59 protein-coding genes, 1 tRNA gene and 1 pseudogene (2 of these 61 only partly in view) are annotated in these 54905 nt (G+C 74.4%); 39 read left to right on the forward strand and 22 right to left on the reverse strand.

Annotation, left to right across the window (positions count from 1 at the left end):
- A protein-coding gene (locus tag EDF20_RS12090) for a hypothetical protein (protein ID WP_133738835.1) crosses the window boundary here: on the forward strand, positions 1-133 show its 3' end. The gene continues 134 nt to the left of window position 1, outside the view; 133 of the gene's 267 nt are visible here — the last part of the coding sequence; the start codon falls outside the window, past its left edge; its stop codon occupies positions 131-133.
- Between the two features lie 51 nt (positions 134-184).
- On the opposite strand, the gene EDF20_RS12095 is transcribed toward EDF20_RS12090, so the two are convergent.
- Together EDF20_RS12095 and EDF20_RS12100 are read right to left on the reverse strand one after the other, a co-directional pair.
- Positions 185-1138, reverse strand: coding sequence for a hypothetical protein (locus EDF20_RS12095; protein WP_133738836.1), 954 nt, complete (start codon positions 1136-1138; stop codon positions 185-187).
- Between the two features lie 80 nt (positions 1139-1218).
- On the reverse strand, positions 1219-1749 hold the full coding sequence (locus tag EDF20_RS12100; RefSeq protein WP_133738837.1) for an Lrp/AsnC family transcriptional regulator: 531 nt from the start codon (positions 1747-1749) through the stop codon (positions 1219-1221).
- A gap of 122 nt (positions 1750-1871) precedes the next feature.
- Between EDF20_RS12100 and ald the strand changes: the two genes are divergently transcribed.
- Both ald and EDF20_RS12110 read left to right on the forward strand, forming a co-directional pair.
- Positions 1872-2984 (forward strand): alanine dehydrogenase, encoded by a 1113-nt coding sequence (gene ald, locus EDF20_RS12105; protein ID WP_133738838.1) that lies wholly within the window; start codon positions 1872-1874, stop codon positions 2982-2984.
- Between the two features lie 238 nt (positions 2985-3222).
- Positions 3223-3495, forward strand: coding sequence for a hypothetical protein (locus tag EDF20_RS12110; RefSeq protein ID WP_123548591.1), 273 nt, complete (start codon positions 3223-3225; stop codon positions 3493-3495).
- A gap of 47 nt (positions 3496-3542) precedes the next feature.
- Here the strand turns inward: EDF20_RS12110 and EDF20_RS12115 are convergent, their stop codons facing one another.
- Positions 3543-3974: a PLDc N-terminal domain-containing protein gene (locus EDF20_RS12115; protein WP_166644815.1), complete on the reverse strand. Its 432-nt coding sequence runs from the start codon at positions 3972-3974 to the stop codon at positions 3543-3545.
- 539 nt (positions 3975-4513) lie between these two features.
- Between EDF20_RS12115 and EDF20_RS12120 the strand changes: the two genes are divergently transcribed.
- On the forward strand, positions 4514-5146 hold the full coding sequence (locus EDF20_RS12120) for a TetR/AcrR family transcriptional regulator (RefSeq protein ID WP_133738840.1): 633 nt from the start codon (positions 4514-4516) through the stop codon (positions 5144-5146).
- Positions 5147-5264: 118 nt separating this feature from the next.
- Here the strand turns inward: EDF20_RS12120 and EDF20_RS12125 are convergent, their stop codons facing one another.
- A complete protein-coding gene (locus EDF20_RS12125) occupies positions 5265-6782 on the reverse strand; it encodes an SLC13 family permease (RefSeq protein ID WP_166644816.1) in 1518 nt (505 codons plus the stop codon).
- 107 nt (positions 6783-6889) lie between these two features.
- On the reverse strand, positions 6890-8266 hold the full coding sequence (locus EDF20_RS12130; RefSeq protein WP_243833476.1) for a homoserine dehydrogenase: 1377 nt from the start codon (positions 8264-8266) through the stop codon (positions 6890-6892).
- Between the two features lie 178 nt (positions 8267-8444).
- Between EDF20_RS12130 and otnK the strand changes: the two genes are divergently transcribed.
- The 6 genes from otnK (at position 8445) to EDF20_RS12155 (ending at position 14234) form a co-directional block, all read left to right on the forward strand.
- Positions 8445-9737 carry a 3-oxo-tetronate kinase gene (gene otnK, locus EDF20_RS12135; RefSeq protein WP_208292639.1) on the forward strand — a complete coding sequence of 431 codons (1293 nt, stop codon included), beginning with the start codon at positions 8445-8447 and terminating at the stop codon, positions 9735-9737.
- Positions 9734-10531, forward strand: a complete 798-nt coding sequence (locus EDF20_RS12140; protein WP_133738843.1) for a class II aldolase/adducin family protein — start codon at positions 9734-9736, stop codon at positions 10529-10531. The genes otnK and EDF20_RS12140 overlap by 4 nt, the downstream gene beginning before the upstream one ends.
- Positions 10532-10541: 10 nt before the next feature.
- Complete coding sequence (locus tag EDF20_RS12145; protein WP_233569178.1) at positions 10542-11321, forward strand: DeoR/GlpR family DNA-binding transcription regulator; 780 nt, start codon at positions 10542-10544, stop codon at positions 11319-11321.
- Between the two features lie 42 nt (positions 11322-11363).
- Entirely contained in the window at positions 11364-11534 is a 171-nt protein-coding gene (locus tag EDF20_RS15735) for a hypothetical protein (protein WP_158614691.1), read from the forward strand.
- A gap of 210 nt (positions 11535-11744) precedes the next feature.
- A complete protein-coding gene (gene nhaA / locus EDF20_RS12150) occupies positions 11745-12947 on the forward strand; it encodes a Na+/H+ antiporter NhaA (protein WP_243833481.1) in 1203 nt (400 codons plus the stop codon).
- An 81-nt stretch (positions 12948-13028) separates the two neighbouring features.
- Positions 13029-14234 carry a multidrug effflux MFS transporter gene (locus tag EDF20_RS12155; RefSeq protein ID WP_133738845.1) on the forward strand — a complete coding sequence of 402 codons (1206 nt, stop codon included), beginning with the start codon at positions 13029-13031 and terminating at the stop codon, positions 14232-14234.
- Between the two features lie 18 nt (positions 14235-14252).
- Here the strand turns inward: EDF20_RS12155 and EDF20_RS15740 are convergent, their stop codons facing one another.
- Entirely contained in the window at positions 14253-14423 is a 171-nt protein-coding gene (locus tag EDF20_RS15740) for a hypothetical protein (protein WP_166644817.1), read from the reverse strand.
- 220 nt (positions 14424-14643) lie between these two features.
- Between EDF20_RS15740 and EDF20_RS12160 the strand changes: the two genes are divergently transcribed.
- Positions 14644-15459, forward strand: coding sequence for a ZIP family zinc transporter (locus EDF20_RS12160; protein ID WP_133738846.1), 816 nt, complete (start codon positions 14644-14646; stop codon positions 15457-15459).
- On the opposite strand, the gene EDF20_RS12165 is transcribed toward EDF20_RS12160, so the two are convergent.
- The 4 genes from EDF20_RS12165 to EDF20_RS12180 all read right to left on the reverse strand — a co-directional run bounded on the left by EDF20_RS12165 (position 15456) and on the right by EDF20_RS12180 (position 18253).
- Positions 15456-15809, reverse strand: a complete 354-nt coding sequence (locus EDF20_RS12165) for an ATP-dependent DNA ligase (RefSeq protein ID WP_133738847.1) — start codon at positions 15807-15809, stop codon at positions 15456-15458. The two genes, EDF20_RS12160 and EDF20_RS12165, sit on opposite strands and share 4 nt — an antisense overlap.
- A 174-nt stretch (positions 15810-15983) precedes the next feature.
- Positions 15984-16232: a hypothetical protein gene (locus tag EDF20_RS12170; RefSeq protein ID WP_123548447.1), complete on the reverse strand. Its 249-nt coding sequence runs from the start codon at positions 16230-16232 to the stop codon at positions 15984-15986.
- Positions 16233-16393: 161 nt separating this feature from the next.
- The gene (locus tag EDF20_RS12175; protein ID WP_123548446.1) at positions 16394-17233 is read right to left on the reverse strand and encodes a GDSL-type esterase/lipase family protein; all 840 of its coding nucleotides are present in this window, start codon (positions 17231-17233) and stop codon (positions 16394-16396) included.
- Positions 17234-17497: 264 nt separating this feature from the next.
- Positions 17498-18253: a hypothetical protein gene (locus EDF20_RS12180; RefSeq protein WP_123548445.1), complete on the reverse strand. Its 756-nt coding sequence runs from the start codon at positions 18251-18253 to the stop codon at positions 17498-17500.
- A 163-nt stretch (positions 18254-18416) separates the two neighbouring features.
- Here EDF20_RS12180 and EDF20_RS12185 point away from each other — a divergent pair, with 163 nt between their 5' ends.
- Together EDF20_RS12185 and EDF20_RS12190 are read left to right on the forward strand one after the other, a co-directional pair.
- Positions 18417-19085: a response regulator transcription factor gene (locus tag EDF20_RS12185; protein WP_133738848.1), complete on the forward strand. Its 669-nt coding sequence runs from the start codon at positions 18417-18419 to the stop codon at positions 19083-19085.
- Positions 19086-19149: 64 nt separating this feature from the next.
- Positions 19150-20835 (forward strand): HAMP domain-containing sensor histidine kinase, encoded by a 1686-nt coding sequence (locus EDF20_RS12190; RefSeq protein WP_133738849.1) that lies wholly within the window; start codon positions 19150-19152, stop codon positions 20833-20835.
- A 132-nt stretch (positions 20836-20967) separates the two neighbouring features.
- Here the strand turns inward: EDF20_RS12190 and EDF20_RS12195 are convergent, their stop codons facing one another.
- Both EDF20_RS12195 and EDF20_RS12205 read right to left on the reverse strand, forming a co-directional pair.
- Positions 20968-21291 (reverse strand): DUF805 domain-containing protein, encoded by a 324-nt coding sequence (locus EDF20_RS12195; protein WP_233569191.1) that lies wholly within the window; start codon positions 21289-21291, stop codon positions 20968-20970.
- Positions 21292-21900: 609 nt separating this feature from the next.
- Entirely contained in the window at positions 21901-22371 is a 471-nt protein-coding gene (locus EDF20_RS12205; RefSeq protein ID WP_133738851.1) for a GNAT family N-acetyltransferase, read from the reverse strand.
- A gap of 77 nt (positions 22372-22448) precedes the next feature.
- Between EDF20_RS12205 and EDF20_RS12210 the strand changes: the two genes are divergently transcribed.
- Complete coding sequence (locus EDF20_RS12210) at positions 22449-23114, forward strand: TetR family transcriptional regulator C-terminal domain-containing protein (RefSeq protein WP_133738852.1); 666 nt, start codon at positions 22449-22451, stop codon at positions 23112-23114.
- Positions 23115-23126: 12 nt separating this feature from the next.
- Here EDF20_RS12210 and EDF20_RS12215 read toward each other — a convergent pair whose 3' ends face one another.
- The 3 genes from EDF20_RS12215 to EDF20_RS12225 all read right to left on the reverse strand — a co-directional run bounded on the left by EDF20_RS12215 (position 23127) and on the right by EDF20_RS12225 (position 24794).
- On the reverse strand, positions 23127-23822 hold the full coding sequence (locus tag EDF20_RS12215) for a hypothetical protein (protein WP_123548439.1): 696 nt from the start codon (positions 23820-23822) through the stop codon (positions 23127-23129).
- On the reverse strand, positions 23819-24568 hold the full coding sequence (locus EDF20_RS12220) for an alpha/beta hydrolase (RefSeq protein WP_133738853.1): 750 nt from the start codon (positions 24566-24568) through the stop codon (positions 23819-23821). Before EDF20_RS12220 ends, EDF20_RS12215 begins: the two co-directional genes overlap by 4 nt.
- A 152-nt stretch (positions 24569-24720) precedes the next feature.
- A tRNA-Gly gene (locus EDF20_RS12225) sits at positions 24721-24794 on the reverse strand.
- A 243-nt stretch (positions 24795-25037) separates the two neighbouring features.
- Between EDF20_RS12225 and EDF20_RS12230 the strand changes: the two genes are divergently transcribed.
- The 8 genes from EDF20_RS12230 (at position 25038) to EDF20_RS15745 (ending at position 32228) form a co-directional block, all read left to right on the forward strand.
- Positions 25038-25220 (forward strand): hypothetical protein, encoded by a 183-nt coding sequence (locus EDF20_RS12230; protein ID WP_123548437.1) that lies wholly within the window; start codon positions 25038-25040, stop codon positions 25218-25220.
- A 1-nt stretch (position 25221) separates the two neighbouring features.
- Entirely contained in the window at positions 25222-25485 is a 264-nt protein-coding gene (locus EDF20_RS12235) for a hypothetical protein (RefSeq protein WP_123548436.1), read from the forward strand.
- Positions 25486-25561: 76 nt separating this feature from the next.
- Positions 25562-26041 (forward strand): hypothetical protein, encoded by a 480-nt coding sequence (locus tag EDF20_RS12240; RefSeq protein WP_133738854.1) that lies wholly within the window; start codon positions 25562-25564, stop codon positions 26039-26041.
- Positions 26042-26312: 271 nt separating this feature from the next.
- Positions 26313-27686, forward strand: a complete 1374-nt coding sequence (locus EDF20_RS12245; RefSeq protein ID WP_133738855.1) for an APC family permease — start codon at positions 26313-26315, stop codon at positions 27684-27686.
- Between the two features lie 105 nt (positions 27687-27791).
- Positions 27792-28676, forward strand: a complete 885-nt coding sequence (locus EDF20_RS12250; RefSeq protein ID WP_133738856.1) for a Rieske 2Fe-2S domain-containing protein — start codon at positions 27792-27794, stop codon at positions 28674-28676.
- 124 nt (positions 28677-28800) lie between these two features.
- Positions 28801-29223, forward strand: a complete 423-nt coding sequence (locus EDF20_RS12255) for a hypothetical protein (protein WP_133738857.1) — start codon at positions 28801-28803, stop codon at positions 29221-29223.
- Positions 29224-29398: 175 nt separating this feature from the next.
- Positions 29399-31978: an ATP-dependent Clp protease ATP-binding subunit gene (locus EDF20_RS12260; protein ID WP_133738913.1), complete on the forward strand. Its 2580-nt coding sequence runs from the start codon at positions 29399-29401 to the stop codon at positions 31976-31978.
- A 97-nt stretch (positions 31979-32075) separates the two neighbouring features.
- Positions 32076-32228, forward strand: a complete 153-nt coding sequence (locus tag EDF20_RS15745; protein ID WP_158614689.1) for a hypothetical protein — start codon at positions 32076-32078, stop codon at positions 32226-32228.
- Between the two features lie 76 nt (positions 32229-32304).
- On the opposite strand, the gene EDF20_RS12265 is transcribed toward EDF20_RS15745, so the two are convergent.
- On the reverse strand, positions 32305-33144 hold the full coding sequence (locus EDF20_RS12265; protein ID WP_123548431.1) for a nitroreductase family protein: 840 nt from the start codon (positions 33142-33144) through the stop codon (positions 32305-32307).
- Positions 33144-33500, reverse strand: coding sequence for a hypothetical protein (locus EDF20_RS12270; protein WP_123548430.1), 357 nt, complete (start codon positions 33498-33500; stop codon positions 33144-33146). The genes EDF20_RS12265 and EDF20_RS12270 overlap by 1 nt, the downstream gene beginning before the upstream one ends.
- Before the next feature lie 139 nt (positions 33501-33639).
- Between EDF20_RS12270 and EDF20_RS12275 the strand changes: the two genes are divergently transcribed.
- The 5 genes and pseudogenes from EDF20_RS12275 to EDF20_RS12295 all read left to right on the forward strand — a co-directional run.
- Positions 33640-34050, forward strand: a complete 411-nt coding sequence (locus EDF20_RS12275; RefSeq protein ID WP_123548429.1) for a hypothetical protein — start codon at positions 33640-33642, stop codon at positions 34048-34050.
- 209 nt (positions 34051-34259) lie between these two features.
- Positions 34260-35192 (forward strand): sigma-70 family RNA polymerase sigma factor, encoded by a 933-nt coding sequence (locus tag EDF20_RS12280; protein WP_158614688.1) that lies wholly within the window; start codon positions 34260-34262, stop codon positions 35190-35192.
- 160 nt (positions 35193-35352) lie between these two features.
- Positions 35353-35694, forward strand: coding sequence for an ATP-dependent DNA ligase (locus tag EDF20_RS12285; RefSeq protein ID WP_123548427.1), 342 nt, complete (start codon positions 35353-35355; stop codon positions 35692-35694).
- Entirely contained in the window at positions 35687-36400 is a 714-nt protein-coding gene (locus EDF20_RS12290) for a GAF and ANTAR domain-containing protein (protein WP_123548426.1), read from the forward strand. Before EDF20_RS12285 ends, EDF20_RS12290 begins: the two co-directional genes overlap by 8 nt.
- 319 nt (positions 36401-36719) lie before the next feature.
- Positions 36720-37235, forward strand: a pseudogene (locus EDF20_RS12295) (SDR family oxidoreductase); the annotation flags it as partial.
- A 163-nt stretch (positions 37236-37398) separates the two neighbouring features.
- Here the strand turns inward: EDF20_RS12295 and EDF20_RS12300 are convergent.
- From EDF20_RS12300 to EDF20_RS12315, 4 genes are all read right to left on the reverse strand, one after another.
- Entirely contained in the window at positions 37399-39276 is a 1878-nt protein-coding gene (locus EDF20_RS12300) for a BCCT family transporter (protein WP_133738858.1), read from the reverse strand.
- 81 nt (positions 39277-39357) lie between these two features.
- Positions 39358-39717, reverse strand: a complete 360-nt coding sequence (locus EDF20_RS12305; RefSeq protein ID WP_123548424.1) for a hypothetical protein — start codon at positions 39715-39717, stop codon at positions 39358-39360.
- Positions 39718-39804: 87 nt separating this feature from the next.
- On the reverse strand, positions 39805-40503 hold the full coding sequence (locus tag EDF20_RS16080; RefSeq protein ID WP_166644818.1) for a GAF and ANTAR domain-containing protein: 699 nt from the start codon (positions 40501-40503) through the stop codon (positions 39805-39807).
- Positions 40500-41480, reverse strand: a complete 981-nt coding sequence (locus tag EDF20_RS12315; protein WP_133738860.1) for a glycosyltransferase family 9 protein — start codon at positions 41478-41480, stop codon at positions 40500-40502. Before EDF20_RS12315 ends, EDF20_RS16080 begins: the two co-directional genes overlap by 4 nt.
- A 107-nt stretch (positions 41481-41587) precedes the next feature.
- Between EDF20_RS12315 and EDF20_RS12320 the strand changes: the two genes are divergently transcribed.
- From EDF20_RS12320 to EDF20_RS12365, 10 genes are all read left to right on the forward strand, one after another.
- Complete coding sequence (locus EDF20_RS12320; protein ID WP_133738861.1) at positions 41588-42214, forward strand: HAD family hydrolase; 627 nt, start codon at positions 41588-41590, stop codon at positions 42212-42214.
- On the forward strand, positions 42211-43353 hold the full coding sequence (locus tag EDF20_RS12325; protein WP_133738862.1) for a glycosyltransferase family 9 protein: 1143 nt from the start codon (positions 42211-42213) through the stop codon (positions 43351-43353). Before EDF20_RS12320 ends, EDF20_RS12325 begins: the two co-directional genes overlap by 4 nt.
- The gene (locus EDF20_RS12330; protein ID WP_133738863.1) at positions 43350-44387 is read left to right on the forward strand and encodes a glycosyltransferase; all 1038 of its coding nucleotides are present in this window, start codon (positions 43350-43352) and stop codon (positions 44385-44387) included. The genes EDF20_RS12325 and EDF20_RS12330 overlap by 4 nt, the downstream gene beginning before the upstream one ends.
- Positions 44384-45694 (forward strand): glycosyltransferase, encoded by a 1311-nt coding sequence (locus EDF20_RS12335; RefSeq protein WP_133738864.1) that lies wholly within the window; start codon positions 44384-44386, stop codon positions 45692-45694. The genes EDF20_RS12330 and EDF20_RS12335 overlap by 4 nt, the downstream gene beginning before the upstream one ends.
- Positions 45691-46449 carry an SIS domain-containing protein gene (locus EDF20_RS12340; RefSeq protein ID WP_243833477.1) on the forward strand — a complete coding sequence of 253 codons (759 nt, stop codon included), beginning with the start codon at positions 45691-45693 and terminating at the stop codon, positions 46447-46449. The genes EDF20_RS12335 and EDF20_RS12340 overlap by 4 nt, the downstream gene beginning before the upstream one ends.
- A 26-nt stretch (positions 46450-46475) precedes the next feature.
- Positions 46476-47897 (forward strand): PfkB family carbohydrate kinase, encoded by a 1422-nt coding sequence (locus EDF20_RS12345; RefSeq protein ID WP_133738914.1) that lies wholly within the window; start codon positions 46476-46478, stop codon positions 47895-47897.
- Between the two features lie 80 nt (positions 47898-47977).
- Entirely contained in the window at positions 47978-48727 is a 750-nt protein-coding gene (locus EDF20_RS12350; protein WP_133738865.1) for an SDR family oxidoreductase, read from the forward strand.
- Positions 48728-48918: 191 nt separating this feature from the next.
- Positions 48919-49923: an aldo/keto reductase family protein gene (locus EDF20_RS12355; RefSeq protein ID WP_123548417.1), complete on the forward strand. Its 1005-nt coding sequence runs from the start codon at positions 48919-48921 to the stop codon at positions 49921-49923.
- A gap of 135 nt (positions 49924-50058) precedes the next feature.
- The gene (locus EDF20_RS12360) at positions 50059-50232 is read left to right on the forward strand and encodes a CsbD family protein (protein ID WP_123548416.1); all 174 of its coding nucleotides are present in this window, start codon (positions 50059-50061) and stop codon (positions 50230-50232) included.
- A 232-nt stretch (positions 50233-50464) separates the two neighbouring features.
- A complete protein-coding gene (locus EDF20_RS12365; protein ID WP_133738866.1) occupies positions 50465-51373 on the forward strand; it encodes an NAD(P)-dependent oxidoreductase in 909 nt (302 codons plus the stop codon).
- Positions 51374-51399: 26 nt separating this feature from the next.
- On the opposite strand, the gene EDF20_RS12370 is transcribed toward EDF20_RS12365, so the two are convergent.
- Entirely contained in the window at positions 51400-52659 is a 1260-nt protein-coding gene (locus EDF20_RS12370) for a glycosyltransferase family 9 protein (RefSeq protein ID WP_243833478.1), read from the reverse strand.
- Between the two features lie 176 nt (positions 52660-52835).
- Here EDF20_RS12370 and EDF20_RS12375 point away from each other — a divergent pair, with 176 nt between their 5' ends.
- Positions 52836-54572: an aldehyde dehydrogenase family protein gene (locus tag EDF20_RS12375; protein WP_208292640.1), complete on the forward strand. Its 1737-nt coding sequence runs from the start codon at positions 52836-52838 to the stop codon at positions 54570-54572.
- A gap of 1 nt (position 54573) precedes the next feature.
- On the forward strand, positions 54574-54905 hold the 5' end (the start) of the coding sequence (rfaE2, locus tag EDF20_RS12380) for a D-glycero-beta-D-manno-heptose 1-phosphate adenylyltransferase (RefSeq protein ID WP_243833479.1). It continues 1279 nt past the right edge of the window; 332 of the gene's 1611 nt are visible here — the first part of the coding sequence; the start codon lies at positions 54574-54576; the stop codon falls past the right edge of the window.

Raw genomic sequence — 54905 nt, forward strand, 5'->3', positions numbered from 1 at the left:
CCGGGGCGTCCTCGCGGTGCTCGTGCGCCCGGGCGACCACGTGGCCGTCGGGACCATCGACGACGTCGAGCTCGACCCCGACGCGTGGTCCGACCTCGTCATCGCGGTCGACCTGGAGGACTGGGCGCGCTAGCCGGCCTGGCGGGCCGGCTGCGAGCTGCCCGGGTGCACGACCGCCCGTCGCTCAGAGCAGGACGGTGCTGCTGCGGAAGGACCCCGGCGACGTCCCGACCTGCCACACGACCGTCAGGCCGCGGGGTGCCCCGTCGGTCGAGGCCGAGCCCACGGGGATCGTGAACTCGCGGCCCGAGCCGGCCGAGACGGGCTCGTCCACGGGGGTCTCCACCCCGTCGACGAACGCGAACAGGCCGTTCGGGTACCCGACCGTCGAGGGCCCGGTCGCGTCCGCCGAGGCCGGCGACGCGAACGAGAGGGAGGCGGGCGCCGAGTCGTCGAAGGGGGCGGCACCCGCGTCCGCGGTCGCGGCGACGTCCTCGGCGCCAACGGCCGGGTTCGTCCACTCGTAGACCGAGTCGCCGGTCGAGGGGACGCCGGCGTCGTCGATGCGGAGGCCCGCCGACGACTCGCGGACGATCCACGCGTCGGCCTCGGCCTCGGTCGTCGCGCTGACGACGGTGACGACGTCCTCGAAGGCCTTCGTCTCCTCGAAGGTCGCCGCGGCGAGCTGCCCGGCCGCCTCCGGAGTGACGGTCCCGTCCCGTCCGAACAGCGAGGCGAACTGCTGCTCGGACGGGTAGAAGGCCTGCGCCTCGGGCGTGAGCAGGGCCCAGGCGGCGGCCGCGTCGCCGGCCGCGGCCGCGTCGAGGTACTCGCGGACGAGCTCGACCGCGGGCGAGGCGGCCGAGGTCGCCGACGCGGAGGGGACGGGGTCGAGGGCGGAGGTGACGGTCACCGTCGGGGTCGTGCCCTCGGCCTCGGCGGAGGTGCAGCCGGCCGTGGCCCCGAGCACCGCGACGGCGAGTGCGGCGCCGGTCAGGGTCGCGCGGGCCGACGGCGTGCGGGACAGGCGCGTGCGGGGTGACGGCGTGCGGGGTGACGGGGCGCTGGGTGACGGGGTGCTGGCGAGGGTCGCGCGGGCTGGGGTCCGGTTCGTGAGAGCTGCTCGTGTCGATCGCATGAGGCGGACGGTAGGCGAGGCGGACGGAGACCGACCGCGACTCCCAGGGGACCGTGACCCGCCCCTCCTCGTGCCCGACCTCAGCGGAACGACGCCGCGACCCCGTTGCGGTGGTAGTCGAAGACGATGCTCGTGCGGGTCGAGGCGACCGACGGCTGGGCGGAGAGGTGGTCGACCACGAAGGTGCGGATCTCGCTCGAGTCTGCCACGGCGATGTGCACGATGAAGTCGTCGTGCCCGCCGAGGAAGAACACCTGCAGCACCTGCGGCAGGCTCCGCACGGCCTCCGAGAAGGCGGTGATGGCGGCCTGCCGCGACCCCGGCCGCAGGGTCACGCCGACGATCGCCTGCAGCGGCAGCCCGAGGCTCCGCTGGTCGATGCTCGTCAGGAACCCCGTCACCACCCCGCGGTCGATCAGCGAGCGCAGCCGCACGTGCGCGGTCGAGGGCGCGACGCCCACCGCCGCGGCGAGCGCGGCGTTCGAGATGCGCGCGTCCGTCCCGAGCACGTCGAGGAGGCGCAGGTCGAGCTCGTCGAGCGGGCCGGGGGCACGAAGATCGTTCGGCCCTGCACTCGCGGGGACGTCTTCTCTCGGGTCGGATGCAGCCATGGGGGCATCTTCGCAGAAGATGCTTCGGTCGAAACAGGTCCGAAACGAACGATCGCCACGATCGGGTCACACTGGATGAGCAGGGTCGCGACGAGGCGCTCCTGACGAAGATCGGAGCAATCGTGCGCGTCGGAGTCCCCACCGAGATCAAGAACAACGAGAACCGGGTGGCCCTCACGCCCGCCGGGGCCGACGCCCTGGTGCGCCGGGGCCACGAGGTGCTCGTGCAGGCAGGCGCGGGGCTCGGCTCGCGCATCCACGACGAGGACTTCGCCGCCGTCGGCGCGACGATCGTCGCGACCGCCGACGAGGTCTGGGCCGCCGCCGACCTGCTGCTCAAGGTCAAGGAGCCGATCGCGTCCGAGCACCGCCACCTGCGCGCCGACCAGGTCGTCTTCACCTACCTGCACCTCGCCGCCGACCGGCCCCTGACGGAGGCGCTGGTCGCCTCGGGCACGACCGCGATCGCCTACGAGACGGTGCAGCTGCCCGACCGCTCGCTGCCGCTGCTGCAGCCGATGAGCGAGGTGGCAGGGCGCCTGTCGATCACGGTCGGGGCGTACCACCTGATGCGCGCCTCCGGCGGTCGCGGCACCCTGCTCGGCGGCGTGCCCGGCACGCCGGCCGCGAAGGTCGTCGTGATCGGCGGCGGGGTCGCCGGCGAGCACGCGGCCGCGAACGCCCTCGGCCTGGGCGCGGACGTGACCGTGGTCGACCTGTCGCTGCCGCGCCTCCGTGCGCTCGAGTCGCGCTTCGACGGCCGGGTCGCCACGCGGCACTCGTCGCCGTTCGAGATCGCCGCACAGGTGCGCGAGGCCGACCTCGTGATCGGCTCCGTGCTGATCCCGGGGGCGGCGGCGCCGAAGCTCGTCACCGACGAGATGGTCGCGACGATGAAGCCGGGCGCCGTGCTCGTCGACATCGCGATCGACCAGGGCGGCTGCTTCGAGGGGTCGCGGCCGACCACCCACGACGACCCCACCTTCGCCGTGCACGACACGGTCTACTACTGCGTCGCGAACATGCCGGGCGCCGTGCCCGAGACGTCGACGCGCGCCCTGACCAACGCGACGCTGCCGTACGTGGTGGCGGTGGCCGACCAGGGCTGGGAGGCGGCCACGGCGACGGACCCGGCCCTCGCCGCCGGGCTCAACGTCGTCGCCGGCGCGGTCGTCGCGCCGGGCGTCGCCGCCGCGCTCGGGATGCCGCTCGGGGCGCTGCCCGCGCGGGCCTGACTCTGCCGCCCCGAGTGTGAGCCACGCCTCGAACCGCGTTCCGAACCATGAACCGCGAAATAACTCGGTTCATGGTTCGGAACGCGGTTCTTCAGGGGCTGAGGCCGGCGTCGAGGAGGGCAGGGGCGAGCGTCCAGGAGGCGGGACCGACGACACGCCGGAGCGGTTGCGCGAGCCGATCCGGCCTGCCTACACTCGCCTCCTGTTCGAACACGTGTTCGAGAGAGAGGCGACCCCGATGAACATCTCCACGACCCGATCGGCCGTCGCGCTCTGGTTCGTCGACGGCACGCCCGACCGGCTCGTGCACGACGGCACCCGGTGGCGCGTGACGGACACCCCGACCGAGATGTGGCACGAGCCGGCCTTCGTGCCCGCGCTCATCACGCACCCGCCACAGCAGTTCGTGGGGTGGCGGTTCCAGGCCACCGACGGCGTCGGCACGACGCACATGTTCGAGGTGCTCCGCGACGGCGCGGGGCAGTGGGTGCTCGGCCGCGTCTACGACTAAGGACCGATCACCGTCGAGCGCGTCGCCCGGTCAGGCCGAGCCCAGCGTCACTCGAGGCGCTTGCGCTTCTCCACCTCGACCTCGAGGGCGCGCAGGCGGGCCTGCTGCTCGTGGAACTCGATCTCGCGGTCGAGGTCGGCGAGCTGCTCCTCGGTCGTCTTCCGGCGCGGGGCGGTCGGCTGCGACGACCACGAGGAGGCGCGACGTGAGCCCCCGAAGCCGGCGCGCTCCGATCGTCGCGGGTCCCCGAACGAGACGTTCTCGGACGAGCGCCCCCCGAACGACCCCGCCGCACGGGTGGCGCTCCAGTCGTGGCCGACGATGAACCACAGGGCGCTGCCGAGCAGCGGCACGAACACGACGAGCAGGACCCAGACGAGCTTGGGCAGCCCGCGCACCTGCGAGTCATCGCGCGACACGATGTCGACGAGGGCGATCAGGCTGACGGCGAACATCGCCACGGTGAAGAGGACGTACACGGTCGGGAGCCTAGCGATCGCCCTGGCCTCGACGCGAGGGGCCGACGCACCCAGCCCGGGGGTGACCGCAAGGTGCGCGAGCCTCCCCCACAGCGTGTGGAGAAGCATGTGGAAAACGTGTGTCGAGAGCGACTCTTTCGGGGGATAACCGAGGGAAGCTGTGGACTACTGTGTGGAAATTACACGGCTGTAACTTACATACGCGTCTCTGACCAGGGCTTTTGTGACGCTGTCACTTGTGGATAAGTCCACAGGTGCAGCGCCTCCTTCATCCACAGCTGGGCCGTCCGCGCACGGCGGGACGGCGAGACGGCCTCGCGCTGGGCCGTTCAGCGGGCAGCCCGGGAGGAGGGACGGGACCGAGCGCGCGGGGCGGCGGCTCGTTCGGGCGGCCTCGCTCGACGCGCGCTCGGTCGTTCCTGGTGTCTCGGGTCCACCAGGCAGGATGATCCTAGCGGGTGGATACCCGCCAGTATGCAACGGATCCCGGCCCTGCGCGCCGCAGACGACAGCCGTCGCCCGGACGTTAGGGTGACGACATGTCCACGACCGGGAGCGCCCCCACCAAGCGCCCTCCGCGCGCCGAGGTGCGCGAGCGCCTGATCGAGGCGGCGAGCCGGCTCTTCGCGCGCCACGGCGTCCACGCGACGACCCTCGACGATGTGGCCAAGGCGGCCGGGTTCAGCAAGGGCGCGGTCTACTCGAACTTCGACTCCAAGGCCGACCTCGTCGTGACCCTGCTGCGTCGGGAGACGGACGGCGCGCTCCGGGCCCTGCACGAGATGCGCGTGCCCGGCACCGACCTGCCCGATCTTCCCGCGGCGATCCGCGCGGCCTTCGCCCCCTACGGCCCGGGCACGGCCGACGACTTCAGCCTGATGTCCGAGCTCCGCTCGCAGGCGCTCGCCGAGCCGCGCGTCATGGAGGTCTTCGTCGAGCAGCGCCGGGCCGTGCTCGACACGCTGCGCGGCCTCGTCGACCAGGTGTTCCAGGGACGCACGCCCGACGCGACCGGGCTCTCCTCCGACCAGCTGGCGCGCCTCCTCATCACCATCTCGGTCGGCTCCGCCTTCGACGCGCCCGCCACCGGTGACGTCGCGCCCGGCGACCTGATGGGCGACGTCGTCGCGGCGCTGCTGCGCCCCGTGACGGGCGGCTCCCCCGCGGCCTGACCCGTGCCTCCTCGCAGAGGAACGTGCCGACGTGAAGACGACGAACCTCCGCGGAACATCACGGAGGTTCGTCGTCTTCGGGTCGGGTCGTGCCCGACAGGCGCGCGCCCGCGCCGGGCTAGGCCCAGAGGAAGGGCACCACGAACAGCAGCAGCGTCACGACCGGCCCGATGACCACCATCGACAGTCCCCAGAACATGAGGTGGCGGTAGAGGCGCGGCCGCTCCTCCTCGACGCCCGAGGCGACGATGGTCGCGCCCGTCGTGCCGAACGGCGCACAGTCGACCAGCGACGCAGAGATGGCCAGCGCGTAGATGAAGCCGGTCATCTCGAGGCCTCCGCCGGGGATCAGCAGGGGCACGGCGAGCGGGATGAGCGCGCCGAGGATGCCGATCGTCGACGCGAAGGCCGACACGAGCCCGGCGATCACGCAGATCACGAGGGCGGCGAGCAGCGGGGAGTCGACCGAGCGGGCGGCCTCGCCGAGCTGGTCGATGGCGCCGAGGCGGGTCAGGACGCCGACGTAGGTGATGATGCCGCCGAGCAGCAGGATGGTGCCCCAGTCGATGCGGCCGAGCGCCTGGCGGCCCACGTCGGGGTTCACGAAGGCGAGCAGCACGGCGATCGTCAGCGCCACGGCGCCGAGGTTCAGGTCGACGTCGAGCAGCGTGATCGTGAAGAAGCCGACGATCAGCACCGGGATCGAGACGAGCACGAGCAGCTGGTAGCCGCTGAGCTTCTCGGCGGGGGCGTCGTCGAGCGAGACGGCGCCGGTCGAGGAGGCGGCGGTCGCGGTGGCCGTCGAGGTCGCGGAGGCGGTCGTGGCCGAGGAGGCGGCGCCCGCCTGGGCGCGGTCCGCACCGGTGGCGGCGGTGCCGACGGCGCCCTCGCTCGTGGCGACGGTCGTCGCGAGGCCGGAGCCGCCGATCCCGGGGCCGCCGGCGCGGCGACGCGACGAGCCAGGACCCGAGCCCGAGCCGGAGCCGGAGCCGGAACGACCCGAGCCCGCGGCGGCGGCCCCCGCGGCGCGCGTCCGGGCGATCAGCTCGCGCCCGCCGAACAGGAAGAAGGCGACGAGCACGACGAGCGTGTTGATGCCGATCGACAGCCCGAACATCAGCGCGGGGTTGTAGGGGATCCCCGCGGTGCGGGCCACGGTCATCACGGTGATGCCGTTGATGCTCGTCGGGGCGAGCGCGCCGCCGACGATGGCCGAGCTCATGACGATGCCCATCATCGTCGAGTGGATCTTGTGCTTGTGCGCGAGGCTCATCGCGATGGGGACGATCGTGAACGCGGCGTGCGAGGTGCCGAGGCAGGCGACGAGCGTGCCGATGACGAACATCGCCCACGGGATGAGCGCGACGCGATCGCCGATCAGGCGCACCGAGCGGTCGACCAGCCAGTCGATGGTGCCGGTGACCCGCGCGATGCCGAACAGGTACGTGATGCCGAGCAGGATGAGCAGGGCGTCGACGGGGAACCCGCCGAGCACGTCGTCGAGGCTCTCGCCGACGACGAGCACGCCGACCACGAGGGCGGCGACGAGCGCGAGCGCGCCCATGTGGACGTTGCGCACGGCCGAGATCGTGAAGACGGCGACCAGGACGATCAGCGCGATGATCTCGACGCTCACGAGGTCACCTCGATCGGGGCGGGGGCGGGCGGTGTCGGGCTGAGGGGCATCGTCGTCGATCTCCTGTGCGAGGGGTGGGGGTGATGAGGAAGGGAAGGAGGAGCGGGTCAGGCCCCGAGGGCCAGGCCCGTCCGGTACGCGGCCAGCGCGGCGGCGGGCACGTCGGCGAGGTCGTCGAGGCGCACGAGCTCGCCCGGGGCGACGTCGGCCACGAGCCGCGCGCCGCTGAGCAGGTAGTACGGCGCGACGCCGTGGTCGTCGGGATCGACGATGACGGGTGCGGCGCCGGCGATCTCGTGGTGGTGCCCCTCGACGCGGAACGTCGTGCCCGCGGCGAGCGCCGAGCTCGACCGTGCGGCCAGCACCGTGTGCTGCCGGGGCTGGGCGACGGACGACCCGCCGTCGACGGCTGCCGCGATGGTCAGCGGGGTCTCGACGCCCATGAAGTGGTACGGCCAGTAGATGCAGGCGTACCGGCCGTCGCGGCTGACGACGTGGCCCTTGCCTCGCAGGGTCTCCCACGTGACGGGGTCGCCCGTCCGGACGACGACGAAGACGCCGCCGGCGAAGCTGGCCTCGCCGGGCAGGCGGAGCATCGAGAACACGTCGACGCTGCCGGTGCGGCCGATCAGGCCGCCGTCCTCGCGGGTGGCGTAGAGGTCGGCGAGCTCGTGCGGCCGGGCGACGGGGTAGTGCATGCCCTCGACGTCGGCGCGCGCGCCGGTGTAGAGCGACACCACGGTCATCTCGCAGTGGTCGGCCGCGGCGCTGCGCTTGAGCGAGGCGACCTGGGCGGCCCGCGCCTCCACCGTCTCGAGGGGGCTGTCGCCGAGCTCGAGCAGGTCGGCGAGCCCGGGGGCGTGGATGGTCGTGCCGGCCTGGTCGACGACGCCGGTGGCCGGGTCGAAGGCGAGGTCGTACTCGCTCGACTTGCCGAGGGCGACGATGTCGAAGCCGCAGTCGAGCACCCACGCGACGAGGCGCAGCAGGTTCGCGGGCTGGTCGCCGTCGCCGGGCAGGTAGCGGAGGCCGGCGGCGCGGGCCTTGGCGCTGAGGGCGACGCCGGCGACGGACTCGATCTCCTTGCTGACCATGACGACGTGCACGCCGTGGTCGAGGGCCGTGTCGGCGTAGCCGTGGCCGGCCTCGATGCGCCCGGTGGCCTCGACCAGCACGTCGGCGGCGCTCCAGTCGACGGCGGCGCCGTCGGCGATCACGGCGACCTGGCCGGCGGCGAGCGCCGCGGTCGTCTCGGCGACGGTGGAGGGGGTCGCGACGCGGTCGGCGGGGACGCCGAGCTCGTCGAGCATCCGCGTGGTGCCGGCGACGTCGGGATCGACGAGCTGGGTCGCGACCATGTCGTCGAGCCGGCGCAGCTGGTCGAGCAGGGTGCGGCCGTACCCGCCGTTCGCTCCGGTGAGGAGGACGCGGACCGGGGTCTCGCGGGCCTGGGTCGCGCGGCGCGACGTCGAGTGGAGGATCACCGTTGTTCCCGTTCGTTCGAGGTGGCCTGTCGTCCGAGAGGGATCGGTCGGCCGGGGCTTCGTGGGCAACCGTAGCCTGACTTCACAGATTGTCAAAGATCGCACCAAATAGTCACATATGCTGAGATGGCTCCGTCGCGTCCGACGACGGACGACATGTCTCCACCGGAAGGTCCCCATGCTCACAGGTGCCGTCGCCGACGACTTCACAGGAGCCACCGATCTCGCCGCCGCCCTGCACTCGCGCGGGCTGCGGGCCGCCGTCGTGATCGGCGACCGGCCCGTCCCCGACGAGCAGGTGGCCGGGCTCGACGCCGTCGTCGTCGCCCTCAAGTCGCGCACCGCCCCCGTCGAGGAGGCGGTGCGCGCGTCCCTGGGGGCCGCCGACCGCCTCCTCGGCTGGGGTGCCGACCGTTTCTGGCTCAAGTACTGCTCGACCTTCGACTCGACCGACGAGGGCAACATCGGGCCGGTGCTCGACGCGCTCCGCGAGCGCCTCGGCACCGACCGCAGCGTCGTCGTGCCCGCGTTCCCGGGCACCGGCCGCACCGTGCGCGACGGCTCGCTGTGGGTCGGCGACGACCTGCTCGAGGACTCGTCCATGCGGCACCACCCGCTCACGCCCATGACGCGGTCGCGGCTGCGCGACCTGCTCTCGCCGCAGACGCCCGCCACGGTCACCGAGATCGGGCTCGACGTGGTGCGCCGCGGGGCCGACGCGCTGCGGGAGGCGCTCGACGCCGCCCCCGCGGGCTACCTCGTCGTCGACGCCGTCGAGGACAGCGACCTGAGGGCCATCGCGCAGGCGACGGCCGGGCACCGGCTCGTGAGCGGCGGGGCCGGCCTCGCGCTCGGGCTCGACCCGATCACGCCGGGCGCAGCGGGCGCAGCGGACGCAGCCGACACCGCCGGCGCCCCGTTCCCCTCCTTCTCGCGTCGCCGCCTCGTCGTGTGCGGCTCGGCCTCGACCACCACGCAGGCGCAGGTCGCGGCCGCGGCCGCCGCCGGGCACCCGACCCGCAAGGTCGACATCGCGCAGGCGCTCGCCGATCCCGAGGCCGAGACCGCCTCGCTGGCCGAGTGGGTGCGCGGACTCGACGACGCCTCCGTGCCGGTCGTGTACTCGGTCGGCCAGCCGTCGGACGTCGTGCCCGCGGGGGCACTGCCCGCAGGAGGCGCGGGCGCCGTCGTCAGCGCCTCGGAGGTCGTCGAGACGGTCCTGTCGGGCCTCGTGCTCGACCTCGTCGCCGACGGCACGGTCGACCAGGTCGTCGTCGCGGGCGGCGAGACGAGCGGCGCCGTGGTCGGCTCCCTCGGCGTCGGCCTGCTCACGATCGGGCCCCTGCTCGCCCCCGGCGTCTGCTGGAGCGCGGCCACCACCGACGACGGCCGGGAGGTGGCGCTCGTCCTCAAGAGCGGCAACTTCGGCGCGGTCGACCTCTTCTCGAGCGCCTGGGAGGCGCTGGCATGAGCGGCGCCGACGCACGGACGGCGACGCGGACTGCGGAGCCCGGGCGCCTCGAGAGCGCGGCGGAGCACGCGTCGGCAGGCCGCCTCCTCGTGGCCGCCGGTCGCGCCCTCGTCGCAGCCGGGCTGAGCCCCGGCAGCTCGGGCAACGTCAGCGTCCGCGACGGCGACCGCCTGCTGATGACCGGCACCGGCACCCAGCTCGGCGACCTCGCGCCGGACGACCTGTCGGTGCTCGACCTGGCGGGCGCGCACCTCGGCGGCCCCGCGCCGTCGAAGGAGGTGGCGCTGCACCTGGCCATGTACGCCAAGGACCCTGCCCACACCGCCGTCGTCCACGTGCACTCCCCGTCGGCGGTCGCCGTGTCGTGCCTCGAGCCGTGGTCGGCCCACAGCGCCGTCCCGCCCTTGACGCCGTACGCGCTGATGCGGGTCGGCCAGGTGCCGCTGCTGCCGTTCGTCGCCCCCGGCGACCCGGCCATGGGCGCGCTCGTCGGCGACAGCCCGCTGCCGTTCCGGGCCGCGCTGCTGTCGAACCACGGCGCCGTCGTCAGCGGCGAGGACCTCGACCGGGCCGTGCAGAGCACGATCGAGCTCGAGGAGGCGTGCCGCATCGCCCTGCTCACCCAGGGCGCCGCCCGCCGCCTGATCGCGCCGGACCAGGTCCGCGCCATCACGGCCGCGTGGGGGATGCCCTGGACCGGTCCCGCGGACGAGGGCGGCGCCTCCTCGGCTGCGGTCTCGCCCGCCTCCTCGGCCCCTGTCCCGCCCGCCGCCGGCGAGGGCCGCGACAACTAGGCTGGCGCGCGTGTCGACCCCCCTCATCCCCGAGCAGCGCCGCGAGTCGATCGTCGAGCACCTGCAGCGCGAGCGGGTGCTGAGCTACCGGCAGCTGACCGAGCTGCTCGGCGTCAGCCAGATGACGGTGCGCCGCGACGTCGCCGCCCTCGAGGACGCCGGCCGCGTCAGCGCGACCGCCGGCGGCGCGAAGCTCGCCTCGCGCCTGGTCGAGGAGCCGAGCCGAGCCGTCAAGCAGGAGGCGGACGTCGCCGAGAAGGAGGCGATCGCCCGCGAGGCGGCCGCCCTCGTGCACGACCACATGACCGTCTACCTCGACGCGGGCACCACGGTGCAGGCGATGCGCCGGCACCTCGACGACGTCTCCGACCTGACCGTCGTGACGAACGACCTCGCGACCGTGCAGGCGTTCCTCGACCACCCCACGGCCGACCTGATCTGCGTCGGCGGACGCGTCGACCGGGCCAACCAGTCGACGATGGGACGCCTCACCGGCGTCGCCCTCGCCGAGCTGTCGCTCGACCTCGCGTTCGTCTCGTCGAGCTCGTGGGACCTCAGCCACGGCGTCACCACCCCCGTCGAGGCGAAGATCGAGGCCAAGCGGGCGGCCCTCGCGGTCGCGGAGCGGACCGTGCTCGTCGCCGCCAGCTCGAAGTACGGGCGCTTCGGCCGGTACCGCGCGCTGCGGCTCGACGAGCTCGACGGCGTGATCACGGACGACGCCCTCGGCGACGAGGCCGCCGCGGCGCTGCGCGACGCCGGCGTCGACCTGCGCCTCGCCGCCCGCTGACCCTCCCCGGTCGGCATCTGCAGGCACGGGTACCATCGGGACGTGACCAGCCACCCGACCGCCCGCAGCACGCGCCGCCAGCGCGCGGCACGGCAGGCGTTCCCGAAGCGGCTCGTCCTGACGAAGCGCACGTGCGGCACCAACGGCTGGATGAGCCTCTGGGGCAGCAACGCCCACGGCGAGATCGCGGGATGTCCGCCGCCCACGGCGTGACCACGCCCGGGTCGTCGACGACCCGGGCGCACTCCCGTGCCCGCCGTTCCGCGACCCCCTCTGAGAGCAACCGTGTCCCCTGACGTCCCCGACGCCTCCTCGTCCGCCCCCGTCCCGTCGGGCCAGGCGCCGTCCACGCCGGCATCCACGCCAGCGCCGCCCGCGCACGCCCCCGGCCCGCTCGGCCGCGGCGCCCGCCTCGCCCGCTTCGTGAGCCGCGACACGACGGGCGGCCTGCTGCTGCTCGGCGCGACCGTGCTCGCGCTGGTGCTCGCGAACACCCCCGCCGCCGACTGGTACGGCGCCGTCCGCGACACGACGATCGGCCCGGCCGCGCTGCACCTCGACCTCAGCATCGGAGCCTGGGCCGCCGACGGGCTGCTCGCGATCTTCTTCTTCGTCGTCGGCCTCGAGCTGAAGCAGGAGTTCGTGGCGGGCTCGCTCCGCGACCCACGCGCGGCGGCCCTGCCCATCGCCGCGGCGTTCGGCGGCGTCGCCCTGCCCGCCGTGATCTACACGCTCGTCAACCTCGACGCGGGCGGCGACGCCCTGCAGGGGTGGGCCATCCCCGCCGCGACGGACATCGCGTTCGCCGTCGCGGTCATCGCGGTCGTCGGCAAGCGCCTCCCGCCGGCGCTCCGCACGTTCCTGCTCACCCTCGCCGTCGTCGACGACCTGCTCGCGATCTCGATCATCGCCGTCTTCTACACGTCGGGCATCCTGTTCCTCCCGCTGCTGGCGGCGCTCGTCCCGCTCGCCCTCTTCGCGCTGCTCGTCCGCCGCGGCGTCCGCTCGTGGTGGCTGCTCATCCCGCTCGGCGTCGTCGCGTGGGCGCTGGTCCACGCGTCGGGCATCCACGCCACCATCGCGGGCGTCGTCCTCGGGCTGCTCGTCCCGGCGATCGCGACCCGCCGCGCGGGCGTCGACCACACGGGCCCGGACGGCCACGTCGAACGGCACCCGCTGACCCACCACTTCGCCGAGCGCTGGAGCCCGATCTCGTCGGGGGTCGCCGTGCCGATCTTCGCCTTCTTCTCGGCCGGGGTGACAGTCGGCGGCTTCGCCGGTCTCCGTGAGGCGCTGACCGACAGCGTCGCCCTGGGCATCATCCTCGCCCTGGTGCTCGGCAAGTCGATCGGCATCACCCTGTCGTCGCTGCTCGTGACGCGCCTCCCCGGCATCCGGCTCGACCCGAGCCTGCGCTGGCCCGACATCGTCGGCCTCTCGTTCGTCGCCGGCATCGGGTTCACGGTGTCGCTGCTCGTCGGAGAGCTCGCGTTCGGCACCGGCAGCGAGCAGGACGACGTCGTCAAGGTCGGCGTGCTCGTCGGGTCGCTGGTCTCGGCCCTGATCGGCGCCGCCGTCCTCACGGTGCGCGTCCGCCAGCGCGCCCGCGCCGACGCCGAGCGCTAGCGGCCCCGCTCGCCCGTGCCCCGGCGACGAGCACCCCGCAGGAGGCGCGGGCCGGGACGATGAACGACTAGCGTCGGGCAGGTGGACGACGACGACACGACCCCCGCCTCTTCGTGGACCCGTCGACGGTCGTCGATCACCCTGCTCGCCCTCGTGGTCGGCATCTCGCCGTTCGCGACCGACATGTACGTCCCGGCGCTGCCGGCCATCGCCCGCGACCTCGGGACCACGACAGCCGTCGCGCAGCTCAGCCTGACCGCGTTCCTCGTCAGCTTCGCGCTGGGCCAGTTCGTGATCGGCCCGCTCAGCGACGGCATCGGCCGACGCCGGGTGCTGCTGATCGGCACCGCGGTCTTCACCGTCGCCTCCCTCGGCTGTGCCCTGGCGCCCGACGCGACGACTCTGATCGTCGCGCGCGTGCTGCAGGGACTCGGCGGCGCGGCGGGCAGCATCGCGGGGCGGGCGATGGTCGGTGACTCCACGACGGGCACGCGCCGCAGCCGGCTCTTCGCCTCCCTGGCGGTCGTGAACTCGCTCGGACCGGTCGTCGCGCCCCTGGTCGGCGGCGTCGTGCTGACGGTCGCCGCCTGGCGCTCGCTCTTCGTGGTGCTCGCCGTCTTCGGCCTGGCGCTCACGCTGCTGTCGGCCGTGCGGTTCCCCGAGACGCTGCCCGCCGCCTCCCGATCGGGCGCCTCCCTCGGCGCCGCGGGTCGCCGGATGGGCGAGCTGCTGCGGATCCCGCGGTTCCGCTGGTACCTCGTCACGGGCTGTGCCGCGACCATCGGCTTCTTCTCGTACATCTCGACGTCGTCGTTCGTGTTCCAGGAGCAGTACGGCTTCAGCGAGCTCGGCTACACCCTCGTCTTCGCCTCGAACGCGTCGTGCATGATCCTGTCGACGCTGCTCTTCCGGCGGCTGGTGGGGCGCTTCGCCGAGGACTCCCTCTACACGGCAGGCCTCGTCACCTGCACCGCCGGGTCGGCGCTCGTGCTGGTGGGCGCGGCGACCGGCGTCGGTCCCCTGCTGGTCTGGGCGGCGCTCGCGCTCGTCACGGCGGGTTGGGGCTTCGTCATCCCCGGGTCGATCACGCTGACGCAGGCGCTCGGGCACCGCTGGCCCGGATCGGCAGCCGCGCTGCAGGGCGGGCTGCAGTTCGGGCTCGGCGGGCTCGCGACGCCGCTCGCCGGCGCCCTCGGCGGGACCGCACTCGTGATGGGCGGGCTCATGACGGCCTTCGTCGGCGTCGGGCTCGCGGTGCAGCTCGCAGTGCGGACGCCCCGGGGCTGACCACCCCGGGCCGAGCGCTCAGACGGCGGCGGCCCTCGCGATCCGACCGGCGTCGAAGAAGTCCGCGTAGGTGGGCTCCGGCGGCCGGGCCGACCGCATGGGCGGCAGCACCGTGACCGGGCGACGGCGCTTGGGGTACGCGCCGATCGAGGCAGGGTGCACGCGGGGATCCGAGATGTAGAGGCTCATCGTGTCGTCCTTCCTGTGAGGCGGAGGGGGACGGGCGGCCGAGGCCGTGTCGAGCACGAGGACCGCCCTGTCTTGTCCTCCTGAATCTAGGGAGGGCGACGCGTGACCGTCAGGGGCTTGCGCCCCGAACGAGGGGTGCGCTACGGCCGCGACAGGAAGCGCGAACGGGGTACAGGCGGCTGGCGACCCACCATGCCCGAGGCGGAGTACACCGGATCCCGTGACCTCACCGCTCCTCCTCGCCGGCCTCGCCGGCCTGCTGTCCGGCCTCTCGCTCGTCGTGGGCTCGCTCGTCGCCTGGTTCGTGAAGGTGCCCCGCGAGCTGGTCGCCCTCGTGATGGCGTTCGGCGCCGGCGTCCTGATCTCGGCCCTCGCCTTCGACCTCGTCGACGAGGCGACCAGCAGCGGCGGCTTCGTGCCGACGATCTCCGGCTTCGTCGTCGGGGCGGTCGTCTACGTCGTGCTCGACCAGCTGCTCGAGCACGGCGGTTTCCGTCTGAAGCGGCACCGTCGTCGCCACGACCGGAGCGAGCCCGCGGACGACGCCGCGAGCGACAGCCGCGGAGGTCGTGGCCACGGCGGGAGGGCCGCAGCAGCGAGCGGCGGCACGGGTCTCGGCATCGCTCTCGGCGCCCTGCTCGACGGCGTGCCCGAGACTGCCGTGCAGGGCGTCAGCCTCACGGGCGGCGGATCGCTGAGCGTCGCGGTGCTCGTCGCCGTCGTCATCTCGAACTTCCCGGAGGGGATGTCGAGCACCGCCGACCTCAAGGAGTCAGGACGCGGCGCAGGGTACGTGTTCGGGCTCTGGTCGGGCATCGCTGTGGTCTGCGCGCTGTCGGCGGTCGGTGGGTACGCGCTCCTGGGCGGCGTGCCGGAGGGGGCTCAGTCGTTCGTCATGGCGTTCGCGGCAGGGGCGATCCTCGCGATGATCTGCGACACCATGATCCCGGAGGCGTTCCGGAAGGCGCAGACGCTGACCGGGCTGGTGACCGTGCTCGGCTTCGTCGCCAGCTACGCGGTGCACCAGGTCGGCTAGGCGCCCCTGGCCGTCCGCTCGTGCTGCCCGCCGGCGTGCACGGCACCACGGTCGATCGGCTCGGGCAGCATCTGCAGGCCGGTGCCGCTGTTCGCGGCGTTCGAGAGGACCGTCAGCCAGGCCTGGTTGACGACGGGAGGGCGGCTCCCCTCGAACTTGAAGCGGAGGCTGACCGTGGGGTAGATCCAGATCGTGCTGCGACCGTCTCCCGCCGAGGCGGGCTCCTTCCACGAGAAGGCGAAGCTCTCCTGGCGCCGGAGCTTGTTGATGACCACGATCTGCAGGTGCGCGAGGGTGCGGTCGTCCATGTGGATCTCTGCGGTGTTGCCGTCGTAGATCAGGTAGCCCACGGGGTGTCCTCTCGGTGGCGGTGGTTCCCTGCCGAGGCGACGTCCCAGAAGCGTCGACCATGGAGCACCAGTCGGTTCGGCCACGCAGGGATCATGACCCCCACGGCAGTCGGCTGGGGGCCATGATCCCACGACGGGACCGGTGTCGTACAGCCTCGGCCAGGGCTGGCCGGATCAGCCCTGGGCTGCTAGGCGGGGCGCCGACTCGCTCGCCGCGGGTGCGGCACGCTCGAGGATCCGCACGGCCTCGGCCGAGCTGACCACCCAGCTGAGCGTGGCCGTGACGGTCGCCGTCGACTGCTCGCTGATCTCGTTGTCCAGGAAGTTGACGGACACCTTGCTGATCGTCTCGCTCTGCACGGGCACGGTCTTGAGCGCGTCGACGATCGCGCGGTCGTCGTAGGGGAGGTTGGAGATCGCCATGATGTCGGGTCCGATCGGTCTGGTCGCTCGTGGTCGTGGTCGTGGTCGCGTCGCTGCTCGCCCTCGTCGGCGTCGTCGTGGACTTCCGCGCGACCCTGCCGAGACTACGTCGCGACGTCGCTCGGCGACCGGTGCGGTCCCGCTCGGGCCGGGGCGCGGCGCTACGCGGCCAGCGTCACAGACGTGTCGGTCACGCCGGTCGCGGCCGCCGCCTCCTGCGCGACCTGCTCGGCCTCGACGACGACGGAGGACCCGGGATCGGGCGCGGGACCGGGGTCGGACAGCTCGAGCCCCGCCGCGACGGCGCTCGCCCAGCCGCGGTGCATCGCGCTGAACGAGAAGGCCCGGCGCAGGGTCGTGCCGCCGAGGTCCCAGGAGGGGAAGCCCACGAACTCGACGCCGGCGAACTGGGCGGCGACCTGGCGCAGGGCGTCGTCGACGCGCCTCAGCTGCGAGCCGATCAGGCGGGCGGCGGCGGGGGAGAGCCCCTGGAACTGCGTCATGGGCGGCAGCCCCGCCAGCAGCACGGGCACCTCCCGGCCCGCGGCCGAGCGGACGCGTGCGACGAGACGACCGGCGGAGGCGACGATGTCCTCGCTCGCGGTGAGCTGGAGCACGTCGGGCACTCCGAGGGCGACGACCACGGCGTCCGCGTCGGCCGCAGCTGCGCCGAGCCGGGGGTGGTGCGCGGCTCGGCGGACGGTCATCAGGGGGTCGGCGATCGTCTTCCAGGAGCAGCCCCGACCGGTCCGGCCGGACCAGGCGCCCCCGAGCTGAGCCGGGAACGCCATGCCGTGCAGGAGGACTCCGTACCCCGACGCGGCCAGGTCGCCGACGACGAGGAGGCGGGCTGCGTCCGGGCCCGGCACGGATGCGACGGCCTCGTCCCGGGGGAACGGCGCCCGGCGGATCTTGACGCCGAGCACGCCGAGGTGCAGGGCGAGGTAGGGGCGGGCGAACGCGAGCAGGGTCGCTGCTGTGCGGTCTCGGAGGGTGGTCATGGGCCGTCCTGGCGGTGGTGCCGGGATCCGTCCCGGTCGGGTGGCGCGGTGGCGCTCGCCGACGGTACATGCAGCCGCATCTAGGGCGCCAGCGCCGACCGCTGCCGTTGCGCCTTGCGGACAGACCGAGCGGTCTGCCTCGGCGCGACTGCTCAGCACGGCTCCGACCCGGCCGGCCCGGCCGACCGGGCACCCCGGAGTGGACGACGGACCCCGACATGACGGGGTGCGTCGTCCACTTCGAGGTGCACGAGGAGGAGCGGGTCAGCTGCCGGTGGCGGACTCGCCGGCGGGGGCAGACGGAGCGTCCGTCGGCGGGGCGGGCGCGTCGGTCGGCGGCGTGGGGCGGTCGCCGCTGCCCGAGCCCTCCTCGCCGGGGGTCGGAGCGTCGGCCGGCGGGGAGGGCGGCGTCGGGCGCTCGGCCCCGTCGGCACCCTTCGCGCCCGGCCCGGGTGCGTCACCCGGCGCGGGTGCGGCCGGGCCGCCCTCGACAGCGGCGCCCGGCGCGCAGCCGGGGCCGCCCGCGAGCGGGTCGGCCGGTGCGTCGCCGTCGGCCTCGTCGCCCTTCGCACCCGGCGCGGCGGGCGTCGGCGACCCCGAGGCGTCCGAGCCGGGGGCCGCGGGGCCGGTCTCGTCCGCGGAGTCCGTGCCGCCTCCTGCGTCCGAGCTCGCGCTGGGGCTCGGCGACGCGCTCGACGTCGCCGCCGTCAGCGTGCTCGCGCCGCCGCCCGACGACGCCACCGCCGCCGTGCCGCCGACGAGCGCGAGCCCGACCGCGGCGACGCCGAGGCCGATCCCGAGCCGCTTCGTCACCCGTCGGCGCGGAGCGGCGGGCACGCCCTGCTCCGACGCGACGCGGGGCGAGAGGGGCAGCTCGCGGGTCGTGTCGTCGGCGGTCGAGTCCTGCCGCGGGGCGCCGAAGGCGTCGCGCTGGTCGCGGTGACGATCGCCGTCGCCGGCGCCGCTGCCGTCGCGGCCCAGGTCGCCGTCGCGGTCGAAGGGGTTCTGCTGGTCGTTCATGTCGTCTCCTGACGAAGGGGGTGATGGTGACGCGGACCGGTCGTCCGCCGCTGTGACCAACCTCGGGAGCGCACCTGAAGCCGCGCTTAAGCCGCCGGGGCGTCCAGCGCTTCCATAGGCGACGGGCGGCGGCGGCGCATCTCGGCCCCGTACCGTCCAGCCGGTGATCTCCACCGCCCGCGTCCTCGTGATCGACGACGACCCTGCCCTGCTCTCGTCCGTCGTCGCCGCCCTCGGCGCGGAGGGCTTCGCCGTGAAGGGGCTGCCCGACGGCTCCGAGCTGGCGGAGGCGCTGCGCGCGTTCGTGCCCGACCTCGTCGTCCTCGACTGGATGCTGCCGGGGGCGAGCGGCATCCGCCTCGCGGCGACGGTCCGCAAGAGCAGCGACGCGGCCGTCGTCATGCTGACCGCGCGCGACGAGCTGGACGACCGCCTCCGCGGCTTCGCCGAGGGCGTCGACGACTACGTGGTCAAGCCGTTCTCGGTCGCCGAGCTGCTCGCCCGGATCGGCGCCGTGCTGCGCCGCCGCGGCCGCATCCCCGCGGTCATCGAGGTGGCCGACCTGGTCGTCGATCCGGAGGCGGCGGTCACCACCCGCTCCGGGGTCGCGCTCGACCTCACCGCGACCGAGCAGCGCCTGCTGACGTTCCTCGCCGAGAGCCGGGGCCGCACCGTCTCGAAGACACAGATCCTCACGCAGGTGTGGGGCTACGACGACTACGACCCGAACCTCGTCGAGGTGCACCTCAGCTCGCTGCGCAAGAAGATGGAGCGGCAGGGGCCGCGGCTCATCCACACCGTACGCGGCCTCGGCTACCGGATGAGCGCGTGATGCGGGTGCCCGCCGGGGCCGCCGCAGCTGCTGTCCCGTCGTGTTCCGAGCATCGCGTCGCGCCGTGACAGGACGGGACGCTCGTAACAGGACGGGACACGACTCCGCGCGACGAGGCTCAGCGCGTCACGAGACCGCGCAGCCCGACGGGCCGCGGCTCCGCACCGGGTCGCTGCGCGCGCGCACCGTCGTCGCCGTGCTCGTGCTGCTCGCCCTGCTGCTCGCCGGGCTGGCCGTCGCGGTCGAGGCGACGCTGGGCCAGCGGCTCCGCGCCCAGGTCGAGGACCGCCTCCGCGACCGCGCCTCGGCCGCCGCCGCGCTCGTCGGCACCGTCGACGGCGACGACCTCGCCGACCGGCTGTCGGCGCAGGGCCTGTCCGTCGTGATCCGGGACGCCGACGGCGGCGCGATCGTCGCCGGGCCCTCCCCCGACGAGCTGCGCGAGGGCCCGCCCGCGCTCGGGGACGGGGACGGCCTGCCGGCCGGACCGGGCAGGGACGCAGGAGGCGCGGGCACCGGCACGCCGACCGGCGACGCCACCGCAGGCCCCGCGGCCCCGGGAGAGGAGGCGACGGGCGCCTCCTCGGATGCGGGTGCAGCCGACGACACCGCGGCCGACGCCGTCACGGTGACCGCCTCGGACGTCACGGCCGACGACGAGGTGACGACGCTGGTCAGCGAGCTGAGCGACGGGTCGACGATCACTCTGACGGCCGACTCGAGCTCGGTCGGCCAGACGCTGACGCAGCTGCGCTGGGTGATGCTCGGGGCGTCGGGCGTGTTCCTCATCGTGGCCGCCGCAGGGCTCGTGCTCGTGGTGCGCGCGACCCTGCGTCCGCTCGACCGGATGACCGCCGTGGCGCGCTCCATCGCCCACGGCGACCGGGGTCGGCGGCTGCGTCCCGCGAAGGAGTCCACCGAGATCGGCCGCGTCGCCACGGCGTTCGACGAGATGCTCGACGGGGTCGAGGGCGCCGAGCGGACCGCGCTCGAGGCCGAGCGGACGGCACTGGCCGCGGAGCGCACCGCGCTGGAGGCCGAGCAGAGGGTGCGCGCGTTCGTGTCCGACGCGGCGCACGAGCTGCGCACGCCCGTCGCCGGGATGCGCGCCGCCGCCGACACGCTGGTCCGCTCGTCGGCCGACGTCGGGCCCGACGAGCGCGAGCGGCTGGCCGTCCACGTCGTCCGGGAGGCCGCCCGCGCGTCGCGCCTGATCGACGACATGCTGCTGATGGCCCGCGTCGACCGCGGACTCGAGCTCGACGTCGCGCCCGTCGACGTGGAGGCGCTGGTCGCCTCGGTCGTGGAGGGGCAGCGGCTGCGTCGGCCCGGGCTGGAGCTGCGGGTCGAGGTGCGGGGGGCTGGCGCCGGTGCCGGTCCTGGCGCTCTGGTCGTCCTGGGCGATGCCGGTCGGCTGGCGCAGGTGCTCGGCAACCTCGTCGACAACGCTGCGCGGGCGACGCACGGGACGGGCACGGTCGTGCTGACGGTCGAGTGCTCGTCGTCGGAGGCGGCCGCCGTGCTCATCGCCGACGACGGCCCCGGCGTGCCGGAGGCCGACCGCGAGCGCGTCTTCGACCGGCTGGTCCGGCTCGACGCGGCCCGGCGGACGGGCGACGGAGGCGCCGGCCTCGGCCTGCCCATCGCCCGCGGCATCGCACGGGCGCACGGCGGCGACCTCGTCTGCGAGCCCGGAGGCGCGGCCGCGAGCGGCGCCGTCTTCCGGCTGACGCTCCCCCTGCCTCGCTGACGCCCGCCCGCCCGCCCGCCCGCGCACACGTCACACCCCCGAACGAGCAGCACACCCCCGAATTCAGGGGTGTGCTGCTCGTCCGGGGGCGCGAGACGGCAGACGCGTCGGGCCGGGCCGGGCCGGCGAGCGCTAGGGCCGGGGGCGGTCGAAGCGCGCGCCGCCCGGCTTCGGGCCGAGGATCGCGAGGACGGTGAGCGCGATGCCGCCGAGGTACGGGAACAGGTTGATCAGCAGCAGCCACCCGCTCAGGTCGACGTCGTGCAGCCGTCGGACCCCGATCGAGAGGTACGGGACGATCGTCCCGAAGAACAGGACCGTGAAGACCAAGGCGAAGGGGTAGAAGCCCGGCCCCGGGTCGGACGAGCCGTCGGCGTGGACCTCCATGCCGGGCAGCGCCGCCAGCAGCGAGAGCAGGCCGAGGCCGAACCAGACGACGACCGTGGCGAGCGCCACCCACCAGTACTCGCTCCGGCTCGCGCGGCCGCTGAAGTCGGCGTACTTGCGGAAGAACCGCTTGACCGAGTCGATGGGCCCGGCGCCGTACAGCGGCGCCAGAGCGGCACGGAGCCGTCGGCGAGGCGCGGGGACACCCCAGGAGGCGCGCCGAACGGCTGCTGCTGGCCGTACGACTGTTGGGCGTGCGGCTGCTGGCCGTACGACTGTTGGGCGAACGGCTGCTGGGCGTAGGGCTGCGCGCCGTAGGGCTCTTGCGGCTGCCCGTAGGGCGGCTGACCCGACTGCGCCTGCCCGTAGGGCGGCTGACCAGACGGCTGCTGCCCGTAGGGCTGCTGACCAGATGGCTGCTGGCCGTACGGAGGCTGCGCCTGCCCGTAGGGCTGCGGCTGCTGCCCCTCGGCCCGGCCCTGCTCGTCGTCTCGTGCGTCGCTCATGTCGTCCCCCTCGATCCGTCGCCCCTCGCGACCTGCCCAGGCTAGCGGCAGCCGACCACCGCGAGAGCGACCCCGAGCCCTGGCGAGGGCGGGTGTCCCGGGCCGAGGGCGGGTCGTGCGCGACCCGCCCTCGAGCCAGGAGACCCGCCCTCGGCGACGCGCGCCGCGCCTCCTACAGCTCGCGGGCGTAGCAGACCGACTCGGCGCTGCCGACGTAGGCCCCGAACAGCGCGACCTCGTCGTACCCCTCGCGGGCGTAGAAGCGGATCGCGTCGGGCTGTCTGGTGCCCGTCTCGAGGACGACGCGGCGAGCGCCGAGGCCGCGCGCCTCCTCCTCGAGGGCCCGGAGCACCGCGACGGCCACCCCCGAGCCGCGGGCGGTCGGATCGACGAACATCCGCTTCACCTCGACCGAGCCGGGCCCGGCGACGTCGTCGGGCAGCGGGCGGAGCCCTCCGCACGCGACCGCGGCACCGGAGGCGGTGCGTGCGACGACGAAGACGGGCACGTCCGAGGCGCTGGGCGGCGTGCCCGGCTCGTGGTCGTCGCTCCCGTAGCGCTCGTCGAGCTCGCGGCGCTGGGCCCGGCGCAGCTCGTCGGCCTCGGGGTGGTCGTAGGGGACGACCTCGATCTGCCAGGTCATGTGCGGCTCCTCTCGCGGACGCCTTCTCGTCCGGCATCCGTAGCAAGCGTTACGGTAACAGATGCTACGGTCTGGGGGTGCCCCGCCTCCGCGACGACGACGCCCGACGCCTCCAGCTCTCCGAGGCGGTCTTCGCGACGCTCGCCGAGCTCGGACCGGGCGGCCTCACCCTGCGCGCTGTCGCCGAGCGGGCCGGCTGCACGACCGGGCTGGTGCTGCACACCTTCCGCGACAAGCAGGCGCTGCTGCTGCACGCGCGCGACGTGCTCCACGAGCGGTCGCGGCTCCGTGCCGAGCGCCTCGAGGCCGAGGCCGACGCCGACGCCGACGCCGACACCGTGGCCGACCCCGACCCCGCCGCCGCCGTGCGCGCCGTGGCGAGTGCCTCCCTGCCGACCGACGCCGAGGGGCTCGCCGAGGCCCGCGTGTGGGTGGGCTTCGTCGCCGCGGCGCTGAGCGACCCCGTGCTCGCGGAACGCCACTCCGCCGCGAACCGGTCATTCGTCGCCCGGCTATCGCGCCTCCTCGAGGCCGCCCGGGGCCCGGACGGCACCGATGTCGACGGCGACGCCGGCACCCGCGACCCCGACGGAGCCGCGGACGCAGCCACGCGGGCGTCGGCGCTGGTCGCCGCGATCGAGGGCATCGCCACCCTCACGGCCGGGGACCCGGCCGCCTGGCCGGCGGAGCGACAGCACGCGGCCCTCGCCGTCACACTGACGGCCGTGCTCACCCCCGCCTGAGCCCGGCCGCGCTCACCGGCGCACGACGTCCGTGCTCGACCGCCACGCCTCGAGGCCGCGCCCCACCCGCGAGCGCACCCGTCCGCCTCGCCCGTGCAGCACCAGGGCCACGCCGAGTAGCAGCGACAGCACCGGGGGCAGCAGGTACAGGCGGGTGACGATCACGAGCAGGCCCAGCGTCGACGACGGGACGAACGGGAGCAGCGTGAAGAACACCGCGGCGGCCACCACGGCGACGAGGGCGCGTCGCGGCCACGGCTCGAGGAGGCGCCGGCGGACCACGACGACGACGGCCGCGACCGCGAGCCCGACCGCCACGAGCCGCACCACGCTGAGCGCCGTGCCGAGCGTCAGGGCCCCTACGGACGCCGACGTCGCCAGGTCGCGCAGGAGGGACGACAGCGCCTGGTCGACCACGTCGGGCACGAACAGCAGGACTACGCCCGTCGACGCGAGGGCCGAGACCCGCCCGAGCCCGGTCTCGCCGCGGACCCCGACGACCAGCAGCACCGCGCCCGCGAGCGCGAGCAGCGGCCCCGCGGTGCTCAGCAGCGAGGGGACGGCGACCAGGTCGACGAAGGCGAGCACCGCCGCCAGCCCCACGAGCACGCCTGCCACCAGGGTCGTGCGGGTCGAGCCCGTCATGGCGCTGGACGCGCTCGGCACGCCAGGCACGTCCGGCACGCCCGAGGTGCGCTGGGCGCTCACGCGAACGCCCGCAGCTGCTCGACGACGAGGTCCGGCCGAGTCACGAAGGGGTGGTGCCCGGTGGGCAGCTCGACCGACCGGGTCGCCCGGGCGGCGTGCTCGCGCTGGAGCCCGACCGAGGTGCTGCGGTCGTCCGCGCAGACGAGGTAGGTGGAGTCGACGCCCTGCCAGCCGGCCCGGGTGGTGGGCGTCATGAAGGAGGCGGCGTCCTGCGGCACGACCCGGCTGAAGGCCTCGCGCTGCTGCTCGGGCGTGCCGTCCTGCAGGAACCGGGCGCCGAACCACGGGGCGTCGAGTTCGCCGACCAGCCCGAGCCGCCCCGCGCCGGCGTCGCCGAGGGGCACCGGGTCCGTCTCGCCGCCCATCACGGCGCCCTGCGACAGCCCGACGTCGGGCAGGTACGACGAGACCAGCAGGAGGTGCGCCACGGCCGGGTGAGCACCGGCCTCGGCCACGACGGTGCCGCCGTACGAGTGCGCGACGACGATCACCTCGCCAGGCCCGCTCGCCTCGTCGAGGGCGCGGCGCAGGGCGGCGGCGTCGGCGACGAGGCCGGTGGTCGTGCCGTCGGCAGCGTCGGAGCCGGCCCGCACGTCGTCGCGGCCGTCGGCCGGACGCTCGCCGCACGAGGGCAAGGCGACGGAGCGGCTCCGGATGCCGGTCTCCGCCTCCGTCAGCTCGGCGGTCGGCCGCCACCACCACCGGCCGTCGCGCACCAGGGCGCCGTGCACGAAGAGGATGTCCATGGTGGTCCTTCCGGGGAGGCGGAGCAGCTGCGGCCGCGTCGTCCGGGGACGACGACGGCCTGGCTCGAACCTACGGGAGACCGGCGAGGCCGCGGTAGTGCCCCGGCACACCGGACACGGTGCGGCCGAGCAGCGAAGCGACGAGGCGGAAGTGGAGCGAGTGACGGGAATCGAACCCGCGCTACCAGCTTGGGAAGCTGGAGTTCTACCATTGAACTACACTCGCGCAGCCGTCAGGAGGCGGCGGGCCCGCTCAGGAGCGGGGTGTCCCCACTATAGCGAACAGCGCCTCCTCGTCTCGTGCAGCGCCTCCGCCGCGGGGCTCGTGCAGGATCGGGCCGTGTCCCCCGATGAGCAGACGGGGTACGCGGTTGTCAAGGGCCTGACGCCGGGCGTGCCCCCTGCCTAACGTGGACCGTCCCACTGCTGGCGATCAGGGCGCCGGCAGGCGACACCCCGAGGACGCACCATGGACAACTCCGCCGGCACGACGAGCTCCGACCTGTCCGACCGCACCCGTCTCCGACCCGTCGGCCGCCGCTCGCGGCCCCGGTCGTGGCGCCTCCCCTCCGCGCACGAGCAGGTCGCGGCCCGCCGGAGCCCGTGCCTCGACGACCTCGTCGGCGGCAGCCGGGTCCCGGAGGGGTCCTGACGTGGACGCACACCCCGCCTCCACGACGCAGCAGCTCGATCGCGTCCCCCTCACCGACGTCAGCGAGGTTCACCTGCACATGATCGACGACGGCCAGTGGCGCGTGCTCGACCGTCGCCTGCCCGACGACGACATCGCGGCGCTGCTCGGCTTCGTCGAGCGCGTGGGCCCCGGCTACCAGGCGACCCTGATCGGGCACCCGCTCGAGAAGCACGCGTGCGACGACCTGCTCGCCGTCTGCGCGTGCTTCGTCGCGGGCCCGTGACCAGCCCTGCGCCCGACCAGGGCACGACCTCCTGTGAATGCGGACGCCGCGCCGCCCGCCGCCGTACGGTCGCCCCATGATCACGAAGAAGACGCTGTTCCCCCTCGCCGCCCTCCTGCTGCTGCCGCTGACGGGCTGCACCGGCGGCGCCCAGGTCGTCGACCCGGCCGGCGACGTGCCCGGCAGCGAGAAGACGGCGACCAGCCCGGCCCAGTCGAACCAGGTCGACTGCACCCGCGTGCTCGACAGCGCGCTGAACGCCCTCGGCGACGAGGTCGACGACGACGTGCTGCTCGCCTACGCCCGCGAAGACGACGGCACCTGGTACGTCGCCGCCCCCGTCGGCGAGAACAACGTGCTGAGCGACACGGTCGGCCTGTGGACCACGACCGGGGACGTCGAGTCCGACGAGTTCGACGGCACCTTCGAGTCGGTGAACGAGGACGCGCAGTCGTCGTCGACCTGGCCCGTCTCGTCCGACGCGTCGGCCGAGCAGTCCGACGCCGGCCAGCAGGCGCTCAGCTGCATCGCCGACGCGGGCGAGACCGCGCGCTAGCAGGCGGAAACCCGATCTGCCGCACCCCCTACCGTGCACTGCACCCCGATCTCAGGGGTGCGCTGCACCGTAGGGGGTGTGGTGTGCGAGGGGCGAGCGCAGGAGGCGCGGGCCGGCCCTCGCAGGCCGGCCCGCGCCTCCTGGGTTGCACGTCGCGCACCCGCGGCGCAAGCCCCTCGCGCAGAACGGCCCTCGCGCTCCGAGCAGGACGACGATCGACGGCGCACCGCCGTGACCGAGCGGGTGCACCGCTGACAGCCGGAGGACATCGATGTCGAGACCTGCCCCCACCGATGCCGCACCCGCCGCTCCCGACGGAGAACCGGGGACGGGCACCGCGCTGAAGCGTGCCATCACCGGCCCGCTGCTCTACCTCTTCATCCTCGGCGACGTGCTCGGGGCGGGCATCTACGCGCTGATGGGCACGCTGTCCGCGGAGGTGGGGGGTGCGCTCTGGGCTCCCCTGCTGCTGGCGCTGCTGCTCGCGCTGCTGACCGCCGGCTCGTACGCCGAGTTGGTGACGAAGTACCCCAAGGCCGGCGGAGCCGCCATCTTCGCCGAGCGGGCGTACAAGGCGCCGCTCGTGTCGTTCCTCGTCGGCTTCAGCATGCTGGCCGCGGGCGTCACCAGCGCGGCCGGCCTCTCGCTCGCCTTCGCGGGCGACTACCTCGGCACCTTCGTCGACCTGCCGGCGGTGCCCACGGCGATCGCGTTCCTCGCGCTCGTCGCCTGCCTCAACGCCCGGGGCATCAGCGAGTCACTCAAGGGCAACGTCGTCATGACCGTGATCGAGGTGAGCGGCCTCGTCGTCGTGATCGCCGTGGTGGCGATCATGCTCGGCGGCGGCCGCGGCGACGTCGGCCGCGTCGGCGAGTTCCCCGTCGACGCGAACCCGGCGATCGCGACCCTCGGCGCCGCGATCATCGCCTACTACTCGTTCGTCGGGTTCGAGACGAGCGCCAACGTCGCCGAGGAGGTGCGCGACCCCAGCCGCGTCTACCCCCGCGCCCTGTTCGCCTCGCTCGCCACCGCGGGCGTGGTCTACGTGCTCGTCGGGCTCGCCAGCTCGATCGCCCTGCCCGCCGAGGAGCTCAGCGACTCGACCGGCCCCCTGCTCGCCGTCGTCTCGGCGTCCGGCGTCGGCGTGCCCGAGTGGATCTTCAGCCTGCTCGCGCTCGTGGCCGTCGCCAACGGCGCGCTGCTCACGATGATCATGGCGAGCCGCGTCACCTACGGCATGGCCGACCAGGGGCTGCTGCCCCGCCCGCTCGCGGCCGTCCTGCCGCGTCGCCGCACCCCGTGGGCCGCCATCCTCGTCACGACCGCCGTGGCGATGGTCCTGACCACGGTGGGCGACATCAGCGTGCTGGCCGAGACGGTCGTGCTGCTGCTGCTCTTCGTCTTCATCAGCACGAACATCGCCGTGCTCGTGCTGCGCCGCGACCGGGTGGAGCACTCGCACTTCAGGGTCTGGACCGCCGTGCCCGTGCTGGGCACCGCCTCCTGCGTGCTGCTGCTCACCCAGCAGAGCGCCCAGGTGTGGCTCTTCGGGGCGGTCCTGCTCGCCGTCGGCACGGTGCTGTTCTTCGTCGCCCGTGCCGGGTCGCGTCGCGGCTCGCGCGCCGACGCCGACGCTGCGGAGTAGACGGAGACCACCGCCGGCCGGCCGGCCGCCTCGACCACCCACCGCCACCGCCGCCACCACCACCCAGGGCCCCGGAGCCCCGGAGCCCCGACCAGAGGAGCAGCCATGCGAGAACTGAAGATCGTCGAGGCGCTGAGCGCCGTCGAGAACGCCGCACAGCTCGACCCCGTCATCGACGCGGTGGCCGGTGTCGTGGACGCCGTCGTCCAGCCCCGCGCCCTCAAGGACCTGCTGCACGGCGTCCCTGCAGGGCACCCCCTGCACCCGGTGCTGGTGCTCGTGCCGACCGGCGCGTGGATCAGCTCGGCGGTGCTCGACTTCATGCCCGGCCAGGAGAAGGCGTCGCGAGCGCTGGTCGGCGTCGGTGTGATGGCCGTCGCCCCCGCCGCCCTCGCGGGCTTCGTCGACTGGGCCGCGTCGCACGAGCAGCAGAAGCGCACCGGCCTCGTGCACTCGGTCGCGAACCTCGTGGCGACGGGCCTCTACGGCGCCTCGTACCTCCAGCGGGTGCGGGGGAAGCAGGCGAGCGCCAGGCTCCTCGGCCTCGCGGGCCTCGGCGCCGTCGGCCTCGGCGGCTTCATCGGCGGACACCTCGCCTACCGCCAGGCCGTCGGCGCGAACCACGCGGAGGACGTGCCGCACCTCGTCAGCCCCGGCTGGCACGCCGTCACCCGGCTCGACGCCCTGCCCGAGGGCGAGCTCACCGGGCTCGAGCTCGACGGCCAGCCGCTCGTCGCCCTGCGGCGCGGCGACGAGGTCGAGGTGCTCTCGAGCGTCTGCAGCCACCTCTCGGGACCGCTCTCGCAGGGCGAGGTCGTGCTCGACGCGGGCCGCCCCGGCGAGGCCTGCGTGTCGTGCCCGTGGCACGACAGCGTCTTCTCGATGCGCACCGGCCAGGTCGTGCACGGTCCGGCCACGTCCCCGCAGCCCGTCTTCGAGACGCGCGTCGTCGACGGCGCCGTCGAGGTGCGACTGCCGAACGCCGGCTGACCCGAGGAGGCGCCGCACCCGCTCCTGGAGCACCCGCAGGAGGCGTCGGCTCGGCCCACTAGGGCACCCGCAGGAGGCGCGTCAAGGGTCGGACGCGACCCCCGGCCGCTGATTCGGTGGAGCCATGAGACGACTGCACTACGCGGGCGGCTACATGCTGCTCGGCGACACCACCTGCAAGGCCGTGCTGCGGTACGCACGAGCGCTCGCCCGGTCCGGCACCTCCGACGTCGTGTCCGTCCCGGTCGTGACCGAGGGCGGCAGCCGCGCCTACGCCCACCTGCTGATCGGCCCGGCCAGCCAGGTCTTCTCGACCCCCGTCGAGAACGGCACGGAGGAGCGAGAGGACGACGAGGTCATCCGCGAGCTCGAGGAGGCGACCCTGCGGCTCCAGCCCGGCCGCCCCTCCTGGCCGGAGGAGATGGCCGACATCCCCGACCTGGACTTCGACGGCTACGACTTCGACGCCGCCCACGACTCGGGCGCGGACGACGAGGACGAGCCGCAGCTGAGCGCCCACACGCACGGGTCGGAGGGGGCCTCGTAGGCTGCCCGTGCGCAGGTTGAGTCGCTTCCGCTCAACTTCGTACCGAGACGGGAATGCGACGGGGCCTCCTGCGTTGACTTGAGTCGTACGCACTCAAGTTCACCCAGGAGGTCCCGTGCCTGCACAGTTCGGCTCCGGCAGCAGCGACTCGTTCGACGAGTTCCTCGCCCGCCTCATGAACGGCGCCCGGTCGTCACAGCCCGGCCGTCCGGTCGACATCTCGCGGCTGCTCAGCAGCAGCGCCCACGGCGTCGTCACCCGCGCCGGCGAGTTCGCCACCAGCCACGGGCACGCCGAGGTCGACTCGCTGCACGTGCTCAGGGTGCTGCTCGACGAGTCGCCCGCCGCGGACGTGGTCCGCCACTCCGGCGCCGACCGCGACGCGCTGCTGCGCGCCGTCGACAGCCGCCTCCCCGGCCCCTCGTCGGACACCCCCAGCACCGCGTCGCTGACGCCGGCGGCCCAGCGCGTGCTGCTGCAGGCCGCGCAGGCCGCCCGCGCGTTCGGCTCGACCTACGTCGATCCCGAGCACCTCTTCTTCTCGCTCGTCGTCGACCAGCAGTCGGCCGCCGGCCAGCTGCTCGCCGCCGCGGGCGTCACCCCGCAGGCGCTCCAGGCGTTCGTGCGCGACGGGTCGCCGACCGGCGACGCCGCGGGCACGAGCGGCGCGAGCCACGCGGGCGGCACCCAGGCGAGCACGCAGGCGACAGGCGAGGCAGGCGCGACCGGCACCTCCTCGACGCCGACCCTCGACCAGTACGGCAGCGACCTCACGGCCCGTGCCCGCCGGGGCGAGATCGACCCCGTCATCGGCCGCGCCGACGAGATCGAGCAGGCCGTCGAGATCCTGCTGCGCCGCACGAAGAACAACCCCGTGCTGATCGGCGAGCCCGGCGTCGGCAAGACCGCGATCGTCGAGGGCCTCGCGCAGCGCATCGTCGACGGCGACGTCCCCGAGCTGCTGCAGGGCAAGCGCGTCGTCGCCCTCGACCTGCCCGGCATGCTCAGCGGCACCCGCTACCGCGGCGACTTCGAGGAGCGCCTGACCACGGTCGTCGACGAGATCGCCGCGCACCGCGACGAGCTGATCGTGTTCCTCGACGAGATCCACACGGTCGTCGGGGCAGGAGGCGGCGGCGACGGCGCGATGGACGCCGGCGACATCCTCAAGCCCCGCCTCGCCCGGGGCGACCTGCACCTCGTGGGGGCGACCACGCTCAAGGAGTACCGCACCATCGAGAAGGACGCCGCCCTCGAGCGCCGCTTCCAGCCCGTGCAGGTGCCCGAGCCGGGCGTCGACGACGCGGTCGCGATCCTCGCCGGGCTGGCCCCGCGCTACGAAGCTCACCACGGCGTCACCTACAGCCCGGAGTCGCTGCGCGCGGCCGTCGAGCTGTCGGCACGCTACGTCGGCGACCGGTTCCTGCCCGACAAGGCGATCGACCTGATCGACCAGGCCGGCGCCCGTCGCCGGCTCCGTCTCGGCGGTGTCGCTCGCGTCGACGTCGCGGCGCTCCGGGCCCAGCTCGCCGAGCTCGAGTCGTCCAAGCACGCCGCGGTCGCCGCGGAGCGCTACGAGGAGGCCTCGCAGGTCCGCGACGAGCTCGAGGTCGTGCAGGCGCGCCTCGACGCCGCAGCCGGCCACCCCGACGTCGAGACCTCCCCGGAGGCGCCGGGCACCGAGATCACCGAGGCGGACGTCGCCGAGATGGTCTCCCGCGCCACCGGCATCCCCGCGTCGCGGCTCAGCGAGGGCGACCGGGCGCGGCTCGCCCTGCTCGAGCAGGAGCTGCACGCGCGGGTCGTGGGCCAGGACGACGCGGTGACCTCGGTCGCCCGGGCAGTCCGCCGAAGCCGCACCGGCCTCGGCGACCCGCACCGCCCGACCGGGTCGTTCCTGTTCCTCGGGCCGACCGGCGTGGGCAAGACGGAGCTCGCCAAGGCGCTGGCGGAGTCCGTGTTCGGCGACGAGCAGGCCATGATCCGCTTCGACATGAGCGAGTTCGGCGAGCGGCACACCGTGAGCCGCCTGGTCGGGAGCCCTCCCGGGTACGTCGGCTACGACGAGGCCGGCCAGCTGACCGAGCGCGTCCGTCGGCACCCGTGGTCGGTGATCCTCTTCGACGAGATCGAGAAGGCGCACCCCGACGTCTTCACCCTGCTGCTGCAGGTGCTCGACGACGGGCGGCTCACCGACGGCCAGGGCCGGACCGTCGACTTCCGCAACACGGTCGTCGTGATGACGTCGAACCTCGGGTCGGAGTTCCTGGCGTCGCGCGGCGGCGCGCTCGGCTTCACGCCGGCCGGGCCGGTCGGGTCGGACGCCGCGGCCGGGAACGGCTTCGGGTCGGAGAAGGCGCTGCGCGACCGCGTCATGGGCAAGCTCCGCGAGGCGATGCGACCGGAGTTCCTCAACCGGATCGACGAGATCGTGCTGTTCCGCAAGCTCGACAGGGAGCAGCTGCGCGAGATCGTCGGGCTGCTGCTCGGCGCGACCGCCGGCCGGCTGGCTGCGCAGGGCGTCGTGCTCGACGTCGACGCGGCGGCGACGGACTGGATCGTCGACCGCGGCCACGAGCCCGAGTTCGGCGCGAGGCCGTTGCGGCGCACGATCCAGCGGGAGGTCGACGACCGCATCGCCGACCTGATGGTGACGGGCGCGGTCGCCGCGGGCGGGCGGGTCGTGGTCCGCGTCGGCGACGACGGCGAGCTCGTCGCCCGGGCGGACGAGCCGGCGGCGGCCGCAGCGCTCTAGGCGCTCGCGACTCGAGGAGGCGCGGTGTCGGCACGGCCGGCACCGCGCCTCCTGCGGAACAGGTCACGGATCGCGGGGCGGGCGTATCGTCGCCCCCATGAGCGACCACGACGACACCACACCGGACACCGCCCCCGACGGATCGACGAACGTCACCGACGAGCAGGCCGAGCACACCGAGCAGCTCGCCGACGGCTCGAAGGACGGCCTCGTCGACGACGACAAGGACTCGGACGCCGACAAGGCCTGAGCCCGCTCCCCGCGAGCCCCACGAGAGGCCCCGGTCCGACGTCCCGCAGCTGCGGGCGACGGGTCGGGGCCTCTCGTCACGCGCCGGCCGTCCCGGCGCCGCCCGACGCGTCCCGCGCGCCCGGCGGCTCGTCCCACCCCGTCTGCGGCGTCGTCGCGTCCTCGCGGAACACGTACTGCGAGATGCGCTTCCGCTCGTCGCTGACCCAGTCGATCGCCGGCCGCACGCGTTCCCGGGGGACGTGGCCGATCCGGTACACGGCCATCAGCTCGAGGTCGTCGGGCACCCGCAGCAGCTCGGAGACCTGCGCCCAGCGAGCGGGCGACTCCATCGGGAACGAGATGAACTGGATGCCGAGCCCGAGCGGCACGGTCGCCAGCCAGATGTTCTCGACCGCGGCCGCCATGCTGAACGTCGAGTAGAACGACGTCAGCGAGTCGGGCCGGTACGACGACCGGTCGAGCATCACGCCGAGCAGCAGCGGCGACCCGGCGACCAGGGCCCGGTTCTCCGCACCGAGCGTCTGCGGGACCCGCAGTGCGTTCATCAGCAGCTGGCCCCTCCTCGTGAAGACCTGCCCCGTGAACGGTCGCAGGGGCGCCGGCAGCTTGTCGAACAGCATCCCGTCCCGGTGCCGCGCCATCTCGGCCGCGCTGAAGCGGAAGAACGGCTTGTAGCGCTCGAAGAACGAGCCCGACGACATCGACTCGGTCATGCTCTCGCCGCTGATCCTGGCGATCTCGTCGATGGTCTCGCGCGCCTCGACCAGCACGAAGCGCCACGGTTGACTGTTCAGCTGGCTGGGCGCGCGGCCGGCGAGCTCCATCAGGAGGCGCTGGTCGGCGGCGCTCACGGGCTCGTCCGTGAAGTGGCCGTTGGTGGTGCGGCGGCGGCGGACGACCTCCGTGAAGTCCATCAGCGCACCCCACGGCTGAGCAGCCACGCGGCGACGTAGGCGGGCGCCGCGGCGAGCGCCGTCCGGGCGTGCGGCCCCGTGCGCGCCGAGATGCGCGTCAGCCGGGCGAACGGCGCCGCGACCGACAGCAGCGCCAGGGCGGCGGCGCGCTGCCGGGCAGCCGTCAGGGCGACGACCGCCGCGGACGAGGAGGCGGCGGTCAGCACGAACAGGACGTGGTGCACCCAGCGGGCCCGGTCGGTGCGCAGCACCCCGCGCCGCACGCCGAGGCCCACGCCGCAGGTCAGGAGGTAGGCGGACGCGGCGACGGCCAGGGCGGGCACGCCGGAGGGCGTCGGCGGTGAGGCGACGGACATGGCTGCCATCGAAGCAGCGGCGCCGGGGGCGTCCCCGTGCGGTCGGGGGACATCCCGGACCGGCAGGCATGAGACCGGGCGCACCGGGTAGGGGACGGCAGCACCGTCCGCACCTCCGTCCCCCACCGAAGGAGCCCCCGTGGCGAAGTCCCTCTCGCTCATGATCGCCGTCGTCGTCGGCGGACACGGCCTGATCGGCCTCTTCATCGAAGGCGAGCACATGCTCGGCATCTTCACCGTCGACATCGTGCTCGACGTGATCTACCTCGGCACGGCGCTGCTGCTCGTCGCGGTCGCCGTGCTCGACCTCTCGGCCCTGACGATCAGGATCATCGTGGGCTTCGTCGCCGTCTCGTACTTGGCGCTGCTGCTCGCGGGCCTCGCCGACCGGCAGCTCGCGGGCGCGGCGCCGACGGGACTGACGCTGATGGACGACGTGCTCTTCGCCGGCCTCGCCGCCGCCTGCGCGGTGACCGCCCTGCAGCCCCGGCCGGAGCTGCCGCTCTGGGCCGACGACGCGTCCCACGGGCACCCCCTGTCGAAGCTCTAGACCAGCCCGCGGGCGTGCCGCAGGCTGGCCGGCCCGGCTCGCGAACCTGGGAATCCGTCCCCCGACGCCGTGGAGGCCGCGCGAAAGTAGCAGCACTGCCCGGCCCGGTCCAGGGGGGTGCCGAGGTCCCCGCCCGGTGGCAGCGTCGCCCTCGTCGACGACGGCGGCCAAGCAACGAGCCGCTCCGCCTCAGCTGGGACGAGGACGACGTGAGCACCATCACGACCGCAGGACGCAGCACCACCACCGACAGCCCGACGACCACGACCGGCACGAGCACCGCGCCCGGCGCCGGCCCTGCCGCCTCGCCGCGCAGGCCCACCTCGAGCGCCCACCGCGCCTCCTCGGCACGGTCCCCTCGGGAGGAGGGACGTCGCCTCGAGACGCTCGCCGCCTACCGTCGCGCGGGCCGCGCGTCGCCGCACGAGGTCGGACCCGCCCGCCGCCGTCTGGTCGCCCAGGTCGTCGAGCAGCACCTCGACGTCGCCGACGCGGTCGCCCGGCGCTACGCCTCCGCAGGCGACGAGTGGGCCGACATCCGCCAGGTGGCCTGCCTCGGCCTGCTCAAGGCGGCGCTGCGGTTCGACCACGAGAAGGGCGACGACTTCGTCGCGTTCGCCGGGCCGACCGTGTCCGGCGAGGTCAAGCGGCACCTGCGCGACGCGACCTGGGCCGTGCGTCCGCCCCGCCGCCTGCAGGAGCTGTCGGTCGCCCTCGCCGCCGTCCGCGGCCCGCTGACGCACCACCTGGGCCACGAGCCGTCCGCCGAGGAGCTCGCCCTGCGGCTCGGCGAGCCCGTCGCCGAGGTCCGCCTCGCGCTGCGCGCCCGGCTCGACCGCACCGCCGCCTCGCTCGACCTCCCGATCGGGACCGCCGAGGGCACGAGCCTCGGCGACACGATCGCCGCCGCCGACGAGCACGAGGCGACGGAGGTGCGGTGCGAGCTGCAGAGGGCGATCGCGCAGCTTCCCGATCGAGACCGGCTGCTCGTCCGGCTGCGCTTCGTCGACGAGCTCTCGCAGGCCGAGATCGGCCGCGTGCTCGGCGTGACCCAGATGCAGGTGTCGCGGCTGCTCGCGAAGGTGCTGGGGCGCCTCCGGGGGCTGCTCTCGGTCGACGAGGTCAGGAGCCGGGCCGACTAGGCGGCGTCGTCGAGGCACGGGACCCGGTCGTCCGGCGGGCGGTGTCGTCCACCATGCGACCGGGGGGGTCGTGAGCCTCGCCGAGATCCCCGCCTCCACTATCGTGACGCTTGCCGGGACCCACCGGCCCCCCTTCACCCAGACCCCGTGAGGACACCCCTTGGGAACGTTCACCTATGGCCCGACATCGATCGACGTCACGCTCGACGACCGGTTGCTCGCCCATCTCCGCAGCGTCGTCGTCACCAAGCTGCGACGCGGCGAGTGCTTCCTGTTCACCTGGACCGACGACACGGGGCCCGAGCCCGTCGAGGAGTCCCTCTGGATGCACCCGGCGGTGGCCATGCGGTTCCGGGTCGAGAAGGCCGCCGCGGAGTCCATGAACCAGGACTGGCTGGCAGTCCTGATGCACGCCGCCAACAGCGGCTTCGGACTCACCACGAGGCCCGAGCCGGTGCCGGCCCCCGGCTCCCGCCCCGGGGACGCAGCGAAGCATGGCTGACGCCGGACACGACGCCGACATCGCGTCCGTGTTCGTCGAGCTGGTCGAGGCCCTCCGCTCCGGCCGCGAGCTCGTCGACGCGCTCGACCTCCTCGTCCGGGCGTGCACGGACCACACGGGCGCCGTCGAGGCCGCCGTGATCCTCCGTGCCGACGACCGCACCTACCGTGCGGTCGCCTCGACCCACGAACGCACCCTCGACGTCGAGGAGGCCCAGCTCGGCGTCGAGGGCGGACCCTGCATCGAGAGCATCGCGCGCGGCGAGCTGCTCGCCGTCCCCGACGTCCGCACCGTCCACGACAGGTGGCCGGAGTTCACCGAGACCGCCCTCTCAGCAGGGCTCCGGGGCGCCCTGGCCCTGCCCCTCGAGGTCGACGGGACGGCGGTGGGAGGCGTCAACGTCTTCTTGGCCGAGCCCGGAGAGCTCAGCGAGTCCGAGGTGTCGCTGATCACCTCGATGGTCCGGGTCGTCGGCACCGGCCTCAGCCAGCGACGGCAGAACGACGAGCAGACCGCCCTCGCGGACCAGCTGGCCTACGCCCTCGAGAGCCGGGTCGTGATCGAGCAGGCCAAGGGATACCTTTCCTACGAGCGCAGCACGACCGTCACCTCGGCGTTCTCCCTGCTCAGGAGCCACGCACGGTCGCACCAGCTGCCGCTCCGCGACGTCGCGCAGGGCGTCGTCGACCGCCGGCTCGTCCTGTAGCTCGGACGTCGAGAGGCAGGACCCCGTTGTCAAGGGGATGCCCGCGTCGCCTCCCGTGGCGTAGGACGGTGGTCCGACGAGGAAGGACCACCATGCCGATCCCGAAGAAGTCGTGCCCGCACTGCGGCGCGGCGACCTCCATGCACGCGAGCATCGCGCCGGGCGCGGGCGGCCGTCGCGTCCGCTGGGCCTGCCTCGCGTGCGGGCACGCCTACGACACCACAGCGACTACTGGGCGACGCGCGCCGTGTACGGGGCGCGGGACTGATGGACCTCGGCATCACGGGCAGGAAGGCCCTCGTCACCGGCGGGCGTCACCGGCGCACAGGGCATGTTCCACGAGATCGACGACGCGGGCTGGGTCGAGACCCTCGAGACCGATCTGCTCGGACCCGTGCGCCTGGTCAGGGAGTTCCTGCCCGACCTCCGTTCCGGGGGCTGGGGACGCCTCGTGCTCACCGCGTCCGAGGACGCCGTGCAGCCCTACGACGACGAGCTGCCGTACTGCGCGGCCAAGGCGGGGGTCCTCGCGTTCGCGAAGGGGCTGTCGCGGTCCTACGCGAGCGAGGGGCTCCTCGTGAACACCGTCAGCCCGGCCTTCATCGCGACGCCCATGACGGACGCCATGATGACGACGCGGGCCGAGCAGACCGGCACCACCTTCGACGAGGCAGTCGAGTCGTTCCTCGACGAGGAACGGCCCCATCTCGAGCTGCACCGACGAGGCGAGGCCGACGAGGTCGCGAGCGTCATCGCGTTCCTCGTCTCCGACCGGGCCAGCTTCGTCAACGGGAGCAACTACCGGGTCGACGCCGGATCCGTCGCGACGATCTGAGCGCCGCCGAGCTCGCCCGCGTCGACCCGACGAGGCCGCTCTCGGGACAGCCGAGGCCGACGGCCGACGGCCTGCGACGACGACGGGCGCCGCCTCCTGGGGAGACGACGCCCGTGCGGCGCAGACGCGGCGACCCTCGAGGAGGTGCGGCGCGACGAGTCGGTCAGCGCCCGTCCGGTGCCTCCCGGTCCGTGGCGTCGGGTGCGACCTCGTCGAGGCGAGCGTCGACCGCCGGGTCGGGCGACACGACGTCCACCCGCAGCGGCGGCTCGGCGACGACCGCGGAGGCCGACACCGCGGACGACGCCTCGCGGCTCGCGGCCGACCCGTCGCGGGCACCCCGGACCCGTCGCTTGACGGCTTCCCACGGGCGGCCGAGGCCGCGGTTCCCCGCCTGGGTCGGCGCGTCGACCTCGAGGCCGTAGTAGGCGCCGACGTGCTCGAGCAGCACGTCGCGCTCGGCTTTGTCGTACGCGCGGCGCTCTCGCGTGAACGCGATGATCGTCGACCAACAGGTGAGCAGCAGCACGATGCTGAACGGCAGGGCAGTCGTGATGGCCGCCGTCTTCAGGGCGTCGAGGCCGCCCGTGAGGAGGAGCGCCACGGCGAGCAGCGCGGCCACGAGCGCGAAGAAGACGCGCAGCCAGTTCTTCGGCTCGATGTCGCCGCCCGAGGCGATCATCGCCATGACGAGCGACCCGGAGTCCGACGACGTGACGAAGAAGACGCCGATGAGCAGGATCGCGCCGAAGGTCAGCACGGTGCCGGCGGGCAGCCCGCCGAGGAGGGCGAACAGCGAGCCCTCGATGTCGACGCTGCCGTCCGCCCCGATCAGGCCGCCCGAGCCGTCGGTCTGCTGGTGGATGGCCGCGCCGCCGAGCACGGCGAACCAGAGGAAGGTGAGCGCGGTGGGCACGAGCAGCACGCCGAAGACGAACTGACGGACGGTGCGGCCCTTGGAGATGCGCGCGATGAAGATGCCGACGAACGGCGCCCACGACATCCACCAGCCCCAGTAGAAGGTCGTCCAGGCGCCCTGCCACTCCTCGCCGGCCGTGCCCTGCTGGGCGGTGACGTTGAACGACAGCCCGACGACGTTCTGCAGGTAGGCCCCGATGGACTGCACGAAGTCGCGCAGGAGGAACTGCGTGGGGCCGACGATGAGGACGAAGAGCAAGAGGGCCGCGGCGAGGACGAGGTTGAAGTTCGAGAGGATCTTCATGCCCTTCGTCACGCCGGTGACGAGCGAGACGATCGTGACGGCGGTGATCACCGCGATGATCGAGATCTGGCTGACGATGCTGCTGTCGGCGATGCCGGCAGCTTCGAGGCCGGCGCCGATCTGGATGACGCCGAGGCCGAGCGAGGTCGCGACGCCGAAGAGCGTGCCGACCAGGGCGATCACGTCGATCAGGTTGCCCCAGCCGCCGCGGACGCGGTCGCCCAGCAGGGGCTCGAGCGCCCACCGGATCGAGACGGGACGGCCACGGCGGTGGATCGCGTAGGCGAGGGCGAGTCCGAGCACGACGTAGATGGCCCAGGCGTGCAGTCCCCAGTGCAGGAACGTCTGGGTCAGGGCCTGCTGGGCGAGCTGGTCCTCGGTGCCCGTGACGCCGGGGCGCGGCGACGCGAAGTGGCTGAGCGGCTCGGAGACGCCGTAGAAGACGAGACCGATCCCCATGCCCGCGGCGAACAGCAGGGCGAACCACGAACCGGTCGAGAACTCGGGCTCGTCCTTGTCCTTGCCGAGCTTGATGCTGCCGAACCGGCTGAAGCCGACGAAGATGCTGAAGCCGACGAAGAACGCCGCGATCAGCACGTAGTACCAGCTGAAGTTGCGGACGATCCCGCTCTGGAGGCCGAGGAACACGGCCTCGGCCGAGGCGGGCGCGATCAGCGTCCAGGCGACGAAGCCGAGGACGACGACGGCGGCTGGCCAGAAGACCCAGCGGCGCAGCTGCGGAGTGGTCGAGACGGGCTCGGTGAGCGCCGAGGGACGGTCGGCGGTGGGCCCGGATGAGGGCGGAGTTGTCGTGGCCATGCCTCCATGGTGACGGCTCGACGACCTGCCGTCACAATCGATCCCTCGGATGAGGCCGGACGGCCACGCCGGAGCGGACGATCAGTCCTGGGTCGCCGCCCAGTCCCCCAGCGACTGGTCGTACCTCTCGAGGGGGCTCCCGCCGAGCGCCGGCTCGACGGACGCCGGATCGAGGTGCAGTGCCAACCTGGCCTCGATGTAGGCGAGCGTCTCCGCGTTGTCCGGCTCGGGCAGCCGGCTCGTCGTGGTCTCCGCCACGAGGGGGACCCCGGTCGACAGGAACAGGGTCGCCTCCACCTCGTCGCCGTCGGGCCCGACGGCGACGATGTCGATCGAGTCGGCCGAGCGCATCTCGCCGAGGACGGCGGCGTACTCGAGGATCGCGTCGGCGATGTCGTTCCCGACGAGGAAGTCCTTGTCTGCGAACCTGACGTGCTTCATGGGCAGAGCCTAGGAACGTCCACGTCCGGCTGACCCCGGCTTGACGAGACGGCCTCGCCATGGCAGGTGCCGGAGCGCACTGGGCCGTCAGCGGCCTGGACGCCCCTCCGGCAGCCGCCGTGTGCGCACGAGCTGCGCCGCGACGTCGCGGAGCTTGACGTTGCCCTGCTGCGAGTAGCGCCGCAGCACCGCGAAGGCCTGGTCGGCGTCGAGGTCGTGGCGCTCCATGAGGATGCCCTGGGCCTGTCCGACGAGCGTGCGCGCCTCACGGACGGTCTCGAGGTCCTCGGCGGCGCGCAGGTCGACCAGTGCCACCGCGACCTGCCGCACCAGCAGCTCCAGCGAGTCGTCGTCCGCCCAGCGCCTCAGCGACCCCGCCTCAGCGGCGTAGAGCGAGAGCAGGCCGAGCGACGAGCCCCGCGCGGCGAGGGGCACGGTCAGCACGCTGCCGACTCCCTCAGCGGCGAGCGCGGCGGCCCACGCGGGCCAGCTCGGATCGTGCGCGGTGTCGTCGACGAGCACGACCCCTCCGATCTCGTCGGGGACGGTCTCGTCGGCGGCGGCCGACCCGTGCTCGTCGCGCAGCCCGTCGAGCCGCTCTCCACGCGACGACGTCGCCGCAGCCCGAGGCGCCGCGGAGCCCCCGACGTGCAGTCGCACCGCCACCTCGTCGCACCGCGTCAGCGCACGGACGTAGCCGACGGCCCGCTGCACCGTCACCCTCAGGTCGGGCTCGGACTGCAGGTCCGCGGCGAGCGCCGCGAAGAAGGAGTCGTCCGTCGTCACGCGCCGATCCCGTCGAGGCTGCGCGCGACCTCCCTGGCCGCCGCGAGCACGTCGGCGGGCTGCACGGCGAGCAGGGCAGGGTCGCACTCGGTGCCGAAGGTGTCGCCGACGCGCAGGCTCGCGTCCGTGAGGACCACGTGCGGGCCGCTCGCGGGCGGGCCCCACTCCTCGGGCGGAGCAGGCCCGAAGAGCACGACCGAAGGCGTGGCGTAGGCCGAGGCCAGGTGCGCCGCCCCGGTGTCGACCGAGACCACGACGGAGGCGTCGGCCACGACCGCGGCCATCTCGGCCAGGTCGACCGTGCCGGCGAGCACGTCCGCGGCGACGACCTCGTCGTCGAGTCCGGCGAGCGCCGCGACCTCGAGCGCACGCGGCCGCTCCTTCTCGCTGCCGGTGAGCACGACCCGCCGTCCCTCCTCACGGAGCTCGCGCACGACCGTCGCGAAGCGGTCGACGGGCCAGTGCCGCGAGCCGTAGAAGGCCCCCACGTGCACGACGACCGCACCGGGCGCGGCGCTCGGCAGGTCGGGGCGGGCGATGCCGACGTCCTCCTGGTCGGCGGGCATCCCGTGCTCGCTCGCCAGCCGCGCCCAACGGTGCCGCTCGAGCACGTGGTCCTCCCACTCCGGGCCGTCCCACCCGGGGCTCGCGTGACCCAGCCGCACCCGCGGCTGCAGCTGCTCGAGCACCCCGCGGCTCTCGGGACCGTCGCCGTGCAGGTTCATCGCCGTGTCGATCCGCCCCGGCTCGATGCCGAGCGGGTGGTCGAGCCCCGGGGTCGGCCAGAGCACGTCGATCCCCCCGACGAGCTCGGCGACCGGCTCGAGCCAACCGGGCACGGCGAGCACCAGGCGGTGGTCGGGCCGCGAGCGGCGGATCGCGTGCAGCGCGGGCACGGCGACGAGCAGGTCGCCCAGCTTGAGGGCGCGCAGCGCCAGGAACTCGGGGGTGTCGTCCTTCTCGGGGAGGCGGTCCATCCCGACAGCCTGCCGTGCCGGACCGCCCGCCGCCCGAACAGGAGGGCTTCGACAGAAAGGTGATCTGTGCACGTTTCGGCGGGGGCGCCTCGGGGCACGGCGCTGGCATGACCTCGTCGACCCGCGCCTCCTCGTGGCCCCTCGCGGTGCCCTCGGCGGTGCTGTTCGACCGCGACGGCACGCTCGTCGTCGACGTGCCCCACAACGGCGACCCCGACCTCGTGCAGCTGGTGCCGGGGGCCGAGGAGTCGGTGGCCGCGGTCCGCGAGGCCGGCGTCGCCACCGGGGTGGTCACCAACCAGTCCGCAGTGGGCCGCGGCCTGATCACCCGCGACCAGGTCGACGACGTCGCCGCGCGGGTCGACGAGCTGCTCGGCGCGTTCGGCACCTGGGCCGTGTGCCCGCACGTCGCCGAGGACGGCTGCCGCTGCCGCAAGCCCGCCCCCGGTCTCGTGCTGCAGGCGGCGGAGACGCTCGGGGTCGACCCCGCGCACTGCGTCGTCATCGGAGACATCGGCGCGGACGTGGGCGCCGCACGCGCGGCGGGGGCGCTGGGGGTCCTCGTGCCGACCCCGGTCACGCTGCCCGCCGAGATCGCCGACGCCGACGTCGTCGCGGCCGACCTCCGCGAGGCGGTCGACCTGGCGCTCGCCCACCTGGCGCAGGTCGCGTCGCGCGCCGGCTCGGCGACGTCGCGCCTGCTTCCGTCCCCCGAGCGCGAGGCGACCTCGTGACCCGCCGCGTCCTCGTCGCCCGCCTCGACAGCGCCGGCGACGTGCTCGTCTCGGGCCCGGCCGTGCGTGCCGTGGCCGCCGCCCCCGACACCGAGGTGACCCTGCTCTGCAGCCCGCAGGGCGCTGCCGCGGGTCGCCTCCTGCCCGGCGTCGACCGCGTGCTGACCTGGGCCGCGCCGTGGATCGTCGACCCTGCCCCCGCCGCGACCCCCGAGCACGTCGCCGCGCTGGCCGAGCTGCTCGCCGAGGCCCGCCACGACGAGGCCGTGCTGCTCACGTCGTTCCACCAGTCGCCGCTGCCGCTCGCGCTGCTGCTCCGCCTCGCCGGCGTCGAGCGGATCAGCGGAGCGAGCACCGACTACGCGGGCAGCCTGCTCGACGTGCGGCTGAAGCCCGGCGAGACCCTCGACGAGGACCAGCCCGAGCCGCTGCGCGCCCTCGCGATCGCGAGAGCTGCCGGCTTCGAGCTGCCCGCCGACGACGACGGCCGCCTCGCGGTGCTGCCCGGGCCGGACGTGTCCGAGCTGGGCATCGCCGAGCTCGGCGACCGTCCCTACGTCGTCGTCCACCCCGGCGCTGCCGTCCCGGCCCGCGCCTGGTCCCCCGAGCGCAACGCGGAGGCGGTCGTCGCCCTGGCGGCGGCCGGCTGGCGGGTGCTCGTCACGGGCTCCCCCGCCGAGGCCGAGCTGACGCGCACCGTCGCCGGCACCGCGGGCGTCGACCTCGGCGGCCGCACCGACCTCGCCGGCCTGGCGAGCATCCTCGCCGGCGCCGCCGCGACGGTCACGGGCAACACCGGCCCCGCGCACCTCAGCGCCGCCGTCGGCACGCCCGTCGTCAGCCTCTTCTCCCCCGTCGTCCCGGCCGGGCGCTGGGCGCCGTTCGGGGTCCCGGTCGCACTGCTCGGCGACCAGCAGGCCGCCTGCCGCGGCACGCGGGCGCGCGAGTGCCCCGTCCCCGGGCACCCGTGCCTCGGGCAGGTGACGGCGCACGACGCCGTCGCCGCGCTCACGGACCTGGTGGGCGTGCCCGGCGCGACCTCGTCGGGGAGCGCGACCGGCGCGACCGGCGCCTCCTCGGCGCCCGCCGCCGTCCCCGACGCCATCCCGGCCCCGACCCTCGAGGAGGCGACCCGATGAAGATCCTGCTCTGGCACGTGCACGGCGGCTGGGCCGACGCGTTCGTCCGCGGCCGTCACGAGTACCTCCTGCCGACGACGCCCGCGGGAGGCCCGTGGGGCCTCGGCCGCGCAGGTCGCGACTGGCCGGAGAACGTCCGCGAGGTGCACCCCGACGACCTGCGCGACGCCGGGGTCGACCTCGTCGTGCTGCAGCGGACAGACGAGCTGGCCGAGGCGGAGCGCCTCCTCGGCCGCCGGCTCGGCACCGGCGCGGGCCGCGTGCCCGCCGTGTTCGTCGAGCACAACGCCCCCCGCGAGTCCGTGCCGAACTCGGTCCACCCGCTGTCAGGTCGCGACGACGTGCTCGTCGCGCACGTGACCGCGTTCAACTCGCTCTTCTGGGACTGCGGCGACGCACCGACCGTGACGATCGAGCACGGCGTCGTCGACCCCGGGCCCCTCTACACCGGCGAGCGCGCCCGCCTCGGCGTCGTCGTCAACGAGCCGGTGCGCCGCTGGCGGGTCACCGGCAGCGACCTGCTGCCGCGCTTCGCGGAGGCCGCCCCCCTCGACGTCTTCGGCATGGGTGCCGACGGCCTGCCCGACGCCCTCGGCCTCGGCGCCGACTCGATGACGGTGGTGGGCGACCTGCCGACCGCGCGCCTCCATCGCCGCCTCTCGGAGTGCCGCGTCTACCTGCACCCGATCCGCTGGACGTCGCTCGGCCTCTCGCTGATCGAGGCGATGCAGGCCGGGATGCCCGTCGTCGCGCTGGCCACGACCGAGGCGTACCGGGCGGTGCCGGCGCGCGCGGGGGCGGTCTCGACCGACCTCGACGTCCTGGTCCGCGCGGCCCGCGAGCTCGTCGCCGACCCCGACGCGGCCCGCGCGGCCGGCGAGGTCGCCAGGGCGCACGCGCTCGAGCGGTACGGGCTCGGACGGTTCCTGGCCGAGTGGGACGCCGTGCTGGAGGCGGTGATCGCGGACGGCCCGCGTGCTGCGGCCGGCGCGGCTGGGACGAGCACGAGCACGAACGAGAGGACGAACGCATGAGGATCGCGATGGTCTCGGAGCACGCCAGCCCCCTGGCCGTGCTCGGCGGCGTCGACGCCGGCGGCCAGAACGTGCACGTCGCGGAGCTGTCCGCCGCGCTCGTCCGCCGCGGGCACGACGTCGTCGTCTACACGCGGCGCGACGACGCCGGCCTGTCCGACCGGGTCGTGATGCCGTCGGGCGTCACGGTGGTCCACGTCGCGGCGGGCCCCGCCGAGCACGTGCCCAAGGACGAGCTGCTGCCCCACATGGCGGCCCTCGCCGACGGCCTCGAGCAGGCGTGGCTCGCGGACCGGCCCGACGTCGTGCACGCCCACTTCTGGATGAGCGGCGTCGCGTCGCTCGACGCCGCCCGCCGCCCCTCGGTGCGCGACGCCGGCCAGGGCAGGACGGTCCCGGTCGTGCAGACCTTCCACGCGCTCGGCCACGTCAAGCGCCGCCACCAGGGCCTCCTCGACACGAGCCCGCCCGAGCGCGCGCAGCTCGAGCCGCAGGTCGGCCGCACGGTCGACACCGTGATCGCGACCTGCTCGGACGAGGTCTTCGAGCTGCGCGGCATCGGCGTCGAGGCCGACCGCATCGACGTGGCGCCCTGCGGCGTCGACACCGCGCTCTTCACCCCCGAGGGCCCGCAGGAGGCGCGGCGCCGGCCGACGAGGATCGCCACCGTGGGCCGCCTGGTCACCCGCAAGGGCCACGGCACCGCGATCAGCGCGCTCGCCCGGCTCGTCGACGAGGGCCGCGACGTCGAGCTGCTCGTCGTCGGAGGGCCGCCGCGCGAGCGCCTCGCGGAGGACGAGACCTACCGCGCACTGGCCGCCCTGGCCGACGAGCTCGGCGTGCGCGACCGGGTCGAGTTCCGGGGCCAGGTGCCCCAGGCCGAGCTGCCGACGGTGCTCCGCTCGCTCGACGCCCTCGTCTGCGCCCCCTGGTACGAGCCGTTCGGCATCGTGCCGCTCGAGGCGATGGCCTGCGGCGTGCCCGTGGTCGCCGCCTCCGTGGGCGGGTTGATCGACACCGTCGTCGACGGGCGCACCGGGCGGCTCGTGCCGACGCGCGACCCCGAGGCGGTGGCCGGGGCACTCGGCGTCCTGGTCGACTCGCCAGCCACCGCCGCGCAGTACGGGCGCGAGGGCCGGCGCCGTGCCCGCAGCCGCTACTCGTGGGACCGCGTCGCCGCCGGCACCGACCGCAGCTACCGGTCGACGGTCGCCCGCACGCGCGCCGCAGGCCCCGCCGGGCGCACCGACCACACCGACCGCACCGACCGCACCGACTTCGCCTCCACGAAGGGAGCCACCCTGTGACCTCGCTCGTCCGCACCCGGCCGATCACGATCGTGCGCACGGCCACGAGCCCGGCAGAGCGGGCCGCGCCCGACGCACCACCGATCACGGGACCAGCGGCGGCGACGGCGACGGCTGCGCCCGCGCCCGCGCTCGACCTCGCCGAGGTCGTCCGTGAGCACCTCGTCACCCTCGACCCCGTGCTGCGGGCGCTCCGCGACGAGGCCGAGCACCTCCGCGACTGGGGCGTGGAGCTCGCCGAGCGGCTCTGCGGGGGCGCCCGCCTGCTCGCCGCCGGCAACGGGGGCTCGGCCGCCGAGGCCCAGCACCTCACGAGCGAGTTCGTCGGACGGTTCGCCGCGGACCGCCCCTCCTTCTCGGCCATCTCGCTGCACGCCGAGTCGAGCGCGGTGACCGCGATCGGCAACGACTACGGCTACGAGCAGGTCTTCGCCCGCCAGGTGCGCGGCCACGGACGCGAGGGCGACGTGCTCGTGCTGCTCTCGACGAGCGGCGCCAGCAGCAACCTGATCGAGGCCGCCGAGGCCGCCCGCGGGATCGGCGTGACGACCTGGGCGCTGACCGGCCCCGGGCCGAACCCGCTCTCGTCCGCCTGCGACGACGCGATCACGCTGCCCGGCCCCTCGTCGAACGTGCAGGAGGCGCAGCTCGTCGCCGTGCACGCCCTCTGCCTCGTGTTCGACGCGGAGGTGGAGCGCACCGGGTCGACCGGTCCCGACCGTGCGGGGCTGCGTCCCGCGGGGGCGCGCCCGTGAGCGGCGGCGTGCGCGGAGGCGGCGGCATGCGCGGCGGCGGCGGGATCGTCGTCGTCGGGGACGCCCTGCTCGACGTCGACGTGGTCGGCACCGCGACTCGCCTCAGCCCCGACGGCCCCGTGCCCGTGCTCGACGTGTCGTCGCGCACCACGAGGGCAGGAGGCGCTGGCCTGGTGGCCGCGATGCTCGCCCTCGACGGCACGGCCGTGCGCCTGGTCACGGCCCTGTCCGACGACGCCGGCGCCGACGACCTGCGACGTGCCCTCGGCGCCGTGCCCGTCGTCGCGGGCGACCTGCGCGCGGGCACCCCCACCAAGACCCGCGTGCGCGCCGAGGGCGGGCACGCGATCGCCCGCGTCGACGACCACTGCGGCGCCGCCCCCGCGCCGCTCGTCACCGACGAGATGGTCGACGCCGTGCTCTCGGCCGACGTCGTCGTCGTCGCCGACTACGGCCGCGGCCTGACCGGTGTCCAGCGGCTGCGCGAGGCGCTGCGACAGGTCGCCGAGCGCGGCACGCCGGTCGTCTGGGACCCGCACCCGAAGGGCTCCCCTCCCGTCGTCGGCTGCACGGTCGTCACCCCCAACCAGGGCGAGGCCTCCGCGCTGCACGGCTCGGTCGTCGGCGACGTCGCCTCGGCCGGCGCCGTCGCGGGCGACCTCCGCGACCGGTGGCAGGTCGGAGCCGTCGCCGTGACCCTCGGCGCACGCGGGGCGGTGCTCGCCACGACAGGGTCCGCCGGCGTGCCCGCTCACGTGCCGGCGCCCTCCGTCGACTCGGCCGACCCGTGCGGCGCAGGCGACCGGCTGGCGTCCGCCCTCGCGGTGGCGCTCCACGGCGGCTCGTCGCTCGACGAGGCCCTGGCGACGGCGGTGCGGTCGGCGGCGTGGTTCCTCGGCGCGGGCGGGGTCGCGGTGCTCGACCTGGAGGCGCTGCGGTCCGGGACGGGCGCCGGGTCCGAGCCCGCGCCTCCTGCGCCCGTCGCCCTCCCCGGCGTCGACGCCCTGGCCGTCGCGCGACGGGTGCGCGCCGAGGGCGGCACGGTCGTCGCGACCGGCGGCTGCTTCGACCTCCTGCACGCCGGCCACGCGCGCACCCTCGCGGGCGCCCGCGCCCTCGGCGACTGCCTGATCGTGTGCCTCAACAGCGACCAGTCGGTCACGCGGCTCAAAGGGCCCGAGCGGCCGATCATGTCGCAGGGCGACCGCGTCGACCTGCTGCTCGCGCTCGAGTGCGTCGACGCCGTGGTCGTCTTCGACGAGGATACCCCGCACGCCGTGCTCGACCGCGTCCGGCCCGACCTATGGGTGAAGGGCGGGGACTACTCCGCCGACACCCTGCCGGAGGCCTCGCTCGTGGCCGGCTGGGGAGGGCGCACCGTCACGGTGCCGTTCCACCCCGGGCGGTCGACGACGAGGCTCGCGTCGGCGCTGGAGCGCGTGGGCTGACCCGCGCCTCCTCGTCGTCGCCCGTGCACCGGGCCGCCCGCGCCGCACGACACCCATGTCCCTCACGGAAGGAACCACCCATGACCTCGACCGACACCAGCACGACCGACACCAGCACCGGCACCGGCGCCGAGGGCCGTCGTGGCCCTGGCCGCGTGATCGTGACCGGCGGTGCCAGCGGGCTCGGCGCGGCCGTCGCGCACGCCGTGCTCCGGGCCGGCGGCACGCCGATCGTGCTCGACCTCGACGTCTCCCGCGTGGCCGAGGGCGTCGAGGCGCACCAGGTCGACGTGTCCGACTCGGCAGCCGTGGAGGCGGCGGTCACGTCGGCCGCGGAGGCGCACGGCGGCCTCGACGCGGTCGTCACCGCCGCGGGCATCGACACCCCCGCCCCGCTCGACGGCATCAGCACCTCGCGCTGGGAGGCGATCGTCGGCGTCAACCTGTTCGGCACCGTCTCGACCGTGCGCGCCGCGCTGCCGCACCTCAAGCAGTCGCACGGCAAGGTCGTCACCGTGGCGTCGTCGCTCGGCATCAAGGCCGTCGGCGACGCGACCGCGTACTGCGCCTCGAAGTTCGGCGTGGTCGGCTTCACGCGCTCGCTCGCGGCCGAGCTGAAGGGCGTCGTCGGCGTGACGACCCTGATCCCCTCCGGGATGAGGACGCGCTTCTTCGACGCCCGCGACGAGCAGTACAAGCCGCAGGACGACTCCCGTCTGCAGGACCCGTCCGATGTCGCGGACGCCGTGCTCTACGTGCTCGGGATGCCCGCGACCAGCGAGATCCGCGAGCTCGTCGTGACGCACCCCGAAGAGGACAGCTGGCCCTGATCGGCCTCGTCGAGCTCGTCGAGCTCGTCGTGCTCGAGTGGTCAGTTCCCGTCCTTCCGCGCGCCGGGGAGGACAGGAGCTGACCACTCGCCGTCGCCGCAGGCGGGCGTACCCCGGCGTGAACGTTCACGCCGCCGAGGCGTAGCGTCGACGGCGGTGCGCAGCGGAGCGCCCCCGACAAGGAGAACCCCATGGAATTCAGGTACCTCGGCAACTCAGGACTCAAGGTCTCCGAGCTCACGTTCGGCAACTGGCTGACCCACGGCTCGCAGGTCGAGAACGACACGGCGACCGCGTGCGTGCGCGCCTCGCTCGACGTCGGGATCTCGACCTTCGACACGGCCGACGTCTACGCGAACACGCAGGCGGAGGTCGTGCTCGGCGAGGCGCTGAAGGGCGAGCGCCGCGAGTCGGTCGAGATCTTCACCAAGGTCTACGGCCCGACCGGCCCCAAGGGCCACAACGACACCGGCCTCAGCCGCAAGCACGTCACCGAGTCGATCAACGGCTCGCTGAGGCGGCTCCAGACGGACTACGTCGACCTGTACCAGGCGCACCGCTACGACGTCGAGACTCCCCTCGAGGAGACGATGGAGACGTTCGCCGACCTGGTCCGCCAGGGCAAGGTGCTGTACATCGGCGTCTCCGAGTGGAACGCCGAGCAGCTGCGCGAGGCGCACGCGCTCGCCCGTGAGCTCAAGATCCAGCTCGTCTCGAACCAGCCCGAGTACTCGCTGCTCTGGCGGGTCATCGAGGAGGAGGTCGTCCCGGCCTCGAAGGAGCTCGGCATCTCGCAGATCGTCTGGTCGCCCGTCGCCCAGGGCGTGCTCACCGGCAAGTACACCAAGGGCGGCGAGCTGCCCTCGGGCAGCCGGGCCACCGACCAGAAGGGCGGCGCCGCGATGATCGAGCGCTGGATGGGCGACGACGTGCTCGACGCCGTGGCCCAGCTGAAGCCGGTCGCGGACGACCTCGGCCTCACGCAGGCGCAGCTGTCGCTGGCCTGGGTGCTGTCCAACGAGAACGTCGCGTCGGCGATCATCGGGGCCTCGCGTCCGGAGCAGGTCGAGTCGAACGCGAAGGCGTCGGGCGTCGTGCTCGAGGCCGACGTGCTCGCGAAGATCGAGTCGATCTTCGAGGGGCTCGCGGAGACCGACCCCCGCAAGACGCAGATGCCCGCCGGCCGCGAGGTCTAGGCCGCCGCCCCGGCGCTGACCACTGGCCGACCGCCTCCTGGGAACATCCCGAACGGCGGTCCGTGGTGGCGCCGCGGGCCTACCGTCCACGACACAGCCGGGACATCCCGGGAACTCAGCAGGAGGAGGAACCGCATGTCCATCGGAGACAAGGCCAAGGACGCAGTGCAGAAGGCAGCCGGACACGTGGAGGAGGCCGTCGGCAAGAAGACCGACGACGCCGAGCTCACTGCTCAGGGCCAGAAGGACAAGTCGATGAGCGAGGACCGTCTCGCCACCGAGCGCGCCAAGGACGGCGACCAGCACTGACCCACCCGGACGCCGACACGTCGAGCGTCCACCCCGGTCCGAGCCCGGCACCTGCACAGGTGCCGGGCTCGCCTGCTGCCCGGGCCCGGCTCGGCGTGGCGCGCGGCTCCGCAGATGCCGACCGCACGCGCTGCGATACGGGGACATCCGGGTACGACGGACAGTGATCGACGCGAACGGTCGGCATCTGCGGGCCGAGCGGGTGTCGGGGGCGAGCCGTACGGTGAGGGGCATGAGCGACCACGCCGAGCCCGACGCCGCCCGCCTCCGAGGAGCACGCTGGGCCGTGACCGGCGCCGCGGGCCGCATCGGGGTGCACCTCCGCTCCGCGCTGCACGAGCTCGGCGTCGAGCTCGTCTCGACCGACGTCGTCGAGGTGCCGCCGGTCGGGGGCGACGCCGTCGTGCCCGACGCCGCCAGGCCCGACGCCGCCCCGGGCCCGGCCGCCGAGCGGCGCGAGGTCGTCGACGTCGCCGACCTCGAGGCCCTCACCGAGCTCTTCGCGGGCTGCGACGGCGTCGTCCACCTGGGCGGCATCAGCGACGAGGCGGACTTCCACGACCTGGCCACGGTGAACGTGGTGGGCACCTACCACGTGCTCGAGGCGGCCCGCCGGGCAGGGGTCGGCCGGGTGGTCTTCGCGAGCAGCAACCGCCTCACGGGCTCGTACGACACCGACACGACCGTCGACGTCGGCATGCCGCCGCGACCCGACGGCTTCTACGGCGTCTCGAAGGTCGCGGGCGAGGCGCTCTGCCGCCTCTACTCGGACAAGTTCGGGCTGAGCACGGTCTCCGTCCGCATCGGGAGCTGGGGCGAGGCCCCGGAGGACACCCGCCACCTGCACACCTGGCTCAGCGAGCCGGACGGGGTGCGCGCGTTCGTCGCCGCCATGACCACCGACGTGCAGGTCGCCGTGTTCTACGCCGTGTCGGCCAACGCCGAGGGGTGGTGGGACCTCGCGGCAGGCGAGGCCGTCGGCTTCCGGCCGCAGGACGACGCCTCGACGGTCGTCGACGGCCCCCTGCCCGAGCCCGCCGGCACCGTCCCTCCCGGAACCGGGGAGCCGGCCGAGCCCGCGGGTCCCCAGGGCGGGCCCTTCGCCTCCTCGACCTTCTCGCTGGACCGCATGACGCGCTGAGCGACGCCTTCACCGCGACCTCCCGCTCAGGACCGGGCTTCCTGGACGGGGAGAGACGTGCCGCGGCCCGCGAGCACACCGTCGAGCAGCTCCCGGGTGTTCTCCCACACCTCGTCGAGCCCCACCCCGTCGACGACGCTCGCGTCGTGCTCGCAGCGCTCCGCCGTCCAGCCGACCTGGGTGATGTCGACTCCGCACACCGGACACGACGTGCTGAACGCCATCGCGACACGGTGGCTCGTGCGGCCGAGGGCACCCGCGTTGATCACGTTGCCGAACCAGAAGACCGCGCTCGTCGCCGTCCCGACGGCCTCGGCCACGTGCCGGGGCCCGCTGTCGTTCCCGACGAAGGCGTCGACCGACGCGAGCACGCCCACGAGGCCGGAGAGGTCGAGCTGCCCCGCCAGCGACGACACGAGGGAGGCGCGGCTCGGCTGGCGCTCGTGGGCCACGGTCGTGACGCGGTCGGCCAGTGCCACGTCGTCGCCCTCGCCGACGACCACGACCCGCACGCCGTGGTGCGCGAGGCGAGCGGCGAGCTCGCCGAACCGGTCGGCCGACCACCGCCTCCTCGGGTCGCTCGCCCCGGGGTGGATCGCGACGACCGGGCGCCCGTCTCCGCCGGCCGACGTGCCGGCCGGACCACCGCCGACGAGCGCCGCCCCGCGGCCCCGCTCGGCCCGGGTCGGCGAGAGCACCGGACGCCCCGACGAGGAGGCGCCGGCGAGCGCCACGACCTCGAGGGCGCGCAGCACCTCGTGCTGGTAGTAGACGTAGGGGATCGTGCGCTCGAGCGGGATCGCGTCGGGGGTCCGCGTGCCGATCGTGTGCCGGGCGCCGAGCCGGTGCAGGAACGGGTTCGAGTTGCGTCCCCCGCCGTGCACCTGCACGGCCAGGTCGTAGCGGCGCGCACGGTGGCGAGCGACGAACTCCTCGGTGGCGACGGCGTCGACCTCGGTGCCCGACGCGTCGCCGACGCCCGGGACGACGGGGAGCACGTCGACCTCGTCGACGCCGGAGGTACGTCCGGCGAGCAGGGCCCGGTGGACGGGCGAGCCGAGCAGCGTGAGGCGGGCCGCGGGGTACGCCTCGGCGAGCGCCTCGATCGCAGGCAGGGCGAAGACGAGGTCGCCGATGCCTCCGCCACGGAGGACGGCGATCTCGTGGACATCGTCGAAGCGCGGGTGCAGCTCCGGCAGGCCGGGGACGGGCTGGGACGACGCGGGACGGTCGGGGGCCGGGCGGGCGAGTGCCGGACGGGCGGGTGCGGTGGTGTCGGGCTGCACGGGGTCCTCTCTCTCGTCGGTCCCCTGCCCTGCGCGCCTCGTGGCCAAACGCCCTCCTCCTCGCCCTCCTCCTCTTCCTGCGCCGTCCGCCCCCGGCACCCCACCCCGACGCCGACCACGTGTGAGGCGCGCCGAGCCGGGGTAGGGCACGAGCACCGACACGAGAGGACGCCTCCATGACGACCTGGGCCCCTGGCACCCGCCCCGACGACGCCGTCGACGCGCGCCCGCACGACGACGTCGCGCCCGACGACGCGCACGACCACCGGCCCGGCCCCGCCGTCGGCAGGTCGGCGGCCGGCGGCGTGCTGACCGTCCTCGACCCCAGCGACGGGTCGACGGTGGGCGAGATCCGCGAGGCCGACCGCGACGAGGTCGTCGAGGCCGTGCGCCGGGCGAGGGCCGCCCAGCACGGCTGGGAGCGCACGCCCGCCGCGGACCGCGGCGCCCAGCTGCACGGCGCCGCCGCGGCCCTCCGCGAGCACGCCGCCGAGCTCGCCGCGCTCAACCAGCGCGAGACCGGCAAGCCGTTCGACGACTCCCTCGGCGGGGTGCTCGCCGGTGCCGACACCCTGCGCCAGTACGCCGAGCTCGGGCCCGTGCACCGCGGCCTCAGCCTCGTCGGGGGCCGAGAGTCCGCCGACTTCACGATCGACCAGCCCCGGGGCGTCGTCGCGGCGATCACCCCCTGGAACGACCCCGTCGCCGTCGCCTGCGGCCTGATCGGTGCCGCGCTCGTCACGGGCAGCACGGTCGTGCACAAGCCGAGCGAGCGCTGCCCGCACGTCGGCGAGCTGCTCGGCCGCGTGCTCGCCGAGACGCTGCCGCCCGACGTGCTCGTCACCGTCTCGGGAGGCGGCGGCGTGGGCGCCGCGCTCACCGAGCAGCCGGGCGTCGACGCCGTCGCCCACGTCGGCTCGACCGCGACGGGCCGGCGCATCGCGCGCATGGCCGCGCTGACCGGCGCCCACGTCGTGCTCGAGAACGGCGGCAACGACGCCCTCATCGTCGACGGCGACGTCGACCCCGTCTGGGCGGCGGAGCAGGCGGCGATCGGCTCGTTCGCCAACGCGGGCCAGATCTGCACCAGCGTGGAGCGCATCTTCGTGCACCGGGACGTCGCCGCCGCATTCGTCGAGGCGCTCGTCGCCGAGGCGGCCCGGCGCCACGACCGGCTCGAGATGGGCCCGCTCGTCGACGCCCGCCTCCGTGCCGAGGTGCAGCGCCAGGTCGACGAGGCCGTCGCCGACGGGGCGACGGTCGAGATCGGCGGCACGACCCCCGAGGGCCCGGGGTCGTGGTGGCCCGCCACGGTGCTGACGGGCTGTCGGCCGCACATGACGATCATGCAGGAGGAGACCTTCGGCCCCGTCGCCCCCGTGCAGGTCGTCGACGACTTCGACGAGGCCCTGCGCCTCGCCTGCCACGACCGCCACGGGCTCGCGGCGACCGTGCTCACGGGCTCGATCGCGCACGCGAACCGGGCTCTGGCCGACCTGCCCGTCGGCACCGTCAAGATCAACGCCGTCTTCGGCGGAGCACCGGGCGGATCAGCCCAGCCGCGCGGCGAGAGCGGCTCCGGCTACGGCTACGGCCCCGAGCTGCTCGACGAGCTGACGCTGACGAAGGTCGTGCACTACGGGGTCCCCGTGCTCGCGGCCGACGGCGGGCACCAGGAGGTGCGGGGCACCTCCTCGGCACCGCTCGCCGCGGGCGACCAGGTCGGGGGCCAGGACTCGGCCGAGGCGCCGCACGGCGCCGCCACGACCGGCACCTCCACAGGCCGCACCCGGCACCCGCAGGAGCCCGCCGAGGGCGGCGACCCCGACGACACGGCGCACACCGGCACCGGCAGGGGTGAGGACGACGCCGAGCCCCGCGTGCACCCCTCCTCCCCCGCCGAGGGCGACTGACGTGGCGGGCCCGATCGACCTCGGCCAGGTCCGGGGGCTGAGCCCCGAGGTGGTGCGCGCCCTGCGCGACGCCGCCCCGGTCGTCAGCGTCGTCGGCGACCTCGTGCTCGACGGCTGGTGGCAGGGCACGACCGAGCGCATGACGCGCGAGGCTCCCGTGCCCGTCGTCGAGGTGGCCGACCGCCGGTTCGTGCCGGGCGGCGCCGCCAACACGGCGGTCAACCTCGCCGCCCTGGGCGCGCGGGTGCGGCTCGCGGGGATCGTCGGCGACGACGAGGCCGGCCGACGGCTCACCGAGCTGCTCGCCTCGCACGGCGTCGACACCACGGGAGT

The organism is Frigoribacterium sp. PhB116, from assembly GCF_004364285.1.
Lineage (GTDB): Bacteria > Actinomycetota > Actinomycetes > Actinomycetales > Microbacteriaceae > Frigoribacterium.

What these genes read in the sequence shown, in the direction of transcription:
- EDF20_RS12095 (WP_133738836.1), bottom strand. Translation starts at nt 1,138, where the DNA reads ATGCGATCGACACGAGCAGCTCTCACGAACCGGACCCCAGCCCGCGCG.
- EDF20_RS12100 (WP_133738837.1), bottom strand. Translation starts at nt 1,749, where the DNA reads ATGGCTGCATCCGACCCGAGAGAAGACGTCCCCGCGAGTGCAGGGCCG.
- EDF20_RS12110 (WP_123548591.1), top strand. Translation starts at nt 3,223, where the DNA reads ATGAACATCTCCACGACCCGATCGGCCGTCGCGCTCTGGTTCGTCGAC.
- EDF20_RS12120 (WP_133738840.1), top strand. Translation starts at nt 4,514, where the DNA reads ATGTCCACGACCGGGAGCGCCCCCACCAAGCGCCCTCCGCGCGCCGAG.
- otnK (WP_208292639.1), top strand. Translation starts at nt 8,445, where the DNA reads ATGCTCACAGGTGCCGTCGCCGACGACTTCACAGGAGCCACCGATCTC.
- EDF20_RS12140 (WP_133738843.1), top strand. Translation starts at nt 9,734, where the DNA reads ATGAGCGGCGCCGACGCACGGACGGCGACGCGGACTGCGGAGCCCGGG.
- EDF20_RS15740 (WP_166644817.1), bottom strand. Translation starts at nt 14,423, where the DNA reads ATGAGCCTCTACATCTCGGATCCCCGCGTGCACCCTGCCTCGATCGGC.
- EDF20_RS12170 (WP_123548447.1), bottom strand. Translation starts at nt 16,232, where the DNA reads ATGGCGATCTCCAACCTCCCCTACGACGACCGCGCGATCGTCGACGCG.
- EDF20_RS12175 (WP_123548446.1), bottom strand. Translation starts at nt 17,233, where the DNA reads ATGACCACCCTCCGAGACCGCACAGCAGCGACCCTGCTCGCGTTCGCC.
- EDF20_RS12180 (WP_123548445.1), bottom strand. Translation starts at nt 18,253, where the DNA reads ATGAACGACCAGCAGAACCCCTTCGACCGCGACGGCGACCTGGGCCGC.
- EDF20_RS12205 (WP_133738851.1), bottom strand. Translation starts at nt 22,371, where the DNA reads ATGACCTGGCAGATCGAGGTCGTCCCCTACGACCACCCCGAGGCCGAC.
- EDF20_RS12220 (WP_133738853.1), bottom strand. Translation starts at nt 24,568, where the DNA reads ATGGACATCCTCTTCGTGCACGGCGCCCTGGTGCGCGACGGCCGGTGG.
- EDF20_RS12230 (WP_123548437.1), top strand. Translation starts at nt 25,038, where the DNA reads ATGGACAACTCCGCCGGCACGACGAGCTCCGACCTGTCCGACCGCACC.
- EDF20_RS12240 (WP_133738854.1), top strand. Translation starts at nt 25,562, where the DNA reads ATGATCACGAAGAAGACGCTGTTCCCCCTCGCCGCCCTCCTGCTGCTG.
- EDF20_RS12245 (WP_133738855.1), top strand. Translation starts at nt 26,313, where the DNA reads ATGTCGAGACCTGCCCCCACCGATGCCGCACCCGCCGCTCCCGACGGA.
- EDF20_RS12250 (WP_133738856.1), top strand. Translation starts at nt 27,792, where the DNA reads ATGCGAGAACTGAAGATCGTCGAGGCGCTGAGCGCCGTCGAGAACGCC.
- EDF20_RS12255 (WP_133738857.1), top strand. Translation starts at nt 28,801, where the DNA reads ATGAGACGACTGCACTACGCGGGCGGCTACATGCTGCTCGGCGACACC.
- EDF20_RS12260 (WP_133738913.1), top strand. Translation starts at nt 29,399, where the DNA reads ATGAACGGCGCCCGGTCGTCACAGCCCGGCCGTCCGGTCGACATCTCG.
- EDF20_RS15745 (WP_158614689.1), top strand. Translation starts at nt 32,076, where the DNA reads ATGAGCGACCACGACGACACCACACCGGACACCGCCCCCGACGGATCG.
- EDF20_RS12265 (WP_123548431.1), bottom strand. Translation starts at nt 33,144, where the DNA reads ATGGACTTCACGGAGGTCGTCCGCCGCCGCCGCACCACCAACGGCCAC.
- EDF20_RS12270 (WP_123548430.1), bottom strand. Translation starts at nt 33,500, where the DNA reads ATGTCCGTCGCCTCACCGCCGACGCCCTCCGGCGTGCCCGCCCTGGCC.
- EDF20_RS12290 (WP_123548426.1), top strand. Translation starts at nt 35,687, where the DNA reads ATGGCTGACGCCGGACACGACGCCGACATCGCGTCCGTGTTCGTCGAG.
- EDF20_RS12300 (WP_133738858.1), bottom strand. Translation starts at nt 39,276, where the DNA reads ATGGCCACGACAACTCCGCCCTCATCCGGGCCCACCGCCGACCGTCCC.
- EDF20_RS12305 (WP_123548424.1), bottom strand. Translation starts at nt 39,717, where the DNA reads ATGAAGCACGTCAGGTTCGCAGACAAGGACTTCCTCGTCGGGAACGAC.
- EDF20_RS12315 (WP_133738860.1), bottom strand. Translation starts at nt 41,480, where the DNA reads ATGGACCGCCTCCCCGAGAAGGACGACACCCCCGAGTTCCTGGCGCTG.
- EDF20_RS12320 (WP_133738861.1), top strand. Translation starts at nt 41,588, where the DNA reads ATGACCTCGTCGACCCGCGCCTCCTCGTGGCCCCTCGCGGTGCCCTCG.
- EDF20_RS12330 (WP_133738863.1), top strand. Translation starts at nt 43,350, where the DNA reads ATGAAGATCCTGCTCTGGCACGTGCACGGCGGCTGGGCCGACGCGTTC.
- EDF20_RS12335 (WP_133738864.1), top strand. Translation starts at nt 44,384, where the DNA reads ATGAGGATCGCGATGGTCTCGGAGCACGCCAGCCCCCTGGCCGTGCTC.
- EDF20_RS12345 (WP_133738914.1), top strand. Translation starts at nt 46,476, where the DNA reads ATGCGCGGCGGCGGCGGGATCGTCGTCGTCGGGGACGCCCTGCTCGAC.
- EDF20_RS12350 (WP_133738865.1), top strand. Translation starts at nt 47,978, where the DNA reads ATGACCTCGACCGACACCAGCACGACCGACACCAGCACCGGCACCGGC.
- EDF20_RS12355 (WP_123548417.1), top strand. Translation starts at nt 48,919, where the DNA reads ATGGAATTCAGGTACCTCGGCAACTCAGGACTCAAGGTCTCCGAGCTC.
- EDF20_RS12360 (WP_123548416.1), top strand. Translation starts at nt 50,059, where the DNA reads ATGTCCATCGGAGACAAGGCCAAGGACGCAGTGCAGAAGGCAGCCGGA.
- EDF20_RS12365 (WP_133738866.1), top strand. Translation starts at nt 50,465, where the DNA reads ATGAGCGACCACGCCGAGCCCGACGCCGCCCGCCTCCGAGGAGCACGC.
- EDF20_RS12375 (WP_208292640.1), top strand. Translation starts at nt 52,836, where the DNA reads ATGACGACCTGGGCCCCTGGCACCCGCCCCGACGACGCCGTCGACGCG.